General features: G+C 58.1%; 57 protein-coding genes (2 of these 57 cut by a window edge). 38 read left to right on the top strand and 19 right to left on the bottom strand.

Annotated features, from left to right (window positions below; all coding sequences use genetic code 11):
* Window positions 1-211 carry the end of an Hsp20/alpha crystallin family protein gene (locus GDN47_RS20185; RefSeq protein WP_152094101.1) on the top strand. It extends 299 nt beyond the left edge of the window, so 211 of the gene's 510 nt are visible here — the last part of the coding sequence; its start codon lies off the left edge, out of view; its stop codon occupies window positions 209-211.
* Window positions 212-519: 308 nt separating this feature from the next.
* Here the strand turns inward: GDN47_RS20185 and GDN47_RS20180 are convergent, their stop codons facing one another.
* The 4 genes from GDN47_RS20180 to GDN47_RS20165 form a co-directional block, all read right to left on the bottom strand.
* A complete protein-coding gene (locus GDN47_RS20180) occupies window positions 520-834 on the bottom strand; it encodes a PRC-barrel domain containing protein (RefSeq protein ID WP_113353020.1) in 315 nt (104 codons plus the stop codon).
* Window positions 831-1,196 (bottom strand): hypothetical protein, encoded by a 366-nt coding sequence (locus GDN47_RS20175; RefSeq protein WP_152094100.1) that lies wholly within the window; start codon window positions 1,194-1,196, stop codon window positions 831-833. Before GDN47_RS20175 ends, GDN47_RS20180 begins: the two co-directional genes overlap by 4 nt.
* A gap of 1 nt (window position 1,197) precedes the next feature.
* Window positions 1,198-2,415, bottom strand: a complete 1,218-nt coding sequence (locus tag GDN47_RS20170; protein ID WP_152094163.1) for an Nramp family divalent metal transporter — start codon at window positions 2,413-2,415, stop codon at window positions 1,198-1,200.
* Window positions 2,416-2,675: 260 nt separating this feature from the next.
* The gene (locus tag GDN47_RS20165) at window positions 2,676-3,059 is read right to left on the bottom strand and encodes a response regulator (RefSeq protein ID WP_173002530.1); all 384 of its coding nucleotides are present in this window, start codon (window positions 3,057-3,059) and stop codon (window positions 2,676-2,678) included.
* Between the two features lie 1,120 nt (window positions 3,060-4,179).
* Between GDN47_RS20165 and GDN47_RS20160 the strand changes: the two genes are divergently transcribed.
* The 8 genes from GDN47_RS20160 (at window position 4,180) to GDN47_RS20125 (ending at window position 11,309) form a co-directional block, all read left to right on the top strand.
* A complete protein-coding gene (locus tag GDN47_RS20160) occupies window positions 4,180-5,349 on the top strand; it encodes a zinc-dependent alcohol dehydrogenase (protein WP_152094098.1) in 1,170 nt (389 codons plus the stop codon).
* Window positions 5,350-5,363: 14 nt separating this feature from the next.
* The gene (locus GDN47_RS20155; protein ID WP_152094097.1) at window positions 5,364-6,164 is read left to right on the top strand and encodes an SDR family NAD(P)-dependent oxidoreductase; all 801 of its coding nucleotides are present in this window, start codon (window positions 5,364-5,366) and stop codon (window positions 6,162-6,164) included.
* Window positions 6,165-6,204: 40 nt separating this feature from the next.
* The gene (locus tag GDN47_RS20150; protein WP_095437741.1) at window positions 6,205-6,450 is read left to right on the top strand and encodes a hypothetical protein; all 246 of its coding nucleotides are present in this window, start codon (window positions 6,205-6,207) and stop codon (window positions 6,448-6,450) included.
* Between the two features lie 27 nt (window positions 6,451-6,477).
* Window positions 6,478-7,050 carry a cysteine hydrolase family protein gene (locus GDN47_RS20145; RefSeq protein ID WP_145323116.1) on the top strand — a complete coding sequence of 191 codons (573 nt, stop codon included), beginning with the start codon at window positions 6,478-6,480 and terminating at the stop codon, window positions 7,048-7,050.
* A 159-nt stretch (window positions 7,051-7,209) separates the two neighbouring features.
* Window positions 7,210-7,488, top strand: coding sequence for a DUF2934 domain-containing protein (locus GDN47_RS20140; protein ID WP_152094096.1), 279 nt, complete (start codon window positions 7,210-7,212; stop codon window positions 7,486-7,488).
* 65 nt (window positions 7,489-7,553) lie between these two features.
* The gene (locus GDN47_RS20135; RefSeq protein ID WP_152094095.1) at window positions 7,554-9,953 is read left to right on the top strand and encodes a membrane-bound PQQ-dependent dehydrogenase, glucose/quinate/shikimate family; all 2,400 of its coding nucleotides are present in this window, start codon (window positions 7,554-7,556) and stop codon (window positions 9,951-9,953) included.
* A gap of 206 nt (window positions 9,954-10,159) precedes the next feature.
* A complete protein-coding gene (locus GDN47_RS20130; RefSeq protein ID WP_152094094.1) occupies window positions 10,160-10,660 on the top strand; it encodes a YciE/YciF ferroxidase family protein in 501 nt (166 codons plus the stop codon).
* 151 nt (window positions 10,661-10,811) lie between these two features.
* Window positions 10,812-11,309: an NUDIX hydrolase gene (locus tag GDN47_RS20125; RefSeq protein ID WP_152094093.1), complete on the top strand. Its 498-nt coding sequence runs from the start codon at window positions 10,812-10,814 to the stop codon at window positions 11,307-11,309.
* Window positions 11,310-11,478: 169 nt separating this feature from the next.
* Here the strand turns inward: GDN47_RS20125 and GDN47_RS32395 are convergent, their stop codons facing one another.
* Window positions 11,479-11,682: a hypothetical protein gene (locus GDN47_RS32395; protein WP_069614275.1), complete on the bottom strand. Its 204-nt coding sequence runs from the start codon at window positions 11,680-11,682 to the stop codon at window positions 11,479-11,481.
* A gap of 199 nt (window positions 11,683-11,881) precedes the next feature.
* Here GDN47_RS32395 and GDN47_RS20115 point away from each other — a divergent pair, with 199 nt between their 5' ends.
* From GDN47_RS20115 to GDN47_RS32085, 13 genes are all read left to right on the top strand, one after another.
* A complete protein-coding gene (locus GDN47_RS20115; RefSeq protein ID WP_152094092.1) occupies window positions 11,882-12,550 on the top strand; it encodes a cytochrome c3 family protein in 669 nt (222 codons plus the stop codon).
* A gap of 4 nt (window positions 12,551-12,554) precedes the next feature.
* Complete coding sequence (locus GDN47_RS20110) at window positions 12,555-15,506, top strand: TAT-variant-translocated molybdopterin oxidoreductase (RefSeq protein ID WP_152094091.1); 2,952 nt, start codon at window positions 12,555-12,557, stop codon at window positions 15,504-15,506.
* Window positions 15,503-16,840, top strand: coding sequence for an NrfD/PsrC family molybdoenzyme membrane anchor subunit (gene nrfD, locus GDN47_RS20105; RefSeq protein ID WP_152094090.1), 1,338 nt, complete (start codon window positions 15,503-15,505; stop codon window positions 16,838-16,840). The genes GDN47_RS20110 and nrfD overlap by 4 nt, the downstream gene beginning before the upstream one ends.
* Entirely contained in the window at window positions 16,833-17,393 is a 561-nt protein-coding gene (locus GDN47_RS20100; protein ID WP_113388628.1) for a DUF3341 domain-containing protein, read from the top strand. Before nrfD ends, GDN47_RS20100 begins: the two co-directional genes overlap by 8 nt.
* Window positions 17,390-17,923 (top strand): c-type cytochrome, encoded by a 534-nt coding sequence (locus GDN47_RS20095; RefSeq protein WP_152094089.1) that lies wholly within the window; start codon window positions 17,390-17,392, stop codon window positions 17,921-17,923. The genes GDN47_RS20100 and GDN47_RS20095 overlap by 4 nt, the downstream gene beginning before the upstream one ends.
* A complete protein-coding gene (locus GDN47_RS20090) occupies window positions 17,920-18,972 on the top strand; it encodes a hypothetical protein (RefSeq protein ID WP_113396537.1) in 1,053 nt (350 codons plus the stop codon). The genes GDN47_RS20095 and GDN47_RS20090 overlap by 4 nt, the downstream gene beginning before the upstream one ends.
* The gene (locus GDN47_RS20085; RefSeq protein WP_152094088.1) at window positions 18,969-19,373 is read left to right on the top strand and encodes a hypothetical protein; all 405 of its coding nucleotides are present in this window, start codon (window positions 18,969-18,971) and stop codon (window positions 19,371-19,373) included. Before GDN47_RS20090 ends, GDN47_RS20085 begins: the two co-directional genes overlap by 4 nt.
* Complete coding sequence (locus GDN47_RS20080; RefSeq protein ID WP_152094087.1) at window positions 19,370-20,176, top strand: SCO family protein; 807 nt, start codon at window positions 19,370-19,372, stop codon at window positions 20,174-20,176. Before GDN47_RS20085 ends, GDN47_RS20080 begins: the two co-directional genes overlap by 4 nt.
* The gene (coxB, locus tag GDN47_RS20075; RefSeq protein ID WP_233790016.1) at window positions 20,173-21,114 is read left to right on the top strand and encodes a cytochrome c oxidase subunit II; all 942 of its coding nucleotides are present in this window, start codon (window positions 20,173-20,175) and stop codon (window positions 21,112-21,114) included. The genes GDN47_RS20080 and coxB overlap by 4 nt, the downstream gene beginning before the upstream one ends.
* The gene (locus GDN47_RS20070; protein ID WP_152094085.1) at window positions 21,111-22,781 is read left to right on the top strand and encodes a cytochrome c oxidase subunit I; all 1,671 of its coding nucleotides are present in this window, start codon (window positions 21,111-21,113) and stop codon (window positions 22,779-22,781) included. The genes coxB and GDN47_RS20070 overlap by 4 nt, the downstream gene beginning before the upstream one ends.
* A complete protein-coding gene (locus tag GDN47_RS20065) occupies window positions 22,774-23,412 on the top strand; it encodes a cytochrome c oxidase subunit 3 (protein WP_152094084.1) in 639 nt (212 codons plus the stop codon). Before GDN47_RS20070 ends, GDN47_RS20065 begins: the two co-directional genes overlap by 8 nt.
* Window positions 23,413-23,419: 7 nt before the next feature.
* A complete protein-coding gene (locus tag GDN47_RS20060; protein WP_145634633.1) occupies window positions 23,420-23,695 on the top strand; it encodes a cytochrome C oxidase subunit IV family protein in 276 nt (91 codons plus the stop codon).
* A gap of 197 nt (window positions 23,696-23,892) precedes the next feature.
* Entirely contained in the window at window positions 23,893-24,048 is a 156-nt protein-coding gene (locus tag GDN47_RS32085) for a hypothetical protein (protein ID WP_156090772.1), read from the top strand.
* Window positions 24,049-24,217: 169 nt separating this feature from the next.
* Here the strand turns inward: GDN47_RS32085 and GDN47_RS20055 are convergent, their stop codons facing one another.
* Entirely contained in the window at window positions 24,218-25,099 is an 882-nt protein-coding gene (locus GDN47_RS20055) for an alpha/beta fold hydrolase (protein WP_152094083.1), read from the bottom strand.
* 338 nt (window positions 25,100-25,437) lie between these two features.
* On the opposite strand from GDN47_RS20055, the gene GDN47_RS20050 reads away from it, so the two are divergent.
* From GDN47_RS20050 to GDN47_RS19995, 11 genes are all read left to right on the top strand, one after another.
* Window positions 25,438-25,911 (top strand): YciE/YciF ferroxidase family protein, encoded by a 474-nt coding sequence (locus GDN47_RS20050; protein WP_233790014.1) that lies wholly within the window; start codon window positions 25,438-25,440, stop codon window positions 25,909-25,911.
* A gap of 55 nt (window positions 25,912-25,966) precedes the next feature.
* Window positions 25,967-26,440 (top strand): hypothetical protein, encoded by a 474-nt coding sequence (locus tag GDN47_RS20045; RefSeq protein WP_152094082.1) that lies wholly within the window; start codon window positions 25,967-25,969, stop codon window positions 26,438-26,440.
* A gap of 35 nt (window positions 26,441-26,475) precedes the next feature.
* On the top strand, window positions 26,476-26,727 hold the full coding sequence (locus GDN47_RS20040) for a YMGG-like glycine zipper-containing protein (protein ID WP_152094081.1): 252 nt from the start codon (window positions 26,476-26,478) through the stop codon (window positions 26,725-26,727).
* A gap of 110 nt (window positions 26,728-26,837) precedes the next feature.
* Window positions 26,838-28,829 (top strand): protein-L-isoaspartate(D-aspartate) O-methyltransferase, encoded by a 1,992-nt coding sequence (locus tag GDN47_RS20035; protein ID WP_152094080.1) that lies wholly within the window; start codon window positions 26,838-26,840, stop codon window positions 28,827-28,829.
* Between the two features lie 525 nt (window positions 28,830-29,354).
* Window positions 29,355-30,551: an epoxide hydrolase family protein gene (locus tag GDN47_RS20025; RefSeq protein ID WP_152094079.1), complete on the top strand. Its 1,197-nt coding sequence runs from the start codon at window positions 29,355-29,357 to the stop codon at window positions 30,549-30,551.
* Window positions 30,552-30,679: 128 nt separating this feature from the next.
* Window positions 30,680-31,297 carry a (2Fe-2S)-binding protein gene (locus GDN47_RS20020; RefSeq protein ID WP_113421072.1) on the top strand — a complete coding sequence of 206 codons (618 nt, stop codon included), beginning with the start codon at window positions 30,680-30,682 and terminating at the stop codon, window positions 31,295-31,297.
* Window positions 31,297-32,313 (top strand): FAD binding domain-containing protein, encoded by a 1,017-nt coding sequence (locus tag GDN47_RS20015; RefSeq protein WP_152094078.1) that lies wholly within the window; start codon window positions 31,297-31,299, stop codon window positions 32,311-32,313. Before GDN47_RS20020 ends, GDN47_RS20015 begins: the two co-directional genes overlap by 1 nt.
* Before the next feature lie 2 nt (window positions 32,314-32,315).
* Complete coding sequence (locus GDN47_RS20010) at window positions 32,316-34,595, top strand: xanthine dehydrogenase family protein molybdopterin-binding subunit (RefSeq protein ID WP_152094161.1); 2,280 nt, start codon at window positions 32,316-32,318, stop codon at window positions 34,593-34,595.
* A 704-nt stretch (window positions 34,596-35,299) separates the two neighbouring features.
* On the top strand, window positions 35,300-36,286 hold the full coding sequence (locus tag GDN47_RS20005) for a PAS domain-containing protein (RefSeq protein WP_152094077.1): 987 nt from the start codon (window positions 35,300-35,302) through the stop codon (window positions 36,284-36,286).
* The gene (locus GDN47_RS20000; RefSeq protein ID WP_145634619.1) at window positions 36,283-36,666 is read left to right on the top strand and encodes a response regulator; all 384 of its coding nucleotides are present in this window, start codon (window positions 36,283-36,285) and stop codon (window positions 36,664-36,666) included. Before GDN47_RS20005 ends, GDN47_RS20000 begins: the two co-directional genes overlap by 4 nt.
* 359 nt (window positions 36,667-37,025) lie before the next feature.
* On the top strand, window positions 37,026-37,211 hold the full coding sequence (locus GDN47_RS19995) for a hypothetical protein (RefSeq protein ID WP_145634617.1): 186 nt from the start codon (window positions 37,026-37,028) through the stop codon (window positions 37,209-37,211).
* 32 nt (window positions 37,212-37,243) lie between these two features.
* On the opposite strand, the gene GDN47_RS19990 is transcribed toward GDN47_RS19995, so the two are convergent.
* The 10 genes from GDN47_RS19990 to GDN47_RS19945 form a co-directional block, all read right to left on the bottom strand.
* Window positions 37,244-38,248 (bottom strand): inorganic phosphate transporter, encoded by a 1,005-nt coding sequence (locus GDN47_RS19990; protein WP_145323093.1) that lies wholly within the window; start codon window positions 38,246-38,248, stop codon window positions 37,244-37,246.
* Window positions 38,248-38,865, bottom strand: a complete 618-nt coding sequence (locus GDN47_RS19985) for a DUF47 domain-containing protein (protein ID WP_145634702.1) — start codon at window positions 38,863-38,865, stop codon at window positions 38,248-38,250. Before GDN47_RS19985 ends, GDN47_RS19990 begins: the two co-directional genes overlap by 1 nt.
* A gap of 141 nt (window positions 38,866-39,006) precedes the next feature.
* Window positions 39,007-40,059, bottom strand: a complete 1,053-nt coding sequence (locus GDN47_RS19980; protein WP_145634614.1) for a sn-glycerol-3-phosphate import ATP-binding protein UgpC — start codon at window positions 40,057-40,059, stop codon at window positions 39,007-39,009.
* Window positions 40,059-40,907 (bottom strand): sn-glycerol-3-phosphate ABC transporter permease UgpE, encoded by an 849-nt coding sequence (gene ugpE, locus GDN47_RS19975; RefSeq protein ID WP_113353098.1) that lies wholly within the window; start codon window positions 40,905-40,907, stop codon window positions 40,059-40,061. Before ugpE ends, GDN47_RS19980 begins: the two co-directional genes overlap by 1 nt.
* A 9-nt stretch (window positions 40,908-40,916) precedes the next feature.
* Window positions 40,917-41,798, bottom strand: a complete 882-nt coding sequence (gene ugpA / locus GDN47_RS19970) for a sn-glycerol-3-phosphate ABC transporter permease UgpA (RefSeq protein WP_113353099.1) — start codon at window positions 41,796-41,798, stop codon at window positions 40,917-40,919.
* A gap of 67 nt (window positions 41,799-41,865) precedes the next feature.
* Entirely contained in the window at window positions 41,866-43,176 is a 1,311-nt protein-coding gene (ugpB, locus tag GDN47_RS19965; RefSeq protein WP_368518497.1) for a sn-glycerol-3-phosphate ABC transporter substrate-binding protein UgpB, read from the bottom strand.
* A 156-nt stretch (window positions 43,177-43,332) separates the two neighbouring features.
* Complete coding sequence (locus GDN47_RS19960; RefSeq protein ID WP_152094076.1) at window positions 43,333-44,133, bottom strand: inositol monophosphatase family protein; 801 nt, start codon at window positions 44,131-44,133, stop codon at window positions 43,333-43,335.
* Between the two features lie 37 nt (window positions 44,134-44,170).
* Window positions 44,171-45,235: an ABC transporter ATP-binding protein gene (locus GDN47_RS19955; protein WP_152094075.1), complete on the bottom strand. Its 1,065-nt coding sequence runs from the start codon at window positions 45,233-45,235 to the stop codon at window positions 44,171-44,173.
* Window positions 45,232-47,469, bottom strand: coding sequence for an ABC transporter permease (locus tag GDN47_RS19950; protein WP_152094074.1), 2,238 nt, complete (start codon window positions 47,467-47,469; stop codon window positions 45,232-45,234). Before GDN47_RS19950 ends, GDN47_RS19955 begins: the two co-directional genes overlap by 4 nt.
* A 90-nt stretch (window positions 47,470-47,559) precedes the next feature.
* A complete protein-coding gene (locus GDN47_RS19945; protein ID WP_152094073.1) occupies window positions 47,560-48,588 on the bottom strand; it encodes an ABC transporter substrate-binding protein in 1,029 nt (342 codons plus the stop codon).
* A gap of 183 nt (window positions 48,589-48,771) precedes the next feature.
* Between GDN47_RS19945 and GDN47_RS19940 the strand changes: the two genes are divergently transcribed.
* The 3 genes from GDN47_RS19940 to GDN47_RS32685 all read left to right on the top strand — a co-directional run bounded on the left by GDN47_RS19940 (window position 48,772) and on the right by GDN47_RS32685 (window position 50,850).
* A complete protein-coding gene (locus tag GDN47_RS19940; protein ID WP_113353104.1) occupies window positions 48,772-49,782 on the top strand; it encodes a LacI family DNA-binding transcriptional regulator in 1,011 nt (336 codons plus the stop codon).
* 30 nt (window positions 49,783-49,812) lie between these two features.
* A complete protein-coding gene (locus GDN47_RS19935) occupies window positions 49,813-50,328 on the top strand; it encodes an NUDIX hydrolase (protein WP_113353105.1) in 516 nt (171 codons plus the stop codon).
* Between the two features lie 186 nt (window positions 50,329-50,514).
* Complete coding sequence (locus GDN47_RS32685) at window positions 50,515-50,850, top strand: DUF6714 family protein (protein ID WP_308936549.1); 336 nt, start codon at window positions 50,515-50,517, stop codon at window positions 50,848-50,850.
* A gap of 151 nt (window positions 50,851-51,001) precedes the next feature.
* Here GDN47_RS32685 and GDN47_RS19930 read toward each other — a convergent pair whose 3' ends face one another.
* Together GDN47_RS19930 and GDN47_RS19920 are read right to left on the bottom strand one after the other, a co-directional pair.
* Window positions 51,002-51,520 carry a sigma-70 family RNA polymerase sigma factor gene (locus GDN47_RS19930; protein ID WP_113353107.1) on the bottom strand — a complete coding sequence of 173 codons (519 nt, stop codon included), beginning with the start codon at window positions 51,518-51,520 and terminating at the stop codon, window positions 51,002-51,004.
* Window positions 51,521-53,108: 1,588 nt separating this feature from the next.
* Window positions 53,109-54,026 carry a hypothetical protein gene (locus GDN47_RS19920; RefSeq protein WP_152094072.1) on the bottom strand — a complete coding sequence of 306 codons (918 nt, stop codon included), beginning with the start codon at window positions 54,024-54,026 and terminating at the stop codon, window positions 53,109-53,111.
* Between the two features lie 257 nt (window positions 54,027-54,283).
* Here GDN47_RS19920 and GDN47_RS19915 point away from each other — a divergent pair, with 257 nt between their 5' ends.
* Together GDN47_RS19915 and GDN47_RS19910 are read left to right on the top strand one after the other, a co-directional pair.
* A complete protein-coding gene (locus tag GDN47_RS19915) occupies window positions 54,284-55,366 on the top strand; it encodes a DNA topoisomerase IB (protein ID WP_152094071.1) in 1,083 nt (360 codons plus the stop codon).
* A gap of 59 nt (window positions 55,367-55,425) precedes the next feature.
* Window positions 55,426-56,289: an alpha/beta fold hydrolase gene (locus GDN47_RS19910; RefSeq protein WP_113353111.1), complete on the top strand. Its 864-nt coding sequence runs from the start codon at window positions 55,426-55,428 to the stop codon at window positions 56,287-56,289.
* A gap of 26 nt (window positions 56,290-56,315) precedes the next feature.
* Here GDN47_RS19910 and GDN47_RS19905 read toward each other — a convergent pair whose 3' ends face one another.
* Window positions 56,316-56,324, bottom strand: partial view of a hypothetical protein gene (locus GDN47_RS19905; protein ID WP_069614249.1) — the end only. Its footprint extends 207 nt past the window's final position; the window shows 9 of its 216 coding nt (coding positions 208-216); the start codon falls outside the window, past its right edge — the gene reads right to left on this strand; it ends in the stop codon at window positions 56,316-56,318.

The following is a 56,324-nucleotide window of genomic DNA, read 5'->3' as shown; positions in this document are numbered from 1 at the left end:
GCTGAAGGGCGAAAAGCGTTCCGAGAACGAGGACAAGGATCGCCAGTTCTCCGAGCGCTATTACGGCCGCTTCGAGCGCCGCATCCCGCTTGGCGTCGAGGTCAACGAAGAGCAGGTCGATGCCCGCTTCAAGAATGGCGTGCTGACCGTGACCTTGCCGAAGAGTGAGAAGGCGCAGTCGCAAGTCAAACGCATTGCCATCAAGAGCTGATCGATTCAATCCAGCCGGCGGCTGCCCCGGCGGCCGCCAATAAGGTCCTAATGGATCGAAGCAGCACCACCTATCGAATTCGCGCCGAGCATTTTAACCGATGTCGCGCGTGCTCGTGAGACGTGGCTTTTGATCTTTCGATCTCGCACCCGGAAGGTCTCGCCGCATCGTCATATGATAAACCGCCGACAATCGTAAGAAGTGTGAGCGATCCGTCCGTAGAAGGAAATCAAACAGGTGACCGACTGGCTCGACAGTGAGGTCAAGTAAGGAGGATTCCCAATGCACCACGTTTTAGCCGAAATGCGTTACGGTGCGCTCGTCCTGAGTTCGTCGACGGTACATCGGAGTTTAAGTTGACCAGAATTCCCTACATCGAGCTTATCCCATGGAACGATATAGCCAGTCGACCGCTGTTCGAATCCGAAGAGCCGTAGCATGACGTTGCCAATCGTCGTTGCCGATACTCTTTCCAGCAAGCCAAGAGCTCCGAGGTGATATTCGACAACAAAGAAATCTTCGTCCGCAGCTTCCGCTTTGATCTCTTCCAAGCGTGCGATCGGCTGACCATTTAAGTCGTGAACCTTCATTCCAAGCAGGAGCTCCAGATGTATCTCCGTCATGACGACCCTCCCGGAATGTGCCTGAGAATATGTTGTCTCAACCATTCCTGCTTCTGTTCTAGCGGCGTTTCGCTGTTGTCGATATCAACTTCAATGTCGATGCCCACATCAGTGACTTTCGACCAAGGAATCCGATAGGGGCATTGATCGCGCTCTGCCCGCACCCGTTGGGAAAAGGCAAGCAGCCAGCGATATAGGCGCTGGCTCAGCCTTCGCAGCAATGTCAAATGGCCCATTTCGACAAAGCTGATCTTGAGCCGGTCGTCGTTTTCGGTCGTAAGCACGATACCGTCGACCTTTCCGATACGAGCCTGTCTGCGATCGACCACCTGCTTATCCAGAACGTCGCGCGCAAGATACATGTCAGCCTCCCAGGATCTCCAGAGGTGTAGTTACAATCGAAAGCACGAAAGCCATCGCGACGATAAAGATGACTGCGGCATTGCCGATCCACCCGTTTCTGTGCTTCCCTACATAGGTCGGATCGTTCATCAGGATAAGGAAGGGAACCACGCCGAACGGCAGGCTGAGAGCTGAGAGGGCCATCGAAAAGATGGTGATCCGAAGCGGATCCAGGCCGATGACGATTGGGATCATGGCAATCATAAGGCAGGCTGTGTAGACGAGGCAGAAGGCGGGATTTTCTTTCGGCTTCATGTTTTCCGACCAATTCCATCCGAAGCCTTGTGCGATTAGATAGGCCTGTGCCAGGCTCACCTCGAGGGTCGCGCCCAAACATGTAATCCCGAGCGAGATGGCAAAGAGGCAAAGTCCCCATTTTCCAAAGGCGGGCGTGAGGATCATGGCAATCTGCTCATATCCTTCAATATCCTCAATCCCGTTGGAGGGATAAATCATTGCAGCCAGAACCATGACTGCGGCGGTAATGATCGCGCCGAAACTCATGCCAAGGATCGCGATCGCGCGATTGGCGCCAAAGTAGGTCTTGTCCCATTCGTCTTCGATGGCACCCGAGGAATAGAAGTAAAAGAGATAGGGCGAAATGACAGCGCCCAATATTCCGACGACGCTGAAGCTATAATGTAGCGGATCTTTACTCGGCAGCGTCGGCACAAGTCCTTTCGCGATTTCGCCCCAGTGCGGATCCATGACAAACACGGCGACGACAAAAGAGAGCGCCAGAAGCCCCAAAGACGATATGCCATTCTCGATAAGGCCGAATGTGCCCCGCCAGAGCAGCAACCAAGCGGTAAATGTCACCGGCAATGACCACCACGGAAATTTCACGCCAGTCAGGAATTGCACCGCAAGCGAGATGCCGCCGATTTCGGCGGCAAGAACGAGAAGATTGACGATAAAGACCACGGATGCAGTGAGAAGAAAAATATTGGAGCCGAAGCGATCCCGAATTCCGTCGACGATCGTATAATGGCTCGCGATTGCGAAGCGCCCCGACATTTCAACGAGGAAAATCACACAGATCGTGCCGAGAACAACAGCCCAAAGGGGAGTATAACCATAGGCTGCTCCTGCTTGGGCGGAGGTCGCGATATTTCCCGTTTCAAGAAAACCGCCGATGCTGGTGATGACGCCAAGCGATACCTGCAGCAATTTCTTCAATCTGCTGCTCCTGGGGACAAAGCCTTTGGAACTGTATGTCCGCTTTTTTGACATAGAGATCAAATTGAGCGCGGTGGCACGCCGTGGACAACCATGAAGCCTCAATAGCGCGGGACGCGATGCTCGTCTGCTTCGAGGTACAACTGTCGAACATGTTGCCTCGATCTGACGGAGGGGAAATGACCTCCAGCCCTCCCAGCTCATGGGCGGCGGTTCACACCGCCGTCAATGGGGTGCAAGATCAGATGCGACACTTTATTTTACATGCCGTTAGGGCGCGGGCCAAATAGCGCTTGTGCGATCTTCTCCAATTCGAACGGCTTTTCGTTCAATAAAAATCCCTTGAACGACGCGGGCACGATGGAAGGATCATATCCAGTAGCAAAGATGAAAGCGATATTGAGCTCCTGTAGTCTCTCCGCAACTGGGAATACCAGTTCTCCGTCGAGATATATGTCGAGAATAGCAACATCTATCTTCTCGTCATCAATCAGATCCAGAGCAACGTCAACACGACCGGTGGGGCCAATGACGGTCGCTCCCAACTTCTTGAGCTGGCGGCGCGTTTCGTCGGCCAGCAAATACTCATCTTCGACGATGAGCACCCGCTTGCCCGCAAACATCTTGCTGTAGCTGCGAACCATGATATCGCTTCCACGTCAGGACCAAGACGATCTACAAACTCCTTGCCTGACTGTACAGTGTTTTGAACCGCCTCGGCCTCCATTTCCTCCCAACTTGCAGGGCTACGGAAGGTTGCGTCAAAACCTGCGTTTATCAGTAAGTGGCCGGCGGTACCGCCTGCGCTGCTTCGCACCAATGGTGGGGACATCGGCGAAACTGGTCCAGAGCATGCGGCGAATGCTGGCCGAGGCGTTTTGAACATCCTCGGACGCGTAACTGAAGTCAATTGCAATAGTGCGCGGCCGCCGATCCCGGCACGGTCATTCACCCGTTGAACGAGATCTCCGTTTTGAGACAGCTGGCAATCAAGAAGTATCGCCCTTGATTCAGGAATCGCGGCGAGACAGTCTGTCTGGAAGATCTTGCGCTGCTGGCGGACCAAAAGCCTTAGGTTTTTGCGCCTGAAGCCGAGCGTGATCGGCGCGGCATTTTATCCGCACGGTATCGGCTTGATATTATCTCCATTCAGGAACAAATCCCGCTCATGAGGGTTCGACCGCCGGAGGGAAGTCACGCCGGTCCCTCCTGGCTCGCAAATCCGCTGGCGAGCCGCCTCCTGAGGCGCGTCATGAATTCAAAGGCCGCTGGGCTGGATTGGATTCATGGCGCGTCTGGTGGGAGACGCCGATCGTGATCGGGCGGCCTTGGCTTTTTCTTCATACTATTGGGATTGATCCAGGGCATGGGGCGAGGGCTGACCGGGCCGTTGTGGCTCATGTCGATGAAAGAAAAGGGCTCCCGCGACAAGTACACAGCCGATAAGCACCGCCAATATGATATAGGCAATCAGAGCACCGAATTTTCCCTTTTCGAAGACGGCCATGACTGCACTTTCCCTGTGCTAGAAACCAGCGTTTCACATCCAAACCTCCTTCCGACTCGAAAGTTCCCTTTTCAAATCAGGCTTTGCGGATGTCGGGGATTAGCAACAGTCGAACATCTCCCAGATCGATACCGGCGAGGGTACGCCAGTATCCCATCGGTTGCTCGGTCGTGAACTCCGGCCGCCAAATTTCAGTTGCCTGGGAACATCGCCGCAGGCCGACTGTTTGGCGCAGGATCGAGATGTTGGAGGAACCGATGAAAGCACTGACCTGGCACGGCAAGCATGACATACGGTGCGAGAGTGTTCCCGATCCTCGGTTAGACGATGAACGCGACATCATCATAAAGGTAACCGCGTGCGCGATCTGCGGTTCCGACCTCCATCTCTATGATGGCGTGATGCCCGCCATGGAAAGCGGTGATATCATGGGCCATGAAACCATGGGGGAAGTCGTCGAGGTCGGCAAAGGGGTCTCACGATTGGCCGTCGGAGACCGCGTGGTCGTTCCCTTCACGATCGCCTGCGGCGAATGCTTCTTTTGCCAGCGCGGCTTCTTCTCAGGTTGCGAGCGGACAAATCCCGACCGTTCGAAGGTAACGAAGCTTTGGGGAAATTCGCCAGCCGGCCTGTTCGGCTATTCTCACCTCCTTGGCGGCTACAGCGGCGGCCAGGCCGAATATCTGCGCGTTCCCTATGGCGACGTCGGGCCAGCCAAGGTTCCAAATGGGCTGGATGACGAACAGGTCCTGTTTCTCTCCGATATCTTCCCGACCGGTTATATGGCGGCGGAATTCTGCAGTATTCAGCAAGGCGACACGATCGCGATCTGGGGATGTGGTCCGGTGGGTCAAATGGCCATTCGATCGGCTTTCCTGCTAGGTGCTGAACGCGTTATCGCCATCGATACCGTTCCAACGCGTCTTTTGCTGGCTGAAGCTGGCGGCGCCGAGACGGTCAATTTCCTGGAAGAAGATGTCTATGACCGCATCATGGAAATGACCCGAGGACGTGGTGCCGATGCATGTATTGACGCGGTGGGAACCGAGGCCGAGGCTTCCGCCAGTTGGGCTTCCAGATGGGATCGCATCAAGGTGGCGACCTTCATGGGTACGGACCGGCCCCACGTCTTGCGCCAGGCCATCCATTGTTGTCGCAACTTCGGCACCGTATCGATCGTCGGCGTTTATGGCGGATATCTCGACAAGATTCCAATGGGATCGGCGATCAATAGAGGCCTGACCTTCAAGATGGCGCAGACGCCGGTGCAACATTACCTGCCCATGTTGATGGAACGTATCGAAAAGGGCGAAATCGATCCTTCCTTCGTCGTTACCCACCGCGGAACCCTTGAAGACGGGCCTGACCTTTACAAGCTTTTTCGCGACAAACAGGACGGTTGCGTGAAAGTCGTGCTCAAACCTTGAGAAGGAGCAGGCTTATGGCCAAGAGGGCTTTGGAAAATGGACTGGCTGTCATCACCGGCGCCTCGCGCGGCATCGGTTATGAACTGGCGGCCTGCGCCGCCGCGGAAGGTTACAATCTCATCGTGGCGGCTGACGAGAGCGAGATCGAAACCGCGGCCGTGCAGCTCAGAAAGTTTGGCGGCGAGGTGCAGGCGGTGCAGACCGATCTTTCGACACCATTCGGGGTCGACACGCTTTTGGCGAGCATCGCCGCGACCGGTCGGCCCGTTGATTTGCTCATGGCAAATGCCGGACAGGGGTTGGGCCGGCAATTTCTCGATCAAGACTTTACCCGCGCCAGAAAGGTCATTGATACCAATATCGTCGGAACCGTGTATCTGATCCAGCACATCGGAAATCAGATGAGAAGCCGCGGCAATGGCCGCATTCTGCTGACCGGCTCGATTGCCGGGTTCCTGCCGGGCGCTTACCAGGCGATCTACAATGGAACCAAGGCCTTTATCAATAGCTTCTCCTTCGCTCTGCGCGAAGAATTGAAAGGTACCGGCGTGTCGGTCAGTTGCCTGATGCCTGGGGCAACGGACACGAATTTCTTTAAGCGGGCCGGCTTGATGGACACGGAAATTGGCCAAGCCAAGAAGGATAATCCCGCGGAAGTCGCCCGGATCGGCTTCGATGCGATGATGGACGGTGAAGCGGATGTCGTGAGCGGCTGGAAGAACAAGCTCCAAGCCGCGGTGGCGAACATAACACCGGCCAGCATCTTGGCGCACCAGCATGCAAAAACGGCCCGCCCGGGCTCGGCCGAAAATTAATCAGCTTCCATGAGGTCCGACAAGCAAGCGAGGTATCGTAATGGCCAAGTCGAACAATCCAGGCGGAAAGAAGAGGGGAGATCCCACTCAGGACGCCAAAGGTCAGTATCGAAAGCTGTTGCATGGCAGTCAGAGTGACGGTGTCGCGAGCGCCAAGCCAAGGGTCATTACCGGTTCCAGCGATGCAACCGTAAACAAGACCCCACCAGGATCGGCAGAACCCGAAAAGGACTGGGATCTCAATTATGATCCGCGTGACATGAACGAGGGCAAATATCGCGGCTGAATTCCTGTTTGGCTGGATGATGGCGGGATGAAAACCTGGCTGCATTTGTGCATCGACATGCAATGCATGTTCTTTGAACCAACACCCTGGCAGGTGCCCTGGATGGCCCGCACGCTGGATCAGGTTGTGGAGGTGGTGGGACGATTTCCCGAGCGGACGATTTTCACGCGCTTCATGCCACCAGCACAGCCGGACATCATGCCAGGCAAATGGCGGGCCTATTACGAGAAATGGAACATGATGACCGCCAGCAAGCTGCCTCAAGAGTTGATGGACGTGCTTCCAGTCTTTCGAGCCCTGACGCCGCCAGCGCGCATATTTGACAAATTCACGTATTCGCCGTGGGTGGATGGTCGTCTCCATCAGATATTGTCCCGTCAAGGCATCGACACTTTAGTCATAAGCGGGGGAGAGACGGACGTCTGCGTCCTGGCCGCGGTACTTGGCGCCATCGATCTCGGTTATGGCGTTATCATCCTGAGGGATGCCGTATGCAGTGGTGATGACGATGCGCACGACGCAGCGCTTACGCTGTTTGAAAGGCGATTTTCCGTACAGGCCAAAATTGTGACGGTCGAAGAGTTTCTGTCTGCGGAATGATAACGGCGATGGTTAGCTCGCCCCTGTGCATGAGCCAGCATAAATACAGAAGGATTTCCCATAATCGATCGCCGACCGGATTCATTGAGGACATGGTCCATTCGGGAACTCCGCGGCTCCGGCGCAGTTGGATGTCGGTATCTGTGAAAGGGCTCTCCGATGACAAAAGAGGACATCAGAAAGGCTGCCTATGCCAGGTGGGAAATGGAAGGAAAGCCGAATGGGCAGGCATTGCGCCATTGGTTGGATGCGGAACGTGAGCTAAGGGCGCGTGACGAAGATCTCCCGAAAACATCGTCTGATGACCATCATGCCGGCGTGGTGCCGGAGTCGGAGGATGAAACCCGCCCAGCTCCCACGTCGTCGGATGCCATTCCCTCACAAGAAGCCAAGCCAGGGAGATTCAAGCCAGGAGAGCTTGCCTCCGAGAACAAGTGAGATGGCTTACTTCTTCTAATCGGTCGAACGCTTGACCACGCTTCGCGCCAACGAGAGGAGCCTTGATGCGCGTTCTTTTCATGTTTACGGCCTATCTCGTCGGGCTAATCGGCATCACCCTTGCGTGCCTTGGCGCATGGCTATTCGTACTCGGCGGCACTTCCTATTATCTAATAGCTGGTATCAGCCTTTTGTGTGTTGCAGTGCTGTTGTCCAGGGGAAGCGTCTTCGGTCCATGGCTTTACACGTTATTGCTGATCGGGACGCTGGCATGGGCTCTGACCGAATCCGTTTTTGATGGCTGGGCGCTTATCCCGAGACTGGTCGCTCCGGCGGTTCTTGGCTTATGGATCTGGTCCCCTTGGATTGCCGGTCGCATCGAGCGCTTGGCAAGGGCAAGAATGATCCTCGTCACCAATCTCGTTTTTTCATTGGCGATCCTGATCTTCGTCTTTGGCTCTGGTTATCGGATCAGCGAAGCCAGGACCATCAGTTTCGGCGATCCCGCCCGCTGGAAGGTCATGGATGGAGATCACAGCGATGCTGGTTCAGCAGGCGATTGGGCCTACTACGGAGGCACGCCAGCGGGAGACCGGTATTCGTCTCTCGACAAAATCACGCCTGACAATGTCAATCTCTTGCAACAGGCTTGGTCGTTTTCGACGGGCGACAAGCCGAGGCCGGGTGAGAATTCCAAAGGCAGGGAGTTCAGCTTTGAAGCGACCCCGATAAAGGTTGAAAATAGCCTTTATTTCTGCACGCCGCATCGCGAGGTTATCGCGCTCGATGCAACGACGGGACAGCTGAAATGGCGTTATGATCCGGGCGGCGACATGTCGCACAATGTCTATCAAGCTTGCCGCGGGGTTTCATATTACGACGCCTCGTCCGTGGCATCCGCGGGACCATGCGCGCACCGCATAATCTCGACGGCATCGGATCTTCCAAGGCTGTTCGAACTCGATGCCGATACGGGCAAGCCCTGCGAACAGTTCGGTGAGCGGGGGACGGTCGATTTGCGCGATCACATGGGGCCGGTTCCGCCAGGGTTTCATTTCATTTCCTCGCCGCCGCTTGTCCTGAACGGGCGTATAGTTCTGGGAGGATGGGTCTATGACAATCAGACCGTCGGCGAGCCTTCGGGCGTGATACGCGCCTTTGACGCAAACACGGGGCGACTTGCATGGTCTTGGGACATGGGGAAGAATCCCGCTAACAGGCCGTTGGGTGCAGATGAAACCTATACACGTGGAACGCCGAACGGCTGGGGCGTCTATACGGCCGATCCAAAGCTCAATCTCGTCTTCGTGCCCCTGGGTAACGCAACTCCGGACTATTTCGGAGGGCAGCGCAGATCTTTCGACGACCACTACTCAAGCTCGCTGGTGGCGCTGGACCTTACCACCGGGCAGGAGAGGTGGCATTTTCAAACCGTGCATCATGATCTCTGGGATTTCGATCTTCCCGTAGGGCCATCGCTTGTCGATCTCCCCGACGATAGGGGCGGCAGTATCCCAGCGCTTGTTCAAACCAGCAAACAAGGCCAGCTTTTTCTTCTTGACCGCCGCGATGGCCATCCTTTGGCCGAGGTCGACGAGCGGCCGGTACCGCCGGGCGATATACCGGGCGAACGCTATTCGCCCACACAACCCTTCTCGACCGGCATGCCGCAATTGCTCGCGCCCAAGCTTCGAGAAGCGGATATGTGGGGTGCAACTCCCATCGATCAGCTTCTCTGCCGGATCTCCTTTCGGCGGATGCGGGACGACGGTTTGTTTACGCCGCCAGGATTGAAACCGACCATCGGCTGGCCAGCCTTCGACGGGACCTCCGATTGGTATGGCGCGACGGTCGATCCGGAACGCAAACTCTTGTTTATCAATACGACATTCATGCCGTTTCAACTGCAGATGCTGCCCTATGCGTCTGCTCTCGCCAAAAGGCTCTTCGCGCCATGGGGCGGATGGAAGCAGCCATATCCGCAGCCTGACTTCCAAAATAATCCCGAGCATGGCACGCCTTTTTCCATTGTCGTCAAAGCCTGGCTCGGTGTGCTTGACATTCCTTGTACCCGCCCGCCTTGGGGTCAGATGCAGGCGATCGATTTGTTGACAAGAAAGGTTGCATGGCAGCGTCCCCTTGGAACGACAGAGGATATGGGGCCGTTTGGACTGCGCCTGCCCTTTGGTCTGCCCACGGGAATATTCAGCATGGGCGGGAGTGTTGCGACACGTAGCGGCTTGATCTTCATCGCCGCAACGACGGATCAATATATCCGCGCGCTCGATGGCAAGACGAGAAAGGTCGTCTGGCAGTTTCACCTGCCGGCAGGTGGAAACGCCACCCCCTTGACCTATCTCGGCTCGGACGGAAGACAATATGTCGTCGTTGCAGCTGGTGGGCACGGCGGCTTGCAGTCGCGCAACGGTGACGACATCGTGGCGTTTGCGTTGCCGCATCGCTAGGTCAGGAAGCAATTTTCCGTTCAGGGCGGTGCTGACAGCATTTTTCCAGGAATGAGACGGGAACCAATCTTCAGGCCGTCGGTTCGAAGTGTGAGACCACTGAAGATCTCAAGAACAACCCAGAGGAGAAAACATCACGCGCAAAAGACCGGCACATCGGCGCGCTGCTGCAAAATGATCTTTTCTCAATATGTTGGGGACTCCAAATGGCATCCGAGAAGACTTTAAATGATCTCTTTCTAAAAACATTGAAAGACATCTACTATGCCGAGAAGCGGATTCTAAGGGCATTGCCAAAGATGGCATGCGCGGCACAGGCGGAGGAGGGCAAACAAGGCTTCCTTCATCACCGCGACGAAACCCAAGGCCACGTGGAACGCTTGGAGCAGGTATTCGAGCTGCTTGGGAAGCCAGCGCGCGGAAAGACCTGCGAAGCAATCCAGGGCATTATCGCCGAGGCCGACGAGATCATCGAGGAATTCAAAGGCACGCCGGCGCTCGATGCCGGTCTTATCTCTTCGGCGCAGGCCGTCGAGCACTACGAAATTGCCCGCTACGGCACGCTTATTGAATGGCCCAAGCAACTCGGTCTGAAGGATGCCGTCACTCTCCTGCAGCAGACGCTGGAGGAAGAAAGGGCGACGGATCAGAAACTGACGAAACTCGCCGAGACGGCGGCCAATGCGAAGGCCAGAAAGGCCGCATGAAACACGGTTGCCTTTGATCTTTGGTGCGTTGCGGATGCAGCGCACCGTCAGGGAACTGCCCGGTCATGAATATGCTTCGTGCGACAGCATTGAAGGGAGCTTGTCGGTTTCGATATCATGCCGTCCCATGGGCCGGTAAGTTAGAGGTGTCATGTCAAACCGCCGACCCCATCTTGCGCGACTTGCTGCGCATATAGAGACCATCGCCGCCAGAGAGATGGCCGAGCAATATGGCGCGTTATGCTTTCGGCATCGCGACGATAATTCGCGTGAAGTGCTGCTAATCACCACACGGGAGACCAAACGATGGATGATTCCGAAGGGATGGCCGATTAAAGGGCTTGATGGTGGTCAGGTGGCGCGACGCGAAGCCTGGGAAGAGGCAGGCGTCAAGGGCAAGGTCAAAAAGGGGATATTCGGATATTTCACATATTTGAAGATGCTGGCTGACAGGCAGACGATACCGTCAGTGGTCGAAGTTCACCTGCTTGAAGTCCGAAAACAATGTGGAAAGTTTCCTGAAAGTGGGCAGCGGACAATCGAATGGATGGTGCCGGAAGAGGCAGCCCGCCGTGTGCGCGAACCTGAACTGAAGGGACTATTGATGCGCTTTGTGCTGGAGGAAACAAGGCCTACGGAGACTGATTAAGTAATAGCCGTGGGCATCGTCTCACGCGACCATGCAATTTTACCGTGGGCCAATCTAATACGCCTTGGTTCAGGCCGAGGTCAATCCTTCTCCTCCTCATCGCGACCAATCGCAAGCTTGCGCCACTTCTTGGCAGTTTTCGTGGCGGCGCCATGGCCTGGCGGCATCGTCAATCATCGCCTTTTTGTTTCAGTGCGTCGGATACGCGACGCTTGCGTGGATGATCGATATTTTCGCCGTGGGCATCGCGCGCTTTTTCACCGCCATCCTTGGCCGGTAGGTATCCAGCCGGCTTTGATCCAGCCGGTCCTTCCCATCGCGGCGATTGATCCGTCGTTCCTGGCGCGCCTTCACGAGGTTGCTGATGTTTCATAGCGGGGCCTCCTCTGGGATGTATTTTGCGGCGATAGCGCCAAAGACGATCCGCCTTGGTCTTAAAAACTGCCGGTATCCCGCATTGTTCCAGGCAAACGGGATGGAATGCGCCATCTGCGGCCGACACTACAGATGGTGGAACTTTCAACCCCGGTTTTCGTTTGATCCCATTGCGAGGGCGAATTCAGGGGAATTCCGTGGCGCAGATCTTTACGGCATCGGCTGATACGAGGCTGCGCGCATCTCTGCTCGTTGCCGCCATCCTAATATTCCTGAGCGTCCTGTTTGTCGGCGGATACGCGAGTTCCAGCTATGGCACCCTGGTCGGCTGGGTGCAGGATCAGCCGGTTCCCTTCAGCCATGAGCATCACGTCGGAGGTCTCGGTATCGACTGTCGGTATTGTCACACCTCCGTCGAGACAAGCGCCCGCGCAGGACTGCCGGCGACACATATCTGCATGAGCTGCCACTCGCAAATCTGGACCGGTGCCAGCATGCTGGCGCCGGTCCGACACAGCCTCGCGGCCAACGTGCCGCTCACATGGAACCGCGTCAGCCGGTTGCCCGACTATGTCTACTTCAACCATTCGATTCATGTCGCTCGCGGCGTTGCCTGCGTGACGTGCCACGGGCAGGTTGATCGGATGCCGTTGATGTCGCGCGCGCAGCCCTTCCAGATGCAGTGGTGCCTGGATTGCCACCGAAATCCGGCGCCCAATCTGCGCCCGCCCGATCAGGTGACGCGCATGGACTGGTCCGACTGGGACGCCAATCCCGAGCAGCACAAGGATTTCGGCGCGCAGGTGGTGAAAGCCTATGGCATCGAACCTAGGAAACTCATCCAATGCAACATCTGTCACAGGTGATCCGATGATAGATCGTCCGGTTCAAAAAGACACGGTCCACGAGCGGCTGATCGGCAAGACGGGGAGGCATTTCTGGCGGGCACTGGAGGAGCTCGCCGATACGGAGGAGTTTCATCGGTTCTCCAGGCGTGAATTTCCGATGATGCACAGAGGCGGTATCACCTTCGACCGCCGTACCCTCCTCAAGATCATGGCGGCATCGCTTGCGCTATCAGGCCTTTCGGCCTGCAAGGGCGAGGAGGACGAGGAGGCGCTCCCATACGTCCAGGCGCCCGAGCGCGTGAGCGTCGGCGTCGCCAAGTGGTTTGCCACAGCCGCGACCTTTGGCGGCTACGCGCAGCCTACCCTCGGCAAGACCTTCACCGGCAGACCGGTCAAGCTGGAAGGCAATCCCGATCATCCCGTATGCGGCGGGGCCACCGATGCTTTCACGCAGGCCTCACTCCTCGGGCTTTACGATCCCGGTCGCTCGCAAACGCCGCTGCACCTGGGCAAGCCCGCCGATTGGAACGCATTCGATGCCGAGATGGCGGCGAAAGCTGATGAACTGGACAAGACTGGAGGGGAAGGGTTTCGGCTGCTGACCGCACCTTTTAGTTCGCCGACCTTGCGCCGCCAGATCGAGGCGATGATGCAGCGGTGGCCAAGGGCACGGTGGCATATCTGCGATCCATTGCCTGAGACCGGCCGATGGAACGCCACGCAGCACATTTTCGGTCGCCCGCTGGAGTTTCAGCCAGCATTCGCCGCCGCCGAAACCATCGTCAGTCTCGACGACGATTTCCTCGGCCCTGGTCCTCGGCAGACGTCATATGCCCGTGCCTTCGCTGATCGCCGGCGGTTGCGCCAACACATGCAAGGGGCGAGCAGGCTCTTCGTGGCCGAACCGACACCTTCGGCCACTGGGGCGGTTGCGGATATGCACCTCGTTGCATCGCATTCGGGAATGGATCGCCTGCTGCGCGCCATAGGCGCGCGGATTGGTCTCAAGGGCCTGGCGGATGTCAGCCTCGCTGATCACGAGCGACAATGGGTGATCGGCGTCTCAACCGCTCTCCAGGCATCTAAGGCCAATGCCTTGGTGCTGGTCGGCGTCCATCATGGAGACGATCTTCAGGCGCTTGCCTTGCTGATCAATGAGAGATTGGGAAGTCTCGGAAACACGCTTCACTTCTCCGAGCCGGTCAATGCCCAAGCGCCGGACGGCCCGCGATCGCTCGACGTGCTTGTAACCGACATGAACGACGGCAAGGTGTCGACACTGACGGTTATCGGTAGCGATCCCGCCTATTTTGCGCCGGGCGATCTCGCGTTTCGCGATGCTTTGCAGAAGGTGAAGCTCCGCGTTCACGCCGGGCTCTATGTCGATGAAACGGCTTCTCTTTCGCATTGGCATGTGCCGCTTCAACATGATCTTGAAAGCTGGAGTGACGCGCGTGCTGTGGACGGCAGCGTGACATTGATCCAGCCATTGGTCCGGCCGTTCTATGCGGTGCGCGCAGCGCATGTCGTGCTTGAAGCAATGATGGGCCGCGCATTGAGCGATAGGGATCTGGTGCAGCAGACCTGGCGCGCGGCCTGGGATGGAGAGTTCGACGAGCGCTGGCGCGACGCGCTTTATCGCGGCTTCGTTTCGGATAGTGCCGCACCGTCGCTCATCCCGACCATTCTGGACCGCGCCGTCCCGCCGGCTGCGCCGGACGCCCCTTCCGGCCTGTCCCTAGTCATTCGTCCGGATGCCGGCGTCTGGGACGGTACCCTCTCGGAGAATGCCTGGGCGCAGGAGACGCCACGGCCTCTGACCAAGATCGCATGGGGCAACGTGATCCTCATCAGCCCGCAACTTGCATCTGAACGGAAGCTGGAAAATGGCGCCGAGGTCAAATTGACGGCGGGGGACGCTTCCATTCACGGGCCTGTCTGGATCATGCCAGGTCAGGAAGCCAATACAATCGCCATCACGCTCGGTTATGGACGCAAGCTGAAGGATTCGATCGCGGATGGTCTTGGCTATGACGCCTACGGCCTGCGGCGATCGGCAACACCTTGGCATATAGCCGGCGTCACAATCGAGCCGACGGACAAAATGCTGCAGGTGGCAACGACACAATTACACCAGGCGATCGACGGCTTCGACTTCATCCGGACGGTCGAAGTCGGGCAGCTTGATCCACACTCCCGGCCGGATCAAAAGCAAAAGCCGCCATCGCTCTATCCGGACAGGCCGATATCGGATCCCTCCTGGGGCATGTCGATCGATCTCGATCTTTGCATCGGCTGCAATGCCTGCGTGACCGCCTGCCAGGCTGAAAACAACATTCCGGTGGTCGGCAAGGAACTTGTTGCCGAAGGGCGGCAAATGCATTGGCTGCGGATCGATCATTACCATGAAGGCGATGCCACGGCGTCGAAGTCCTATTTTCAGCCGGTCCCCTGCATGCATTGCGAGCAGGCGCCTTGCGAGATGGGCTGCCCTGTCAATGCCGCGGTCCATAGCATCGATGGCTTGAACCTGCAGATCTATAATCGCTGCATCGGCACACGCACTTGCTCGTCCTACTGTCCCTATAAGGTGCGCCGTTTCAACTGGTTCGACTTCACGGGCGACGATGCCGAGCAGATCCAGGCCATGCGCAATCCGGATGTAACGGTGCGCAGCCGCGGTGTCATGGAAAAATGCACCTACTGCGTCCAGCGCATCGCTGAGGCACGGATCGTAGCCGACAAGGAGGGCCGGCCGATGCACGATGGCGAGATCGTTACAGCCTGCCAGCAAGTTTGCCCGACGCAGGCAATTACTTTCGGCAATGTCGCGGACCCCAATTCTGGTGTCAGTCGACTCAAGGCAGGTTTGCGTGACTATAGCCTGCTCGAGGAAGCAAACACCCGGCCCCGAACAACCTATCTCGCCCGGATCGAAGATCCGTCCCTTGCAAAGACAGAGGCAGCGGGATGAGCGGGAAAATTCGCGATCAGGACGCCGCGGCCGCGGAGCGGATCACGCGGATCCCGTTGAAATATCCGGCACCCGTCGCATGGTGGATATGCTTCGCATTTTCCCTGCTGCTGCTTTTATCCTTTGTGGTTTCGGCGACGGTGCTTCTCATTTCGGGCGTCGGCGTCTGGGGCAACAATATTCCCGTCAATTGGGGTCTGGCGATCGCCAACTACATCTGGTTCCTGGGCGTCGGGCACGCCGGGACGTTGATCTCGGCAATGTTGCTTCTATTGGGTGCCCACTGGCGCAATTCGCTCAACCGCTTCGCCGAAGCGATGACGCTGTTTGCCGTCATTTGCGCCGGGCTATATCCCATCCTGCATCTTGGCCGGCCATGGTTCTTCTACTGGATCGCGCCCTATCCCAATACGATGACGATTTCGCCGCAGTTCAAGAGCCCGCTGAGCTGGGATTTCTTCGCCGTCCTGACCTATCTCACTGTTTCCATACTGTTTTGGTATATCGGCATTATCCCGGATCTAGCGGCGGTACGCGACCGCGCCAGGCGACGCTGGCAGCAGGTGATTTACGGGCTCGCGGCGCTCGGCTGGCGGGGATCCGCCCGGCACTGGGCACGCTGGAACCAGGCCTACAGGCTGACGGCAGCGATTGCCGTTCCGCTGGTGGTCTCGGTTCATTCGGAAATTTCGCTTCTCTTCGCCGCCGGTCCGATACCGGGCTGGACCTCTACGGTCTTCCCGCCCTATTTCGTGCTTGGGGCGGCCTTTTCCGGTTTCGCCGTCGTCGCCATGATCGCGGTCGTGCTGCGCCACGCCCTCGGTCTTGGCATGCTGGTCACCGACCGCCATCTCGACCTGCTCGGACGCTTCCTGCTCGCAACCGGCCTGATGACGGCCTACGGTTATGTCGCGGAAGTGTTCGACAGCCTTTACGGCGGTGAATTGCAGGAGGTGGGAACGCTGATGGACCGGCTGGCCGGCGCCTATGCCTTCAGCTATTGGAGCGCCGTCATTTTGAATTTCCTACCGCTGCAGCTGTTATGGTTCGAAAGCGTCAGACGCCAGCCGCCCATGCTCTTCCTGATCGGCTTGTCCGTCACGATCGGCATGTGGTTCGAGCGTTACATGTTGCTGACGACATCGCTATATCGCGACTATCTGGTTTCCTCCTGGGGCCAATATCATCCGAGCGTTTGGGAATGGGGCCTTTATGCCGGAATGCTCGGCGTCTTCCTGACACCGTTCCTTCTCTTCGTGCGCTTCCTGCCTGTGATCTCCACGTTTGAAGTGGAGGAGGCCTTACGCGAGACGGGGGATTTGAGGCATGCGTGAGCCGCGTCCTGGAGGAGATCTGTTCGGGCTGCTGGCCGAATTCGACAGGCCAGAGCGACTGATCGAGGCGGTGAAACGCGCGCGCAAGGCGGGCTTTACCGCCATGGAGGCATATTCTCCGTATCCGGTCGAAGAACTGACGGAGGCGCTCGGCTTCGAGGAGAACATCATTCCGTGGCTGACTTTGGCCGGCGGTCTCTTCGGCGCGGTGCTCGGCTACGGGCTGCAACTCTACACCAACTACGCCTATCCGATCGAAATCGGCGGTCGGCCCCTCTTTGCCTGGCAGTCCTTCATGCTCATCACCTTCGAACTCACGGTTCTTTTTGCCGTACTTTCAGCAATTTTCGGCATGCTGCTTCTGAACCGCTTGCCGCGACTGCATCACCCGCTATTCGACATCGAGGCGTTTCAGCTCGGGCAGTCCGACAAGTTCTTTCTCATCATTCTGAGTAACGACCAGCGCTTCCATGCGAAGCGCACACGCGCCTTTCTCGGCATGCTCGAGCCAATCAGCGTGGACGCCGTCGAGCATACGGAGCAACCGGAATGAGGTGCGGTCTTCTCATTCTTGCGCCGATGCTTCTGCTTGCCGGCTGCGATGACATGAACCATCAGCCGCGCTATGATTCCTATGAAAAGAGCCGGCTCTTTGCCGATGGCAAAGCCCTGCAGGCGCCGCCGGATGGAACGGTCGCGCGGGACGATCTTCAGAATGTGCGGGCGCTTGCCGATCGTCCAGCGATGAATATCGAGCTTCTCCAGCGCGGGCAGCAGGAATTCGGCATCTATTGCACGCCTTGTCATGACAACGCCGGCTACGGCAATGGCACGGTGCCGGCGCGAGGCTTTCCCCATCCGCCGAGTTTTCACATCGACCGACTGCGACAGGCGCCATCCCGTTATTTCGTCGAGGTGATCTCCAAGGGCCACGGCGTGATGTATTCCTATGCGGACCGCGTTTCTCCAGGGGATCGCTGGGCGATCGCAGCCTATATCCGGGCGCTACAGCTAAGTCAGGGCGCCAGTGTCGCGAGCCTGCCGCCGGAGGATCAGGCGCAGCTGAAGAGGACGGGATCATGAGCCGGGTCGAAGCCCTGCCGACCCGCTTGCTGGCGCTGAGCGGCGTGATCTTCTGCCTCGCGGCTCTTTCCCTGGCGCTCGTCGCGCCCGCGTCTGCCTTGCTCGGTTGGCTTTCGGCGCTGGTCTTCGTAAGCGCGCTCCCGCTGGGTGCGCTTTGTCTGGTCATGATGATGCGCATAATTCCCGGAATCTGGCGGCACGATCTCGATCATGCGGCGAGATCGTCGCTGTCGCTGCTGCCGCTCGTGCTGATCGCCTGGCTGCCGATCCTGTTCGGCCTGTCATCCGTCTATGAATGGGTTCGGCAGCCTCCAGTGGAACCGTTCAAGGCGATCTACCTGACGCCGTTATTCTTTGACCTCAGAACCCTCTTCATTCTCGCCGCCGCTTATCTGCTTGCGCAGGCACTGTTGCGCAGCCAATCTCGATCGATTGCGATCAGCGGACTCATCGGTTTCATCCTCCTGCAGGAAATCCTTGCGACCGATTGGCTGATGTCGCTCGATCCCCACTTTCATTCCTCCGGTTTCGCGCTCTATGTACTCGCCGGCCAGATGCTGACCGCGCTTGCCTTGCTGGTGCTCATGAGCCTGGGGGAGGGTGGTGTCGCCAAGCCGAGCGTTGTCGGTTCGCTGTTGATCACCGCCATCCTCTGTTGGGCCTATTTGGCGTTCATGCAATATTTCATCATCTGGTCGGGCAATCTTGCTCAAGGCGCCCTCTGGTTTCAGCGCCGTGGTACGGGCATTTGGTCGTTGGTCGAGGTCTCGATTACCTTCCTGCATCTGACGGCACTGTTCCTTCTATTCTTTCCACCGATCCGCCGATCCAGACGGTGGTTGGTGGGTCTGGTATCGATCATCCTCGCCGGGCGGTTGCTGGAATACGCCTGGCTCGTCCTGCCGAGGCTGACAGCGCATCTGGGCTACGCCATCACAGCCTATGGCTTGTCGCTTGCCGGTCTCGCGCAGATCACGCTTGCCATTCTTTCCCGCGCGAGCAAGGTCGCGCGCCGGCTGGCGGCGACCGCGACGGCGGAGGTTTCATGATGGCTGCCTCGCTTTCCAGGAAGCCGCGGCGGCAGAAAGCGTCGCCACTATTCGAACCGAAGGATGTCTCTCCTCGGCTGGTGCTCTGGGTGACGCTTGGCCTCTTCCTCGGCATGGGTCTTTCGGTTCTCCTTGTCTTTGGCATTTTGTGGTGGATTGCGCCGAACGCCGCGCCGCCGCGGACGAAGTTCGGGTCTAAGCAGGCGGAGCTAGGCCCACGCCTCGAAGTGTCACCATCCGCCAATCGCGAGCTGCTTCAGCGGCAGGCGGAACAGCGTCTTCAGGGTTACGGCTGGATCGATCGCCAAGTCGGGGCGGCGCATATTCCGATCGACAGGGCCATGGTCATCCTGGCGGCGCGCGGCTGGCCGGATCACGATGAACGGGAGGAAGCGCGATGAGGACGGCCGCATTCACGCTGGCTCTTGCCTTGCTTGTCTGCGCCGGCGAGGCACGCGCAGCTGCCTTCGATCCATTCTCGGTGACCGGAATCGATCAGAAGCCGGATGCCTTCATCCCCCTCGATCTGCCTTTCCATGATGAGGCCGATCGCGTCGTGACCCTTCGCCAGCTTGGGGGCGGCAAGCCGATCGTGCTGGCGCCCGTCCTGCATAATTGTCCCAATATCTGTGGTGTCACCTTGTCGGGGCTGATGGAGGCGATAGAGGGACAGTCATTTCGGCCGGCTACCGATTTTACAATTGTCGCCTTTGGCATAGATGCAGGCGAGGGTCCCAAAGAGGCTTCGGCTTCGCTCAAACAGCTGAAGCGCCGCTTTCCCTCACTCACAAACGGCGGCGTGCATGCGCTGACGGGCGAGGTGGCCGCCATTCATAGCGTCACCGATGCCCTCGGCTATCGTTATGCCTGGGATCCCGACATTGGCCAATATGCCCACGATGCCGCTGTCGCTGTCTTAACACCGGACGGGCGGTTAAGCCGGTGGCTCTACGGACTTGCGCCGACCAGCGGAGACCTGAAACTTGCGCTCACCGAGGCCGGTGAGGGGCGCATCGGTAGCTGGCAGGACCAGCTTTTGTTGCTGTGCTATCATTATGATCCGCTTACCGGGCGATATTCGTCCCTTATTCTGATTGCGCTTCGTGTCGCATGCGGCCTCGTCGCGATCCTCGGCATCGGTGTGCTTGTCATCTTGCTCCTTCGCGAGTGCCGTTCGAAAGATGCCGGAAGGAGGCTGCCGTGAATTTCATTCCGCTCTGGCCCTCCGGCGCGTCCGCTTACAGTCATCAGATCGATTTGCTCGTCATTGCCTTCACCGTGCTGATCGTGGCGCTGTCGGCGCCGGTGTTCGTCCTGCTCCTCATCTTCGTCGTCAAATATCGGCGGGGCAAGGAGGCCGATCGCAGGCATGCGCCGAACCGCAACATTCCCCTGGAGCTTTCCTGGACCATCGTCCCGTTTCTTGCCTTGCTCGGCTTTTATGTCTGGTCGACGGATCTCTTCGCCAGGCTTTATCATCCGCCTGCCGACGCCATGCAGATCGACGTCGTTGCCAAGCAATGGATGTGGAAATTCCAGCATCCCGAAGGACAGGCCGAAATCAACGAACTGCATGTACCGTCCGGTCAGCCGGTCAAGCTCACAATGGCGTCGCAGGATGTCATTCATAGCCTCTTCATCCCGGCCCTGCGCATCAAGCAGGATGTCGTGCCTGGGCGATATACGTCGAGTTGGTTCGTGGCCGACAAGCCAGGCACCTATCGCATTGCCTGCTCGCAATATTGCGGCAGCAATCATTCAGAGATGACCGGCAGTTTTATCGTCATGAACCCCACCGACTATGCCAAATGGCTGTCCCTGTCCTCGAATGACGTGAGCCTCGCCGCGGAAGGGGCGACACTCTTTCGCAGCCGTGGCTGTAGCGGCTGTCACGATCCGGGGGCGTCGGTGCGAGCGCCTTCACTGGTTGGCATCTATGGCAATCCAGTGCCGCTTCAATCTGGAGAGATCGTCACTGCGGACGATCAATATATTCGCGACAGCATCCTGCTGCCGCAATCGCAGGTCGTTGCCGGCTATCAGCCGATAATGCCGACCTTTCAGAACCTTCTGAGCGAGGAGGATGTCATGAAGCTCGTCGCCTATGTCAAATCACTAGGGCAGGCGGGGGGCACACAATGACCGATGTCGCTGATCCCAAGCTTGAAGAGGCCAATGTCGGCGGAGGCGGCTCAACGGAAACCGCGGCGCAGCGTGTCAGCTACCTGCGCGCCGGACATAGTCTCAAGTCTTGGCTGCTGACGACGGACCACAAGCGCATCGGTGTTCTCTATACACTCTCCATCACGTTTTTCTTCTTCATCGGTGCGGCCGCGGCCGCGCTGATCCGGCTCGATCTGCTGACGCCGGCAGGAGACCTTCTAACCAATGAAGGCTATAATCGCGCCTTCACGATCCATGGCGTCGTCATGGTCTGGTTCTTTCTCATTCCATCCATCCCCAACACCTTCGGCAATTTCCTGATCCCGTTGATGATCGGCGCCAAGGATCTCGCCTTTCCCAAGCTGAACCTGCTGAGCTGGTATATCTACATGCTCGCCGGGCTGTTTACGGTATTCATCCTGATCGCGGGTGGCGTCGATACGGGATGGACGTTCTATACGCCGCTTTCGACAATGTATGCCAATGGCAACGTGATCCTGGCCGCAACCGCGGTGTTCATCGTCGGCTTTTCCTCGATCCTCACGGGGTTGAACTTCATCGTCACGGTTCATACCCTGCGTTGTCCCGGCATGACCTGGGGCAGACTGCCGCTTTTCGTCTGGTCGCTCTATGCGACATCGCTGATCCTGGTACTGGCGACACCGGTGCTGGCGATCACGCTCGTGCTCATCTCGCTGGAACGGCTGTTCGGTCTCGGTATATTCAACCCCGCGATTGGCGGCGATCCGCTGCTATTCCAGCATCTCTTCTGGTTTTACAGCCATCCGGCCGTCTACATCATGGTCTTGCCCGCGCTTGGGGTCGTCAGCGAACTTGTCGCGGCTGGTGCCCATAAACCCATCTTTGGCTATCAGTTCGTGGCCGGCTCTTCGATCGCGATCGCGGCCCTCGGTTTCTTCGTTTGGGGCCACCACATGTTCGTTTCAGGGCAATCGCTTTATGCAAGTGCCGCATTTTCCTTTCTCAGCATCGCGGTGGCGATCCCCTCCGGCGTGAAAGTTTATAACTGGACGGCAACGCTGTTCAAAGGTCACATCTCGCTCGATCCGCCGTTTCTCTTCGCCATGACCTTCATCGGCCTTTTCGTCTTCGGCGGATTGACCGGGCTGATGCTGGCGATGCTTGCAATCGACGTCCACGTGCACGACACCTATTTCGTGATCGCGCATTTCCACTACATCATGGTCGGAGGAACGATATCGGCCTTCTTCGGCGCGCTGCATTATTGGTGGCCGAAGATCGTCGGGCGCATGTATTCCCTGGCCTGGGGGCGGGTCACTGCGATCTTCTTTTTCATTGGATTCAACCTGACATTCTTTCCGCAATTTCTGCTCGGCTATCTTGGCATGCCGAGGCGCTATCATGTCTATCCGCCGGAATTTCAGGTGCTGAACGTCGTTTCAACCGGCGGCGCCGCCGTTCTTGGGATCGCCTACCTCATGCCATTGATTTATCTGATCTATTCGATGCGCTATGGCAAGCCGGCACCCAACGACCCATGGGATGCGACCGGACTGGAATGGACGACGCCATCGCCGCCGCCGAAGCATAATTTCGAAACGCTGCCAGTCGTCGATCGCCCGCCTTACGACTATGAGATCGAGATGAGGGACGAGCATGTCTGACGCAAGGCCCTCCGTCGCCGAGCCATTCACGGATCCCCTCCAGCAGCATCGTGCCGCGATGATGGGGATGTACGTCTTTCTCGGTAGTGAAATCATGCTCTTCGGCGGCTTGTTCTGCATTGCCGCCGCCGTGCGTCTGGCGCATGCGCCCGAGATTGTCCGCGCCTCCCATGCATTACATTCCGGTATCGGCGGAATAAACACGGCGATCTTGCTGACCTCAAGCCTTTTTGTCGCCCTGGGCGTGGAGAGCGCCAAGGAGGGCCGCGCCAAAATCGCGTCCGGCTGGCTCGTTGGGGCCGCTGCCCTCGGCTTGGTGTTCCTTGTGATGAAAGCCTACGAGTATTGGATGGAGTTTACAGAAGGGCTGCTTCCGATAGAGGGCGTGCATTCCCGCTATGTGGACGACGTTCAGCATCTTTTCATGAACCTCTATCTCATCGCCACCAGCCTGCATGCGGTGCATCTGTCCATCGGCATCGTGCTTTTGATCGCGCTATTGTTTCGCTTGACGCTCGGCTCGATCAAGCTACCGGAGCGGGCGATCGTTCTCGTCACCGTTGGCCTCTATTGGCACCTGGTCGATGTGATCTGGGTGTTCCTCTATCCTGTGTTCTATCTTGCAAGGTGAACCTTAGATGCCGCGCCTCGTAAATCCTCTCGTCGTTATCTGGGTAATCTTGCTGGTTTTGCTAAGTGCCACTATCGCGGCAAGCTTCGTGCTGGGTGGGGCGGTGGGCCTCGTCGTCAGCCTTTCGATCGCGGCGATCAAATCCGCGATGATCTATTGGCGCTATATGCATCTGAACGAGGAGACGCCGCTTAACCGCATTGCCGCGCTTGCCGCCGGTCTCTGGCTGCTGATCCTGCTCGGCTTTCTCGGCGTCGATTACTGGACCCGTGCGCTCGTCTAGCCACATGCGAGCCCTCTCGGGCAAAAAACGCGCAACGTTCGCCGGCGGATCATCACGCGCGATCGTGGCAAGCGATGGAGATATGCGCGCCCGTGAAAAAACCTCTTCGGAACATTGTCGGCCGGGTAGGGTTCTACCCTGGTCGACGAGAGATGCCGAACGGACAAGCACGCGTTAGTAGCTCGCGAGGAGACCACATGGACCACCACTCAGATGCACGCCGTCGCATGATGATTTTCGTCGTGACGATTTTCGTTCTTGCCTGCCTCATCGCTGTCTATTTTGCCTTTGCACTTCATCCCGGCGAGCCGGTTCCGCCGACCGCGGGGGCGGTGTCGTCCCAGGTCAAATGACGGCGGCGTAATGATGTGTGCACATGCGAAAAGCGGCAGGTAAATCAGCATCGCCTGATCGAGACGGCGCGCCTGATTTCCTGGTCATCCTGTCGAGGATGTGTGCCCAACGATTTTAGATCGCGCCGGCGATGCCGTTGGCCCCGGAGGCGAACGCCGAAGGTGCTCGTCAACGGGTGGTGAGGCGCAAGATCGCATCAAGGGTCTGCTTCGGTGCTTCCTGGGGAATGAAATGGCCGATCGCGTCGAGAACAACGCGTTCATATTCTGCCACGAAATACTGGTCCTTGCCAGCCGAGGTATCAACGAGATTACACCCGTCGGAAGCGCCGTGCAGTACCAGGGTCGCAACTTGGATCGCCGGGTTTTCGGCAAGCCCGCGCTCGACATCCTCGTGCTCGGGGGCGCCGGGTGTCTCTTTCCAACGCTGCAGATAAGCATGAATGCTGATCGGCGCCCAATCGTCGTTCTGAAGCGAGGGTGCCATCTCGTCGAAATCCTGCCATTTCGTCGGCCAATCGGGAGACCAGGTCGCCCAGAGAAATCTGGCAAGGCGGAGCCGGTCTTTGTCCATTGCCTCCTGTCCCTGCTTGAGTGCAACTACCCACTCGTACCAATATGCCTTTGCCAGGTCGTAGCTTATCTCCTTGATGGGCTGGGAGGTAGCGAAACCCGCAGCCATTGCCACCAGGCCGCGCAGACGCGCGGGAAAGAGTGCCGCCACGCCATACCCGGCACGCGCACCCCAATCATAACCGCAGATCACCACGTCACTCAGGTCAAGCGCTTCGAGGAATTCGGCTAAGTCCTCGGTTAGCGCCGCGACCGCGCCACTCCTCATCGTGTCTGCCGAGAGAAAGGTCGTAGGACCGGTGCCGCGCAGATATGGAGCAATGACGCGATGACCGCCATCCACTAAAGCAGGAACGATCTTATCCCAACAACGGACATCGTCGGGCCAACCATGGACAAGCACGATGGGCTTCCCGCGCGGGTCACCGGCTTCCTCATAGGCGATATCGAGATCGCGTGTTCTAATATGTTTCGTCATCGGCATGTCCATGATCGATTAATCACTTCCTTGGCCTCAGGCTCGAGGCGGATGAAATGGTCACACGACTAACCATAGCGCATGCCTATTGTTCCAAGGCTGATGGTCGGGTCAGACAGCTGGAATGCGGGATTATGAAAGGGCGAGGGAGGCGAAAGCCTTGTTGGCGTGGAACGCGGTATTGAGCCAAGCAGCAGCTCAATGGGAGGCTTCCAGGATCGCTCAAACCCGCTTTGGAATTTGATCGGAACATTTGGTCATTGCTCCGGTTAGGAAGCTCATTACCCGACCAAAGCGGTGAAAGGATTGCTGTGATGCAGATCAGCAGTTTCAAGGACATGTATCTCGCCGAGCTTCAGGAGCTTGTCAGTGTCGAAAGTCAACTCGCCGATTCGTTGCTGCGAATGGCTGAGGTCGCAGCACATCCGTCATTAAAGGATGCACTGGTCCACCATCGCGCGCAAACCGAGGTGCAAAAGGACCGCCTCGTGTCACTCCTGCAGAAGCATGGAGCCGTCCCGGCAGCCCATGCGGATCAGGCGATGCAGGCTCTGATCCATGAGACCGAAAAAATGGCTTCCATGCTGAAGGGAAATGACCTGCGTGATGCTGGTCTCATCGCTTCCGCTCAGAGGCTCGAACATTACGAGATCGCGGCATACGGCACGGCTGCCGCTCTGGCCGGTCAGCTGGACCTGCGGGAAGATCAGGAGGTGCTGCACCGGAGCCTCGAAGAGGAGAAGCAGACGGACATCCTGCTGACCCGATTGGCCAAAGGCGAAATAAATCGAGATGCGCTGCCGTCTGACTGACGGACCACTATCGTGAATATAGCCGGCTGCGAGCTCTATCTGAAAGGAGCATTCAATGAAACACCATGCCCTTCAAGACATTCAGACCGTTGCCAATGTCACTCTCGGATATCCGCACCGGCTGCCTACGATGACCAGGCGCGAACGCCTCGAACGCTGGGCGAATCTTCTCGAGCGCTGTGGGCATCAAGCACTTTCAACCCTGGAGGAGACAGAATTTCAGCCTGCGAGGGATCGCGCGGTCATGCGCGCGGACAACTCGCCTCTGTCAGTAGCGTTTGCCGACCAGCTCATGCATGAAGCGGGCCTGAAAGACGACAGCTACGGCGAAGCCAAGCGATTCTTCGAGCTGAGTGACAATCAATTGCATAGGCTTCTCTGTCATTGCCACTTCGGGCCAACGGTGCGTGCATCGACGGCCGCGCATAACGTTCGTGCAATCATTGCTGCAGGCGATCGGCCGGGCATTTTGACCAGGCTGCGTAATATGTTCGGCGAGAAGATCCGCTTACTTGATCGTCGTTGTTGATACGCCGGCTGGAACGAACTGAAATGGAGGTTCAAATGAAAACATTTATCATTGTTACCAGCGTAGCGTTGTGTCTCACGGCTTGCTCTTCGACAGAGCAAGGCGCCGGGATCGGCGCCGCCACGGGCGCCGTCGTTGGCGGCGTAGCAACAGGCAATGTTCGCGGCGCCGCGGTCGGTGCAGCCGTGGGCGGAGTGTCCGCCGCCTTGATCGGGAACGTCGCAGGACAGCCCGGCCGCTGCTACTACCGCGACCGCAACGGGAACCGCTATGTCGATCGCTGTTGAGCTTAGCAGACGTGGTCGGTGTCGTTCTTGAACAATCCATAGGAGCGGATTCGCCCTTACACCACGCCCGAACGTCGCTGGAACGGTGAGGAAAGGGCAAGGAGGCCAAGATGGCCGACTACCAGCGCATGCGCGATCACATGATTGAGGCGCACATTAAGCGGCGCGGGATACGCGACGAGTATGTTCTCAATGCGATGCGTACCGTACCAAGAGAACGCTTCGTCGCCGAGGGCATGGCCGAGTTCGCCTATGAGGATGCGCCTCTCGCCCTCGGGGAGGGGCAGACCATTTCCCAGCCCTATATCGTGGCTTTGATGATCGAGGCGGCGGAGGTGCGCCCGGGCGATCGCGTACTCGAGGTGGGAGCCGGCTCGGGCTACGCGGCCGCGGTGATCGGCCAGATCGCGGCGAATGTCTATGCGATCGAACGCCATGAAGCCTTGGCGGTGCCGGCGAGACGGCGCGTGTCCGACCTCGGCTATGACAATGTGGAGATATTTGCCGGCGACGGTACGCGTGGATTTCCCGACCAGGCGCCATTCGACGCCATTCTGGTGGCTGCGGGCGGCCCTGCCGTGCCGGAAGCGCTGAAGGAACAGCTCGCGATTGGCGGGCGGCTTGTAATCCCCGTGGGCGAGGAGTTCGGTCAGAGGTTGTGCAAGATCGTTCGGCGCACGGCGGTACGCTATGAGGAGACGGATCTCGGTGCTGTGATGTTTGTGCCCCTGATCGGCGAGCAAGGCTGGTCCGAGGATGGCCGGCGCGCGGCAAGCAATCATAAGCCGGGTGCGTCTCGAAAGCAGAGCCTGCCGGAAATGATTGCCGAAGCAGCGGAAGACCTACCGAACTTCGATGATCCTGCCTTCGGGCACCTTTTCGACCGCTTCGGCGACCGGCGTGTGGTTTTGCTCGGGGAGGCGAGCCACGGAACCGCCGAATTCTATCGTGCCCGGGCTGCGATCACGCGCTACCTGATCACCCGTCGAGGATACACAATTGTTGCGGTCGAAGCGGATTGGCCGGACGCGGCGAAAGTAGATCGATATGTCAGACATCGGTCGGCGTCCGGGCGTGAGGAGACACCATTCCAACGGTTTCCAACCTGGATGTGGCGCAACACAGAGATCCAAGCGCTGATCGAATGGATGCGCAAGCATAACGCAGCTATCGACGCAGAGGACCGCACCGGCTTCTACGGGCTCGACATCTACAACATGTCCGGCTCGATCGGTGCAGTGCTTGACTATCTTGATACGGTCGACCCGCAGGCGGCAGCGATCGCCCGTGAGCGCTACGGCTGCCTGACGCCTTGGCAGAAAAACCCCGCGACCTATGGCCGGGCGGCACTCAGTCGCGGTTATGCGGAATGTGAGCAGGCGGTGATCGACCAATGCCAGGATCTTTTACGCAGGCGGCTGGATTATGCCAGGCACGACGGCGACGCTTTCCTCGATGCCGCCCAGAATGCCCGGCTGATCGCTTCCGCGGAGCGCTACTACCGCATCATGTATTATGGCGGAGCGGAAAGCTGGAACCTGCGTGATACCCATATGTTTGAAACGCTGCAACGCCTGCTTGACGCGAAGGGACCGGATGCCAAGGCGATCGTCTGGGCGCACAACAGTCATATCGGTGACGCACGCTTTACCGATATGGGTGCAACGCGTGATGAGCTTAATATCGGCCAGCTTTGTCGAGAGGCTTTCGGAGGTGAGGCGGCTCTCATCGGTTTCGGCACCCATACTGGCACGGTGGCCGCCGCGCATGACTGGGATGGAGACATGGAAGTCATGCATGTGAATCCCTCCCGACCTGACAGCTACGAGCGGATGTGTCATGATGCGGGAGGGGACAGCTTCCTGCTCGACCTGTCGCCTGGCAAGCACGAGCCACTCCGGCGCCGCCTTTCCGAGCCACGACTGGAGCGCTTCATCGGCGTCATCTATCGGCCCGACACCGAACTGTGGAGCCATTACAGCCAGGCGATCCTTCCCGAGCAATTCGATGCCTATGTCTGGTTCGATGAGACGCAGGCAGTGGAGCCGCTTGGGATTGAGCACCATCGCGGCATGCCGGAAACCTATCCCTTTGGTGAATAGACGATGCTTCGCGACATTGATCGTGTCCTGGCCAAGCTCGTTGCGAGCTTCATCTCTTGCGGAGAAAAATGCGCTTTCTAAATTTTTCGGCCATCGGCACACCAGGTAAAGGGAGGAAACAATGACAAGTCACGTGTTTGACCGCCCTCTTTTCGTGAGAGGGAAGCACTTCATTCAGGAAATATGTTGCCTCGACGACATCGTTGATTTCCTTGAGGAATGGCCGGAAGAGAAGCGCGACGTCGCGCATGTCGTCGTGCTGAGGGCCTGCAGAGATGCGGTAGCGGTCAGTTTCCATTGAGTGCAGTGAGGAAGAACTTCGAGCGGTTCCTGAAGAAGAACAATATGTTGGCATCGATCGAGGAGTTTCCATTTCGTCAGCAGAGCGCCGGCGATCGCGATATCAGTGGCGTTTGACGTTTTCGTGCATCGTCGACGAGATCGCCCTGCTTACCCGCCCGCATCCCGGCTTGTCGTGAGGGTCTCTCATGCGGAACTTCAATGGCCGCTGAGTGTTTCCTGTAGATGCCGGACAATGACTTTCATATACGCTGGGATGCATCCGCGCTCGCATTGTTGCGGTCGCGCATTCGCGGCTTTGAATGGCCGTACAACGCTGCGGACAGCGGATGGCGTTATGGCTGTGATCCCGATTTCCTGCGCCGCTTTTGCCGTCATTGGGCAGACAGCTATGATATCGAAGCCGGCGAGGGCATACTCAACCGTTATCCGCAGCTGCTCGCCGAAGTCGCGCCGGGGATGCGGCTGCACGTCGTTCATGTACGCGGCGAGGCGCAGGGGCGGCGTCCGCTCCTGCTGATCCACGGTTGGCCGGGTTCGGTCTACCAGTTCTGGCCGGTCATCGATGCACTGGCTTTTCCGTCACGCTTCGGCGGCACGCCGATGGATGCATTCGACCTCGTCATCCCGTCGCTGCCCGGCTACGGCTATTCGGATAAGCCGGCCGCGCCAGTCGGCCCGCGCGTCACCGCCGGGTGGCTTGCGCGCCTAATGCGCGACGCGCTTGGCTATCAAGATTATCTGGTGGCGGGGACCGACTGGGGTGTCGTCATCGCCGCCTGGCTCGCTCTGGATCACCGCGAAGACGTACGCAGCATCCACATCGACTATCCCGGCGCGCAACCCGCGGCGGCGCCGACGACCGACGCGGAACGCGCCTATCTCGAGGCATTCGAAGCGGCCGAAAACCGGCTCGGTGCATACAGCCGGCTCCACGCGACGCGGCCGCAGTCGCTCGCCTTCCTGGCGGCGGGTAACCCCGTCGCACAGGCGGCCTGGATTCTCGAGCGCTTCCATGACTGGGCGGATCTGCGTGGGCGTGCGATCGATGAGGTCTTCGGTCTCGATACCCTCATCACTAACCTCATGCTGACCGTCATGACCGATAGCTTCGGATCGGCGACCTGGATGTATGCCGGTGCAGAATCAGAGGGTGCACGACGCCTGCCGGAAGGATGTCGGGTCCCCGTCCCGGTGGGGTTCGCGAGCTTCCCCGATCCGCGTCATCCGCGGCCGCCACGGAGCTGGGTCGAAAAGGGTTACGACGTCGTTCATTGGCGAGAACACGATCGCGGCGGGCATTTCGCCAGCATGGAAGTGCCGGATCTCGTCGTCGCCGATCTCCGGGATTGGGCGGCGTCTTTGGCCAATATCCACCGGAAGGTCGATGGTATCGTCGACGCTGAGAAAAAGGGCGACTGACTGAGCGAGGACAATTTCGTGGCGAAGTCGCCGGGAACCCTGTGGCGAATTCATGGTTAGGCGTGCTCACGGCGGTCCTTCGGACCGTGTGGTCTTCCTGCTGAAATCGACATCGGAAAGGGTATCGGATGTCTAATCCAGAAGAAGCCCCGGCCTCGGGGGTCACGAGGCGCACACTCCTGGCCGGGACAATCACGTCTGCAACGGCCATTTCAGTCGGTGCTGCCTCGAAAGAGCAAGAAGCGCGGCTCGCTGCGGTGTCGACGCAGTCTACGGTCCCGATAAAGATGAAGATCAATGGCCAACCCTATCAGTTCAGCGTTGACCCGCGCACATCGCTCCTGGATCTCCTTCGTGACCATGCGGGCCTGACGGGTACAAAAAAGGGCTGCGACCACGGGCAATGTGGAGCGTGCACGGTGCTCACCGATGGAAAGCGGACCTTGTCCTGCATGAGTTTCGCGGCGATGAATGACGGGCACAAGATCACCACGATCGAAGGTCTTTCGTCGGTTAATGGGCGTCTGCATCCGATGCAGCAGGCGTTTATCGACCATGACGCCTTCCAATGCGGTTACTGCACGCCCGGTCAGATCCTGTCCGCGGTTGCCTGCGTGCACGAAGGACATGCCGGTAACGATGCCGACATTCGCGAATACATGAGCGGCAATATCTGTCGATGCGCGGCTTACCCCAACATCCTCGCTGCCGTGAAACAGGCCCGCGACGAGATGGAGAAGCTCTGATGCTACCTTTCAGTTATCAAACTGCTCGTGATGTCGGCAGGGCCATCGCGGAGGCGAGCGAAGCAAAGGAAACTCCTCCAACCGCCGCGCCGTCACAGTTCATCGCCGGTGGCACGAACATGTCCGACTACATGCGGCTCGGCGTCAATCGGCCGTCGCGTCTGGTGGATATCAACTGCATCGAGGATCGATCATTGAAGACGATCGAGATCGGTGATCCCGATATTCGTCTCGGCGCTCTGGTCCGCATGAGCGAGGTCGAGGACCATCCGGAAATCAACCGAAGATGCCCGATGCTTGCCGAAAGCCTGAAACTCGCGGCCAGCCGACAGATCCGCAATATGGCAAGCCTTGGCGGCAATGTGCTGCAGCGGACGCGCTGCGAATATTTCCGCGAGATTTCATGGCCTTGCAACAAGCGCGATCCCGGCTCCGGCTGCGCTGCCATCGAAGGCTTCAACCGGCAGCATGCGGTGCTCGGAACTAGCGACTCCTGTATAGCGACCTATCATGGAGACTTTGCCCAGGCGCTGATTGCTCTCGATGCCTCCGTCGACATATCAGGCCAATCCGGCAGACGGCGTATCCGCTTTGCAGAACTGCATCGCCAGCCGGGCGATCGGCCGGATGTCGAAACGACGCTGCGGCCAGGCGAGATCATTACGGCCATCGCGGTGAATGTCCCGGCCTGGGCTGCACGATCTCGTTACCTCAAGATACGCGACCGTCAGTCCTATGCCTTCGCCCTCGCTTCCATAGCCGTCGCAATCAACCTCGATGGAGATATCGTGCGCGATGCGCGTATCGGTCTTGGCGGGCTGGCTACCGTTCCTTGGCGCGCCACGGCGGCCGAGGAGGCGCTCCGGAACAAGCCCCTCACGGAGGAAAGCGCCTCAATCGCGGCACAGGCCGCGTTTGCGGACGCCCGGCCGCGCGAGCATAACGCCTTCAAGATCGAGCTTGGAAAACAGACATTGATACGGGCCTTGCTCGAGGTTCGGGATATGAGGATATGACCATGAACGAGGCCGCACCACCTGCAAAGGAAAACATGGGTGAGCCACTGCCGCGGATCGACGCCCGCCTCAAGGTGACGGGAAAGGCATCCTATCCCGCCGACATTCCGGTCAACAATCTCGCGCATGGGATGCTGGTGACGAGTGCTGTAGCGCGGGGTCACTTGACATCGCTGCATCTGGACCAGGCGCGGGCCGTGCCAGGTGTAATTGACATCATTACCCATGAGAGCATCCGAGATGACTTAGAAACTCCCGAATTCGGGACATCGGGATCGACTTCCATCGGGCCTCTCCGCGATACGAAGATCTGGCATGATGGCCAGATCATCGCGCTGGTTTTGGCCGAGACCATCGAGGCCGCCCGCGAAGGCGCCATGCGCATCACCGCCGATTACGAGGCGGAGAGACCGAGCACGAGCTTCGGGTCGGAAGGCACGGAAACCGTGGCTGCGGCAGAAGCGAGCAAGCAGTTCAAGGAAGACGTCAAGGCGGGCGATTTCAACGCCGCCTTTGCTGCCGCGGACGTCAAGATCGACGCCGAATACGAGATGCCGACCCAGCATCACAATCCGATCGAACTGTTCTCCACGACTGCTTATTGGCGAGGGGATGAACTCGTTGTTCATGAACCGAGCCAGAATGTCTACGGCTGGAAAGTCGAGATCGCGCGGCAGCTGAAGATCAAACCTGATCAAGTAAGGGTGGTCAGTCCCTACATCGGGGGTGCCTTCGGATCGAAGGGGCCGATCACGCCGCGAACAGCCATCGTCGCGTTTGCCGCGCGCAGGCTTGGCAGGCCGGTGCGGTGTGTCGTTACCCGACCACAGGCGTTCACCACGCAGACCTACCGTGCCGAAACGCGCCACCATATCCAGATTGGCGCGTCGCGGGACGGCAAGATAACTGCTCTAAAGCACGAGGGCTGGGAGGTGACGTCCCGTCCGGATCCTTATGTGGTCGGCGGAACGAAGACAACCGGCCTCATGTATGATTATGGATCGGTACTGACCAAGGTTTTTCTGGTCAAGGCGGACAGGCCGACGCCGAGCTATATGCGTTCCCCACCGGAGACCCCCTATGTCTATGCACTGGAAAGCGCGATGGACGAGATGGCGGTTGCTCTTAACATGGATCCGGTAGAGTTCAGGCGCGTCAACGATGCCGTGAAGGAGCCGATCGAAGGCCGCCCCTTCTCCAGCCGCTCGCTGATGGAATGCTACGATGAGGCGGCCCGCGAATTTGGCTGGTCGAAGCGCAATCCGGATGTAGGCAGCATGCGGGATGGCGACTGGCTTGTCGGCATGGGCTGCGCGACGGCGATCTATCCAACCAATATCGCGCCTTGCGCAGTTCGCGTCTCCCTGACCGAGGATGGGCGGGCACGGGTCCAGACCGCCTCCCATGAAATCGGCACCGGGGTGCGCACGATTGCCGCCCAGGTTGCAGCGGAACAATTGGGGCTCGACGTAAGCGCCGTCGAGGTCGAGATGGGCGATACGCGGCTTCCGCCGGCGCCCGTTGCCGGCGGCTCGAATACGACGGCCAGCGTCTCTTCAGCGATCATCAAAGCCTGCGGGGAAATCCGCGAAAAGCTCGCCCGCGCGGCGGTGACATCAAATGACGGGCCACTCGCCGGCCGCGATCCGCACTCGATCATGCTCAGAGAGAATAAGCTCGTCATCGGCGAGAGTTCGCAGGGCCTCAAGGACGCTTTCAAGCAGTTGGGAGCCGGCGTCATCGAGCAATATAGCGAATTTCGTCCTGACGCTGCTTCCGAGGAAGCCGTTTCCAACCTATACAAGGGCAAACTGGAAATGGTGAGCGGTGATCAAGGCAAGAAGGTAAAATATGCCTTCGGTGCTGAATTCGTCGAGGTCCGGGTTCATCGAAGAACCCGGGAAATCCGCGTCCCTCGGATCGTCGGCGCCTTTGGAGCTGGCCGGATCATGAATACCCGGACGGCGCGCAGCCAGCTCATGGGCGGGATGATCTGGGGAATTTCGTCGGCCCTTCACGAAGCGACTGAATTCGACCTGCGCGATGCCCGCGTCGTCAATCGGGATCTGCAGGACTATCTCGTGCCGGTGAATGCAGACATCCAGGACGTAAAAGTCATCCTTGTGTCGGAGACCGATCCGGACGTCAACCCGGCGGGCGTCAAGGGGCTTGGCGAACTCGGCAACGTCGGAACGGCGGCCGCGATCACCAGTGCGGTCTACCACGCTACCGGCAAGCGTATCCGCAAACTTCCGATCCGCATCGATAACCTGATTGGCTAATGTCAACGCAGGCGCTTTCTCGCGCCAAGACGTGCTTGTTCCCATTGGCAGGCACCCGGATCGGGCCACAGCTCTCTTATGTCGGCAAGCCGTTCTTGCCGGCCTGTTCCGCCTCGGTCACCGGCGGGCATGCCAATGCTCATGAAGGTGCGGATTACAGCGGTCGCTTTTCGGTGCGTCGTCGCGCCCCCGCCAGTGACGCCCCACGTCGGCACGATGGTCGATACCAGCCATTCGAAGATTTAATGTTCTCCCTCCCAGCCTCCTCAGCGCGCCGCAGCGCTTGTCATGTTTCCATCATTCGAGGCCGGCCGCCTAAGTGCGGAGCGCCTACTGGTTCCCAAACCGGTAGGTCGACAAGCATCGGGGAACTGAATTACGGACATAGCGTTGGCAAAGAAACAGGATCGCTGGGACACTCGAGAACCGGATGAGTATTCTTCGCAATGAACGTCGTCTGTTCGGATTTAGCATGTGCTGATAGCTTTTCAGGGCCTGGTTAGAAAGGTGTGCACCTCTTCGGCTTCACCGCATTCTAACGAAATGTCTCTTCATTGAGGATCGCGCAGCGAGGAAGGCGGGGAGGCGATCGAATTACCTCGACGGCATCGCCTTCGTTGCCGGTCTTGCCAAGGCTCGGGCGGCCATTACTTTTACTAGGAAACCTGTGACATATGTCGGGTGCATCTGCTGGAGCAAGGGGAATGATGCTGGAAGATCTATACCGCCTTTTGCGAACCGGACATGTCCAGGCGCAGGGAGTGGTCGATACGATGACGCAGCCGATTGTCGTTCTTGATCAGAACTTGTGCGTCGCGACCGCAAACAATGCATTCTTGAAAACGTTCGAGGTCGAGCGGGACGATATTCTGGGGGAGAGTTTCTTTGATCTCGGCAACGGTCAGTGGGATGTTACCGAGCTCCGACAGCTGATCGCCGCGGTCATCCCAAAAGCAGCCGCTGTCATTGGGTACGAAGTCGCGCATGATTTTCCAACTATCGGCCGGCGTACGTTCCTCGTCGATGCGCGCCGCCTTGTGCACCCGGATGACAATAGCACCAACATCCTTGTCCTCTTCGACGATGTGACGGAAAGGCAGCGGCACGACGCCGAGAAGGATTTCATCATTTCGGAAACACGCCATCGGATGAAGAACCTTTTCGCGGTCGTGCGATCGCTAGCGATGCAGATGAATGCGGAAGATCTGACGGCCGTTGACTACCGTGATCGTTTCCTGGGACGCCTCGAGGTCACTCTTCATGCCCAGGAGATCGCGGCCATCAATGAAACGACCGATTTTGAAACCCTGCTGAGGCAATCGGTCAGCGAGCCTGGAATGGATCGTCTCCATTGCCAGGGGCCAAGAGTGCAGATTCGGGGCTCGGAGATCGTGCCAGTCAGCATGATGTTCCATGAGCTGGCAACGAATGCGTTGAAGTACGGCGCGCTATCCGCCCCAAGCGGTGCCTTGCATGTCGAATGGTCACTGGAGGAAGTGCCGGAGAGCCGCTCTTATTTCGTATGCCGGTGGCGCGAAACGGGCGGCCCCGCGATCATGCCGCCGACGAGAAGAGGCTACGGTACCGAGCTGATCGAAGGCACTTGCCGACATCTTGGTGGAACGGTGGAACTTAACTTCAATCCAAAAGGTTTGACTGCCATCATCAAGCTCCCTTGGAAACGTTCATGAGCGAACCTGAAAATGACAAGGCTCTTGGCAGGATCGTTCTTGTGGTTGAAGACGAGTTCCTTATCGCCCTGGAGCTGGAAAGCGTGTTGACCAGTAGCGGATTCGAGGTCCTGGGCCCGGCGAGCTCGGTCGGGCAAGCCCTCGACCTGCTGAGGAGCCAACGTCCGGATGCCGCTGTTCTGGACGTCACTCTCGGCAGCGAGAAGGTTACTCCGGTCGCTTTCCTTTTAAAATCATGGGATGTCCCGTTCGTCCTCGCCAGTGCAAGCGATGCGGCGGAACTTGCCCGGCATGATGTTTTGGCCAAGGCACTCAATCTCGGGAAGCCCACCGACATGAAACGTCTTGTGGACGTCGTTCAATCCTTCTTTAGCCGCTGACGATGGATAAAGCGGCGATCCGTCAAGTGAACGCCGCGAACGTGACCGCGTCGATTGGCATGCTACTCCTTTGAGGCGATCTGGAATACCAGCGAATGGGATGACACCAGCGACACGCCATCCCTGGCTCAGTGTCAGCGCTTCCGCCGCGGGCTGGTTAACAGTCGAACGACCGAAGGTAGATGGTTCAGATCTTCTTAAGCACAATTATTCGTCGAGGTGGGGCAGCAATATCGTCGGAAAAACGACATTATTCGAGATCCGAAATGCCAAGCCTTTCGATCATCCAGACGATGCTTGGGAACCATCTCAACGCGGAATAGTTCCGTCCGGCGGATGACCACCTGGAAAGGGCTGTCATGAAGAAGCGGAAACATGAAGAGATGACGGATCCCCCTCGCTCGCGACCAGCGAAATATGAGGAGACCGAGGGCGCGACCGGTGCGGTCGAAAGGCCGGCCATCCCGCCGGTCATGAAAAAGGGAGAGAAGCCGTCTTCCAAGAAAAACAAGCACAAGGACGATGCCGGCGGGCAAGGGGACTGAACCTCGCGGTTGCGCAATAGGGCTTGGCGGCTTTATCCCACCCAGTTCGTGATCCAGTAGGCTATTGCCGAGATAGCCGCCGCCGCGGGCAGGGTTATTATCCATGCGACGACGATATTGCTCGCCAATCCCCATCGAACCGCCGAGATCCGCCGCGCGGCGCCGACACCGACGATTGCGCCCGTGATCGTATGGGTCGTCGAGACCGGGATGCCAAGCCATGTCGCGGCGAACAAGGTCAAGGCGCCACCGGTCTCAGCGCAAAAGCCCTGCATTGGATTGAGCCTCGTGATCTTCGAGCCCATCGTGTGCACGATCCGCCAACCGCCAAACAGTGTTCCGAGCGCCATCGCGGACTGACAGGATAACACCACCCACAGGGGCACGTGGAACTCCGCTCCGGTATGACCTTGGGAGTAGAGCAGTACGGCGATGATGCCCATGGTCTTCTGGGCGTCGTTTCCGCCATGGCCGAGGGAGTAGAGAGAAGCGGAGACGAATTGCAGGACGCGGAAGGTGCTGTCGACGGCGAAAGGCGTCTGGCGAACGAATATCCATGTCACGCATAGCACGAGGAAGAGCGCGAGCACGAAGCCAAGCAGTGGCGACATGACGATGGCACCGGCCGTCTTAAGCAGGCCGGACCAAACAATGGCATCCATGCCAATCTTCGCCACGCCGGCACCTACGAGGCCACCGACCAGAGCATGCGACGAGCTTGATGGGATGCCCAGTACCCAAGTCACGATATTCCATATGATCGCCCCCATCAGGGCGGCGAAGATGACCTGTGGCGTGACTATGTTGGGATCGATAATGCCGGTGCCGAGGGTTTCGGCGACGTGGAGCCCGAAGAACAGGAAAGCGATGAAATTGAAGAATGCGGCCCATAACACGGCGTATTGCGGTCGCAGGACCCGGGTCGAGACGATGGTGGCAATTGAGTTGGCTGCGTCGTGCAGCCCATTCAAAAAATCGAAGAACAATGCCACCGCGATGAGGCCCACCAGCAATGGGAAAGCGAGAGTGGCCTCCATCAGACGTTCTCGATTACGATGCCGTTGATTTCATTGGCAACATCCTCGAAACGGTCGACGACCTTCTCCAATTCACCAAAGATCTCGCTGCCGATGATGTATGCCATTGGATTGGTGCCGCCATATCGGCGAAAGAGATCTTTTAGACCTTGATCATGTAGCTCATCGGAGCGACCTTCGACCTTTACGACCTCTTCGGTGAGCGCGCTGAGGCGAGAAGAGTTGGCACTCATGCGATCAAGGAGAGGGATTGCCTCGGCTACCAGTTTTGCGGCCTCGACGATCGCCTTGCCCATTTCCTGCATACCGGGATCAAAGCTGTCCTGTTCGAATAGCCGGATCGTCTTGACCGTCTTGTGCATCATGTCGATCGCATCGTCCATTGACATGATGAGATCCTTGATGTCGCCACGGTCAAAGGGCGTGATGAAACTGCGCCGAGTGGCAAGCAGAACTTCGCGCGTGATGTCATCGGCCTCGTTCTCGAGCTCAACAATGCGCTGGCAGTGCTGCTCCGTGTCTTTGCCGGCCAGCAATTCGTTCAGAGCTTCCGCCGCGCTGACGATCGTGCGCGAATGTCGAGAGAAAAGATCAAAAAACCGGTCTTCTCTCGGCATCAGTCTACGAAACCAGTTCACTTTCCGCACTCCAAACAGGCGTTGTCATAAATCCGTCATAAATGAGGAGGCCCGACATGGAAAGCCGAGACATCCCCAAAACGGCGCTCTCTGACAGCCTCATCACAAGATTTGAACTGCTTATGCGCGGTCTAATCGGTTCCCGTGACCGTCGAAGAAATGCAGGCTCTCGGCGGAAGCGGTAACCACGCATTCTGTGTCCATTGCGAGCCGGGACCGCCCCGAAACTCGAAAGACGACGGTTTGGCCGTCCGCCAGGGTGCCGTAGACATAGCTCTCCGCCCCGACGAGCTCCACCGCCTGGATACGCACTTTCGCGCTGAAAGCCGCATCGCTCGCACCGCCGGCCAGGTGAAGATCCTCGGGCCGGACGCCGACCGTCATGTCAGCGGCGCCAAGGCGGCTGTCAGGCGAAAGCACAATTGTGCTGTTTTCGGTAGGTTTCAGAAGATTCATCGAAGGCGAGCCTATGAAGGTCGCAACGAAGGTCGTGGCCGGTCGTTCATAGAGCTCGATGGGTGTGCCGACCTGCTCGATCCGTCCGCCATTCAAGACGACCAGGCGATCGGCCAGCGTCATGGCCTCCATCTGGTCATGGGTGACATAGACGCTCGTGGTCGCGAGAGATCGTTGCAGCCGTTTGATCTCGACACGCATTTGCACCCGCAGCTTGGCATCGAGATTGGAAAGCGGCTCGTCGAACAGAAACGCCGCCGGCTCGCGCACGATGGCACGACCCATCGCTACGCGTTGCCGCTGACCGCCGGAGAGTTGACGTGGTCTGCGCTCAAGGAGGGGTTCGATTTCAAGCGATCGTGCCGCTGATTGGATGCGCTGGTCTATTTCGGCTGCTGGGACATTCCTGTTCTTCAGGCCATATGCCAAATTCTGTCGCACCGTCATGTGCGGATAAAGCGCATAGTTCTGAAAGACCATCGCGATGTCGCGCTCCGAGGGTTCCAGACGATTGACGATACGACTGCCTATGTTGATTTCGCCTGAGGTGATGGCTTCAAGGCCTGCGATCATGCGCAGGAGCGTGGACTTGCCGCAGCCGGAAGGCCCGACCAGGACGATAAGTTCGCCATCGGCGATATCGAGCGACACGCCCTTGATCGCGTCGACGTTGCCGCCGTAACTTTTGCGGACGTCCTTGAGAGTGATCCCGGCCATTATTTCTCCGTCTCCACCAGACCTTTGACGAACCAGCGCTGCATCAGCACCACGACGAGGATGGGCGGAATGATCGCCAAGATCGCCGTTACCATCACAAAATTCCACGGTGTCGCCGCGTCGGCGAAATCCACCATCTTCCGGAGCCCGATGATGATCGTCGACATCTTCGCGTCATTCGTGACCAATAGTGGCCACAAATATTGCGTCCAGCCATAGATGAAGAGGATCACGAACAAGGCGGCGATATTGGTTTTCGATAGCGGCAACAGGATATCGCGCATGAAGCGGAATGGGCCGGCATTGTCGATGCGGGCGGCTTCAAGGAGTTCACCCGGCACCGTCAAGAAGAACTGCCGAAACAGGAACGTCGCGGTCGCTGATGCCATCAGCGGCAGGGTCAGGCCGGCATAAGTGTCGATCATGCCGAGATCCACGATGACCTTGTAGGTCGGCAGGATGCGTACTTCCACCGGCAGCATCAACGTGACGAAGATCATCCAGAAGAACACCATCCGCAGCGGAAAGCGGAAGAAGACAATGGCGAAGGCCGAGAGAAAGGAGATCGCGATCTTGCCGGCGGCGATGATGACAGCGACAACAAACGTGTTCCAGAGCATCCGTTCAAGGCTGACGCCGACCACGCGCTCGACACCGCCGTTCAGCGCCTCGCCATAGTTCTCGACGAAATGGCCGCCGGGCAGCAGGAAGATCGGCGGCCGCAAAATCTCGGCCGACGTCATCGTCGAGGCAACGAAGGTGTAATAGATCGGGAAGGCGACGATGATAATGCCGATGACCAGCATCAGATGGCCGATGAGATTGGCGACGGGACGCTTTTCGATCATCGGTAATCCTCACGCATAATGCACACGCTTCTCGACGAAGCGGAATTGGAATGCCGTCAGCGCTATGACAATCACCATGAGGATGACGGACTGAGCCGCGGAAGAGCCGAGGTTGAGATTGACGAAGCCGTCATTGTAGACCTTGTAGACGAGGGTCTCCGTCGCCTTCGCCGGCCCGCCGCCGGTGACGGCATGGATGATGCCGAAGGTGTCGAAGAAGGCGTAGACCGTGTTGACCACCAGGAGAAAGAAGGTCGTCGGCGCAAGCAGGGGAAAGACGATCGTCCAGAAGCGCCGGTTGCCGCGGGCGCCGTCGATGGATGCGGCTTCCAGCAACGATTTTGGGATTGCCTGCAGTCCGGCAACGAAGAACAGGAAATTATAGCTAATCTGCTTCCAGGCGGCGGCGATGATGACCAGCACCATGGCCTGATTGCCGTTCAGCAGGGGGTCCCAGGCAAGTCCGTTGCGACGCAGGATATAGGCCAAGGTACCCATTGCAGGATTGAACATGAAGAGCCAGAGCATGCCGGCGACGGCGGGTGCGACGGCATAAGGCCAAATCAGCAGCGTTCGATAGAGTGTCTGGCCGCGCACCACCTTGTCGGCGGCGGTTGCAAGCGCGAGCGCGACGCTCATCGACAGCAGCGCCGTCGCGATACTGAAGATCACCGTCACCTGGAGGGAATGCAGGTAGGTCTCGTCGGATAAGATGGTGCGAAAATTCGCAAGCCCTACGAAGCCGCTCTTCAGTCCGAAAGGGTCTTCGCGCTGCGTCGATTGATAAAGCGCCTGGCTTGCCGGCCAGAAGAAGAACACGATCGTCAGGACGATTTGTGGCGCGACGAGGAAATAGGGTAGGATCTTGTTGGGAAAGACAACGCGCTGCACGGCGATCTCCTAGGACGAGAAAACGGCCCGCAGCTTTGTCGGCCGCGGGTCAAATCGCATCAGCCCATCAATTGCCAATGGCTTGCTGGATAGCGGCATCGCCACGCTGGACAGCCTTGTCGAGCGCCGTCTTGGCATCTTCCTTGCCGGCCAGCATCGCCTCGAACTCCTCGTTCATGATATCGCGTACCTGCGGCAGGTTGACGAGGCGAACGCCCTTGGAGTTGGCCGTCGGCGCCTTGCCGAGCATTTGCAGGATCGGCGTTTCGCGGCCGGGATTCTTGTCATAGAAGCCGGATTTTTTTGTTTCCTCATAGGCGGCCATCGTCACCGGCAGGTATCCGGAAACCTGATGCAGGCGTGCCTGGATCTTGGTCTGAGACAGGAAATGGAAGAATTCGGCAATGCCCTTGTATTCTGTGTCGCTCTTGCCGGCAAACACCCAGAGGCTGGCGCCGCCGGGAATGGTATTCTGTGGGCGGCCTTCGCCTTCGTAGTAAGGTAATTGGCCAATACCGTAATTCATGCCGCTCTTGATGATGTCGCCGAGGCCTCCCGACGATTCCGTCAGAATGCCGCATTCTCCCGAGGTAAAGAGCTGCTTTGCCTCCGATGTGCGGCCGCCATAGCGGAAGGTGCCATCCTTGGCGAGATCGGCGATCGACTGGAAATGCTGGACGAAGAGAGGCGTATTCAACGCCAGCTTGACGTCGGTGCCTCCGAGACCATTTTCGTTGGAGCCATAGCTGATATTGTTCCAGGCGGCGAAATTCTCGGTCTGAATCCAGGTCAGCCAGGTCGAGGTGAGGCCGCAGGCCGATGCCCCGCTCGACTTGATCTTCTTGGCGGCGTCGAAAACCTCCGGCCAGGTTTTCGGCGGGTGCTCGGGGTCGAGCCCGGCCTTCCTAAAGGTATCCTTGTTGTAATAGAGGATCGGTGAAGACGAATTATAGGGGAAGGACAGCATCGTGCCATCCGGCTTGGAATAGTAGGAAACGATACCGGGCAGGTAGAGCGACTTGTCGAATGTATAGCCGCCCTTTTTCAGAACTTCAGCCGCCGGCATGATCGCGCCTTCCGCACCCATCATCACGCCACTGCCGGCGTCGAAGACCTGCAGGATCGCCGGCGCCTGCTTGGCGCGAAACGCCGCAATACCGGCATTCAGCGCTTCCGGATAGGTGCCCTTGAACACCGGAACAATCTTATAGTCCTTCTGGCCGTCGTTGAATTCCTTGGCCAGTTGCTCGACGACTTCGTTGTTGGCACCCGACATGGCATGCCACCATTGCAGTTCGGTCACTGCAAGCGCGTGCGACGTCCCTCCGAATGAAATGGCAGCCGCTACAAGGCAGCTCCACGCGAGGCGATTAGGCATTTTTCCTCCCATTATGATCCCTTCCATGAAACGATTGGCTAACCCTCCTTGATCAGCCAGTCCGCTTTGCGCAGCGTGGCCACCCGATTTGGCGGCAGATTTGCAAGCGCGTTCATTTAAACTAATGCCTACTCGGCTGTTGTCTACCGGGAAAACTTATAAGCCAGCTATCTTTTTAAGATCATCGATCGCACCCGGGGCGGCACCCAGAACCACCGATCCCTTGGTCAGACGTTCACCTTCCGTCGGAAAGGGATGGTACCAGCCGCCGGCTTCCTGCACGAGGCAATAGCCGGCCAGGCAATCCCAGGCATGCATATAGGGTTCGTAATAGCCGACCAAACGGCCGGCGGCGACATAGGCGAGCATCAAGGCGCCCGAGCCGTTGCGGATGAAATTGCCGCCGGCTTCGAGAACCTGCTCGACCATCTTCGCGACAAAGGCCGGTGAGACATGGTTGTTGGCGCCGATGCCGGTCACGGCGTTACGGATGTTGCGCGATACATCCAGCTTGAGGCTCTTGCCGTTCAAGGTGGCACCCTTGCCGTGCGCGGCGACGTAAAGCTCATCGTGGCATGGTGCGGAGATGACGCCGATCACGGGAATGCCGTCATGCAATACCGCGATGGAAACGCACCAGTTCGGCATGCCGCTGACGAAGGGACTTGTGCCATCGATCGGATCGACGACCCAGGTGTAGCCGGAGCTGCCCGTTTCCAGACCATATTCCTCGCCGAGAATGCTATCTTGCGGGTGCGCTTCATGGATGCGTCCACGGATGAGATTTTCAACCTCCCGGTCGGCGATCGAAACGACATCCTGCGGGTCGCGCTTGGTTTCGATGATCAGGGTCTCGCGGCGCTTGAAATAGTCGAGCGCGAGCTTGCCGGCCTCACGGGCGATGGTCTCGGCAAGGGCGAGACGTGCTTCGAGATCGGCGAGGGGAGCGGAGGTCATGCAATTATGTCCTTAATCGTCTGATGTTTGACGGCAATCAGCCGCTGATGACGGCAATGCCGCGATCCTTGAAAGCGATCGTGACATCGGTGTTGGGAGGAAGGGCGGAATCGACCGTGGCATCGACAACGAAGAGCGATCCGCGATCGGTCTTTACCTCATACTCGACATGATCGCCGAGATAGGCGGAATGAGTGATCTGGCCATGGAACTGGCCGTTGCCTGTCCCTGGCGTCAGAATGATCGCGTTCGGCCGGACGGCAAGCTGGGCGGGGCCGTGTTTGACTGAACGGTTGCTGATCCTGTGGCGAAGTCCTTCGATGGCGATTGTGACACCATCGTTGTCGGTTTCGACAACGTCGCACGGCATGACATTGGCCTCGCCCATGAAGTCGGCGATAAAGGCGGACGCCGGAGCATCGTAGAGTTCGCGCGGCGCACCTTGCTGCGCGATACCGCCATCCTTCATGACGATGATGCGATCGGAAACGGCGAGCGCTTCATCCTGGTCATGGGTCACATAGACGGCGGTAAAGCCAAGCCGTTGCTGCAATTCGCGAATATCCGTCCGCACGCGCCGGCGCAGCCGGGCATCAAGATTGGAAAGCGGCTCATCGAGAAGCAGAACCTGCGGCTCAACGACGAGCGCACGGGCCACGGCGACGCGCTGCTGCTGGCCACCGGAGAGCTCGGCCGGAAGACGCGAGCCCATGCCGGCAAGGCCGACAAGACCAAGCGCACCCTCCGCCTTCTCGCGCGCTTGCCTGCGTTTCATGCCGGAGGATTCCAATCCATAGGCGACATTGTCGAGCGCCGTCATATGCGGAAACAAGGCATAACTCTGGAAGACCATCGAGACGTCACGCTCGTTTGCCGGAAGCATGGTGACATCCTTGCCGCCGATCAGAATACGGCCGGAGGAGGGATGTTCCAGCCCCGCCAGCATGCGAAGCGTCGTCGTCTTGCCGCAGCCGGAGGGGCCGAGCAGGGTAACGAGCGTGCCGGGCTCGATGGTGAGCGAGAGATCGGGAATGGCCGTGAACGCTCCGAAGGTTTTTCGAACATTCTCGAAGACGACGGAACCGGGAGCCTTCGGATTCATGCGGTTTTCTCCTGAACGAGGGATGTAGGCGCGGTCGGCGACGGTATTATCGCGACACGGTTCACGCGCCGCAGCCGCCTTTCTCCGACGAGCAGCTGGAACCCGGCGATGACCGATATCATGACGACGACAAGCGCGGAGGAATAAGCGATCGCGACGCCATATTCGCCGTTTTCGACCAGACCGACGATATAGGCAGTGGACATGTTGTACTGGGCGCTGACGAGGAAAATAACTGCGCTGATCGAGGTGATGGCCCGTACAAAGGAATAGACCAGCGCCGCGGTGATCGCCGGCCGCAGCAGCGGCAGGATCACCTTCCGAATGGTGCGCAGGCTGTCGGCTCGCAATGTCAGCGATGCTTCATCGAGGCTTTTGTCGAGCTGGCTCATGGCGGCAACGCCACCGCGCACACCAACCGGCATGTTACGAAACACGAAGCAGGCAACGAGAATCAGCGCCGTTCCGGTCATCTCCAGGGGCGGCAGGTTAAAGGCCATGATGTAGCTAATGCCGATGACCGTGCCGGGGATGGCAAAGCTCATCATCAGCGCGAATTCGAACAGGCCGCGACCGACGAATTTCTGGCGCACGATCAGATAAGCCGTCAGCAGGCCGACGGCAGCCGTCAAGGGCGCGGAGATCAGGGCGATCTCCATCGTCGTCCAAAAGGAGTTCCATGCAACGCCGGTCCAGGCAAGACCGCCATCGTCGCGCAGGCCGATCGAGAAGGCCTTGACGTAATGTTCCACCGTCAGCGTGTTGTCGAGACCCCAAGTGCGGACAAAGCCGCCGAAGAGGATCATGAGGTAGACGACGACGGTAAAGATCATCCAAGGGATGACGAGCGCATGGACGGCGATGGAGAGGCCGCGGGGCAGGGCGCCATGAGCGCCTGAATCTCCCTTGCCTGTCACCGTCGCAAAGCTCTTGCCCTGTAGCCACAGGCGTTGCGCGAGGAAGGCGCTCAGTGTGAAGACGAGCAGGATCATGGCAAGGACCGCCGCGCGTGAAGGATCGTTCTGTGCGCCGACGACACTGAAGAAAATCTCCGTCGACAGAACTCCATGGCTGCCGCCGAGAACCATCGGATTGCCGAAATCGGCCATGCTTTCGATGAAGCCGATCAGGAAGGCGTTTGCGAGGCCTGGTTTCATCAGCGGCAGGGACACCCGCCAGAAGGTGCGCCAACGATTGGCGCGTAAAGTTTGAGAAGCCTCTTCCATCGACGAGCTGACGCCTTCGACCACGCCGATGAGGACAAGAAAGGAAATCGGCGTGAAGGAGAGAACCTGCGCGATCCAAATGCCGGTCAGGCCATAGAGCCAGCGGCTGGGTTCCGTTCCGAAGATCGAAGCCGCGGCCTGTGTCACGACGCCGGCCCGTCCGAACAGCAGGGTCAGCGCGAGACCGACCACGAAGGGCGGCGTGATAATCGGCAGGATCGTGAGAAGCCTCAGTCCCTTCTTGAAGGGAAAGCGGGTGCGGGTGGCGACAAGCGCAAAGCAGAGCCCGAGCAAGGTCGACGCGCTTGCCGTCAGGATAGCAAGCCAAAGCGTGCGCCAGGCGACGCCGCAGCGGTCGCCGCCGACAATGCAGCTGAGGCTCCAGATCGACGGGTCCTGGATGTTCGTCGTGAAGCCGCTGGGATCGAAGGATCCGTCGAACGACTGGAAGGCTCCGACGAACATGCTGCCGACGGGATAAAAGACGAAGATCGCGACAAGGACGATCAGCATGGTAATGGCGCTGACGACGAAGGCATCTCCCTTCATCGCGCCGCGTTCGGCAAGGCCGAAGGAAAAGAACAGGACGAAGACGATGCCAAGGATAATGGCGCCGGCACCCATCGCTCGCTGGCCGTCCGCCAGCGCACCGAAGATGGTCTCGAAGATCGACCAACTCCAGCCCGACGGTGTGATCGCTAGTCCCTGCAGCGACAAAAAGGCAAAACCCAACGCACCGGCGAGCGCCATCAGCGCACCGCGCGGCATCGCTTTGGAGATGAAGCGCGCGATGCCACCGAGCATAAGGAGCCCGGCGGCGATCGCGAGCCACCATCGACCGTGACTGACGATTTGCAGGATTCCAGGCGCTGTGGAGGGGTCGCCGGGAAAGCCGCTCAGCCAGCCAAGGCCGAAGAAGCCGCCCTCTATGCGATACCATGGGAGTAGTATCAGGGCGGCAATGCCGAAGATCAGCGTAACATCCAGCCGGCGTTTGCTATTGGTCATGGTCGGATTCGCATCCCGTTCAGCAAAAATCAGAGATGACGCAGGCCGGTTGCACGAGGAGCCGGCCTGCGAGGGCAATCGAAAAAGCCGTCAGTTGGCCTTGGCGCCGATTTCCCTGTCCCATCGGGCAAGCAGCGCCTTACGGATCGTGGGATCGCCGTATTTCTTGAAGTCGTAGTCGATCAGCTTTATCTCCTCGAATTTCGGGGCCTCCTTCGGCACCTCGGCCGACTTGTTGGAGGGAAGCTGGTAGGACTTGGCATCCTTCATATGCGATTGTGCCTCGGCGCTGAGTGCCCAGTCGTACCACTTCTTGGCGTTGTCGAGATTTCTGGCGCCCTTGATGATCGACATGGAGCCGATCTCGTAACCCGTGCCCTCGCACGGTGCCACCGCCTTGATGGGAAAGCCTTCGACGGTCTGTGCAACCGCGTCATGCATGAAAACGATGCCGATCGTCGATTCCCCGCGCGCTGCCGCTTTCACCGGGGCGGAGCCCGACTTGGTATATTGCGAGACATTGGCATTGAGCTTCGAAAGATAATCGAAGGCCTTGTCCTCGCCCATGATCTGCACGAGTGTCGCCAAAGTATTGTAGGACGTTCCCGACGAGTTCGGATTGGCAATCTGGATCTCGCCCTTAAAGGAGGGGTCAAGAAGGTCGGCCCAGCATTTAGGCTCCTTCAAGCCCTTCTTCCTCAAGATATCCGTGTTATAGCCCCAGCCAAGCGCTCCCGCATAAACGCCGACCGTGCGGAAATTGGCGCTTTCGGCCTGCTTCTTCGCCCAATCCTGAAGCTGGTCGAAAAGCGGTGATTTATATTCCAGCGTCAGGCCCTCGGCCGCGGCTTGCAAATGGGGGTCACCGGTTCCCGCCCACCAGATATCCGTCTTCGGATTGCGCGCCTCGGCGCGGATCTTGGCGTAGGTTTCGCCGGCCGAAAGCCGAACCATATTGACCTTGATGTCGCTTTGCTTCTCGAAGAGCCCCTTCATCAGGTCGCAAACTTCGGGATCCGCCGAGCAGATCACGTTCAAATCGCCCGCGGCATGCGCCGACCAGGCAATAAGCGAAATTCCCGCGGCAAGGGCTGTCGCGGCCACGTTGACCAATCGCATGATGTCCTCCTACTTTACGGCGCCTCCACGCCGAGCGCTTTTTGCAAGCGCGTGCAAATGCTGCATTGGTTATCTCACACTGTCAACTACCGCTGTCATAAAAGTTTCACAAAACCACCGAGATCACCATATTGCACGCGATTGCAAACTATGATGGAGTTTGGATGGAAGAGGAGAGGCGGTGTGTCGCAACGAGATTTTGTCAGTGCCGAGGAAGTTGCGCGGCGGGCGGGTGTTTCGCGCTCGGCGGTTTCTCGCGCATTCACGCCAGGGGCGAGCGTTTCGGAGGCCACCCGCCAAAAGGTTCTGCGGGCGGCGGAGGAGCTTGGATATCAGGTCAATCATCTCGCCCGCGGGCTGATGCGCAATGAAAGCGGCATCGTCTGTCTGATTGTCTCGGAGGTGGCGACACCTTATCGGTCTGCATTGCTGCGCGAGCTGACACAGCAGCTGCAGATCGTCGGCAAGGTCGCCATGCTCGTCAATACCGACCGCTCCGACGGCAGCGTCGATCGCGCGCTTCAGCAGGCGATCCGATATAGGGCGGATGCATCGATCATTCTCTCAGGCCTGCCCGACAAGTCGATCACCCAGCTCTGCCTGAGAAACGGCCAGCGCCTCGTTCTGATCAACAGAGACGACGATCAACCGGGACCCTTGCGGATCAATCTCGACGATCGCGAGGCGGCAGGGCGCGTTGTGACCGCTTTCGTTCGCGCCGGCTGCACCAGGCTGGCGTTCGCAAACTCGGAAGCCGGCACGCCGAGTTTGATGGCGCGTGAGGCCGGCTTCATCGCGGCGGCGAAGGCCCATGGACTGGATGTGATCGTCGAACGATACGGCTGGACCGGATACGAGGCTGGCAAGGTCGTCGCGCAGCGGCTGCTGACCCTAAGCGAACGACCGGACGCGGTGTTTTGTGCAACCGATCTGCTGGCCTGCGGCCTCATGGACGCGGCACGGCACCAGTTTTCGCTTTCGATCCCGGATCAGCTCTGCGTCGTCGGCTTCGACGATATTGAGCAGGCCTCATGGTCGTCCTATGATTTGACGACCTTTGCTCAGCCCGTCGTGGCAATCGCACGACAGGCTGTGACATGGCTGGGCGAGAGCCCGTCATCGGACAGGCTCGAGGGCCATTCCGTAACATTGCACGCCGAATTGGCGTGGCGAGGCTCGGTTAGAGGAGGATAGGGCGCTGGATAGGCTGATAAGTTGAATGATATGACATCAAAAAAAGACAGCGGCAAGCCAACATTCCCCAAATCAAAGCACCTGCTGCAACAGCTGGCACGCACGCCGGAACGGCTGTTTTCCAGTGCGTTTCGAAACCAATATGGCGCGCTTTGTTTTCGCTACAAGGAGGGCGGTGACGAGATCGAAGTTCTGGTGATTACCTCGCGTGAAAGCGGGCGCTGGATCGTGCCGAAAGGCTGGCCCATGAAAGGCAAGGAGCCTCACGAGGCAGCCGCCATCGAAGCATGGGAGGAAGCTGGTGTCCGCGGCAAGGTGAGAAGAGCGCCGATCGGCCGATACACCTATCTGAAAGAACTTGACGACGGAAAAGTCGTGCCATGCGTCGTTGACCTGTTTCAAGTGGAAGTGAAAGAAATCCGGAATGAGTTCAAGGAGCGAGGCCAGCGGCGGATCGATTGGGTCAGCCTCGACGAGGCGGCTAGACGCGTACGTGAAATTGAGCTCAAATCTCTGCTCATCAACTTTAGGCCTCAGCGAAAATAAACGTTGGAAATCAGAAACTTCAGAACCACAGGTCCTGGCCAACACCTGATCACATAGACTTCGGACTGTTCTCGCCCGCAATCAACCTGAACGATTTCTAGTGTTCAGGTTCGCGGAGGCCGGAAGGTTCGTTGACCGGGCTCCAGTTTGAGGGCACCGAACGCGGAGCTTGGCCAACATCGCACGGTGACGGAGCGCACCATTGAACGGGCGCCTCCTTTGATCAAACCGGTGTCTGATCTCCCAAAGAAGGTGAGAGCCGCCATAAGAGATGCGTTTGCGGGAGCCACCTTGGACAAGGGCCCTGGTAAGGTGCAGGCGCTTGACGATTACGCGAGCAACGAGGTTCGTGCCGCATGTCGGGCCGATGATGGGAAGGGCGGCTGGACCGCGATCGCCCCAGAGATTCTCAACAAGCACTCCAGCAGCCCGTCGTTTTTCGATGCCAAGGGGATGCGATGTCATTTGCCTGCATATCAGGAAGCATATTCCTTGCCTCATGCGCCTGGTCGTAGCCCATAGCCAATCTCTGCCCCCTCCTTTCTAGAGACAGGCGGAACCATCCAGCAAATGTGCTGTCGTCGACACGACGGACTGTCCAGACATCGCGCTCGGTTCTCTCAGTCTCCGGAGGTGAAACCAAGCTCCATTCGCGCGCAGGTCACAAAGGATCTTACTGGATCGAGGCGGCACTACGTATCGAATTCTCGCCGAGGATTTTAACCAAGGTCGCGCGTGCGCGTGACACGCGGCTTTTAATCGTCCCGATCTCGCACCCGGAAAGTCTCGCCGCATCGTCATATGACAAACCATCGACAATCATAAGAAGTGCGTCTCGTTGATATGTGGGAAGGCGAGCTAAGGCAGAACGGACGTCGGCCGTATAAATGCAGAGCTGCTGGCGGCCTGCTACTGGAATTTCGAAAAGTCCATCATCACTATTACGAAGCTGGACCCGTTTTTGGCGCTTGTATTCGGTCATGTAGGTGTTTCGCATAATGGTGAATGCCCAGCTCCTGAGCTTGGTTCCCGGAGTGAAGCTATCGAGATGGGCAAGCATTTTGCCGACAGTCTCCTGCGTGAGGTCGTCGACATCGGTCTCGCTAAAAACGAACCGTCGGGCAAAGTTGCGCAAGGCTGGCAGCAGGGCGACAACTTCGTCCTGCAATGTAGAACATGCGGTTATGAGCATTTGATTTATCCTCCTGGATAAATCTGCAATGCTTACTCGCCTAGCTTGTTCCCCTTTCATATTTTCCGTACGCAAGCAGACAAAACTATGTTCGGATAATTACAGAGAGCTTGTCCTTTCCGATCACGACCCAGCATGTTTTCCCATCTAGGTTTGATATCAGTGCAGTGTTCACAAAAGACATCGCATCATCGTATTTGCAGCTAGAAAGACGATAGGAATCGCCGCAGAATCGCCTTGTTCTTGGTGGTAAATCAGCATTATTCGCTGACTTGAAAATATGGGGAATCTGCTTCGCGAGTTGTCTTCACAAGATATATTCGATTGTGACTTTGGTCTTGTTTCGATCGCAATGGCGGGCTTTGTAATTGTCAATTCATCTACGAATGATCCGAAAGCGAAATGAGACGATCGGTAATGTAGGCGCTAATCCGCTTAGCGGATATGCCTCGAAGCAGACCCAACGGCTGTCGCAAGGAGCGGTCTTGCCGCGATCATCATGAGGCTGAGAGGTAGCCGTCGAAGGACGCGCCCTGTTATGAAGGCCGCCAGTGATGCTGCGGATAACTTCAGCCATGGATAAGCTCCAAGTTGGTCATGCGCAGAGGCATCAACCAATCGGATTCCACTCCAGGCGACATTCCTTGCCCGATATTTAATCGTCAGCAGTCGAATTCGTACGATTGCAATTTCGGTTCGTAGCTCCAGCAATCGCAGCTGGAGCTTCTCGCGAGGGCCGATCTCTGCCTGGTGATGGGTTTCGAGTTTAGCTGTATCCTCGAGGCTGTCATTCTGATTCATCTGGTACTCTCCCTTGTGGCAAATAAGACTCTGCTACCGCAACAGTCCTTGCCCAACGTCGACGAACACCGGAGTGCCGGTGATAGGATCGAGCAAATCCCTAATCAGCTTGGCGACATTGATGGCACTTACTTCTTCCAGCCAGACCCATTCACCTGAGGCACCTCAGTTATTGCGCGTCATCCTCAATCCACCGGTATCTCGGCGGCGTTATTGATGATCGAATTGGTTAGCGTGTCATGCCACACGCAAACCCTATCACCGCGGCCGCAACTATTGTCGCGATCGGTCGCTCGCGAATCCTATGCTTGAACTCGCTTAGCAGACCGGCGCCATCTGGCAAAGGGACGGAAGCGTCACGCGCAGTTGGCGCCGGATCAGTTCGACTCGCTTGGCGCGCTGCTCGGTAAAGCGCACGAACCTCGGTTTTTGCGGCACCTTTGTCACCGGCTCCGTCGCCTGTCGTTACGTGCCTGTCTGAAGTGATAGGAAGTCTGTCTTCAAATGCATCAACATGATGCCGCGCCCTGCCTCTTTCGGAGGCTTCTGAGGAGGCATGCTTCGGTAAGACTGCTGTATGGGTCGCAGAAACAGGATCGGACGCCGGGAATGTGTCCTCAAGGCCCCTTTCGAGTTCGTTTTGCGTTGCTTGCTGCTGCTGCTCCTCGCGTTCGTTCGAGAGGGATTGAACTGCAGGAGAATCGTTCCGTTTGGGCATCTCAGGCTCCGTTCGTGGCGATCGACTTGTTTGACCGTAATGAACCTTGTTCATTAGGTACGTGTTAACTTACCGTTTTACTTCAGAGACCCGGCCGCGGGTTGTAACGACCAGGTCTTCTTCTTCGTCACGCTGCCGGCCGCCGAGGGCCGAAGCTGCGGAGGCGATGAAAGCGCCCACCAGGAGCGAAAGAGAACCGACCAGTGCGGTCGTCGCGCCCGCCTTCCTAGCCTTGTCAGCCGCTTCTTTCGCAGCTGACTTCGCGTCATCGATCTGTTTAAGCACGGTATCGACGCGGTTGCGCGCATCGGCCTCAGAAAGGCCAGCACGCGCGGAGATAATTGCTGCCATATAGGACTTATCGCTATCGGGAATTTCTCCACTGGCCGCCCCTTGCAGGAGGATGCGTGAGATTTCTGCCGCTGCTGCGCGATCATCGGATTGGGCACGGTCTGAAACCTTTGCGGGCCGAAGCAGGGCGTCGGTAAAGTAAGCTGTCGCGTCCGTCTTCGTCGCTGGTGCAGGAGAGGCACTAACATCCGCCGCGGTCTGCGCGACCTTACCCGCGGCATCGACTGACGCGCCCGCCAGCGATGTTAGCGAAGACGCTAGAAATCCAGCCACGAACACTGTTGCCAGCGCCCAACTTAGAAATCCATGCGCCGTGTCACGGAAAAAGACCTCATCGGAGTGTATCTCCACCCATTTCGTACGCAGCCTGCCAGTGATGTAACCGCCGATCGCGGACGATAGCCATTGAACCACTATCAGCCAGATCGCGGCGGTTATACCGACCGTCGCCGCTGAGCTGGTTTGGCTGGACCACGGTGAAACCATCGTCAAGCCGACCCCGGATCCGAGGAGGAGAAGGATAAGAGCAATGCCGGTCGCTGCGAGCGCGCCACCGATGATCGGGCCCCAGACGATGGCCGGCTTGGACGACTCGACTGGGACGGTTCCCGCGGGTACTTCTTCGACAGAGGACATCCGCACCTCCTATCGCGTGAAGAGAACGAGAAGAATGACGATTGGCAGCGGGATGCCGAGAAGCCAGAGCAGAATACCTCGACCCATGTTGAATATCCTCCAAACGTGAAACTCACGCCTATTGCAACGGCGGTCGACATTGTTTGTTCCAGATGATCACTCACCCGTTTGATGGATTTTCTCCGGGATCGATGCAGTTTCCCGTCACGACATAAGGCGCTCCGGGAACCGCGACGCCGGATGGGAGTTAACGGCCCATGAACCAGATAGTCGCCAAAGTCGAAGCCGCTGCCGCGGCTGCCGAAGCAAAGCTCCATTCCGGACTGATCTACATTGGCAATCTCGAAGACGGCATCACCCGAAAGCCCGGAAGGAACGGATTCGTCTATTACCTTCCAAACGGAATAAGGATTAGGGATCGAGATGAGATCGCTCGCCTGAATGCCTTGGCCATTCCTCCCGCCTATACGGATGTTGTGATCTCAACCGATCCGTTGTCTCATCTTCAGGCTGTCGGTTTCGATGCCCGGGGCCGCAAACAATATCGCTATCATCCGGAATGGCAGTCCGAGCGTGCCCGCGCGAAGTTCGATCGTCTCGCCGATTTCGGCGATACCCTTCCCGAAATTCGCCAGCGCGTCGACGTCGATCTGCGCTCGCGCGGCTTGACGATGGAAAAGGCTTTGGCCACGGTGATCTGGATACTCGATAACCTCTATATTCGCATCGGCAACACCGCCTATGCCGAAGAGAACCAGTCCTATGGAGTGACGACGTTGAAGAGCCGTCATGTCCGGGTGGAGGGCGGGACGGTCAAATTCCGCTTCAAGGGAAAATCAGGTAAAGAATGGAATCTGGTTCATAGCGACCGGCGTATCGCCAATGTCGTGCGACGTTTGCAGGAACTGCCAGGTCAGCAACTTTTTCAGTATGTCTGCGATGACGGTGGTTGTCGCCAGATTTCGTCGCAAGATGTCAATACGTATATCAGGGAAACCATGGGAAGTGATTTCACCTCGCGCCAATTCAGGACGTGGGGCGCGACCTGTTTGGCAGTCTCGGCGCTGGCTCCTCTCAAGGTCGAATCGTCGGAAAGCGCGATCACGCGGCAGCTTAATCAGGTGGTCGATGCTGTCGCAGCAATGCTCGTCAATACGCGCGCGGTTTGTAAGACATCCTATATTCATCCCGCGGTCTTCGAGGATTTCCGGAATGAGCGCCTCGGTGATGTGCTTAAGATTCAAACACGCAGTGAGCGGCTTTTAAATTGGATGGACATGGAGGAGATCCGCGTATTGCGGTGGCTTCAAAGACGGGCGGCGAGGGATGTCAGCCTTTAAACGGGAGTCCGCATCCTCTTGGATGAGGTGATCGGCGGACTGAGCATGGGAGGCGAGAATTGTTTGACGGTATGGCAGTCGAGACCGTGAATGTCGGACCTGGCAGTTTACGGGTTCGGTATGGAGGCAATGGGCCGCCCCTGCTTCTGCTCCACGGGCATCCGCGAACGCACATGACGTGGGGCCAGGTGGCGGACTTGCTGTCGCCGCATTTCACCGTCGTCTGTCCCGATCTCCGAGGGTTCGGGAAATCCTTTCAACCACCTGACACAGACGATAGCCGGCACTCGGCAAAGCGGGCAAAGGCGCTCGATTGCGTCAGCTTGATGCAGCTATTGGGCCATCGCAGCTTTGCCGTCGCGGGCCATGATCGTGGAAGCTACGTCGCTTTCAGGCTCGCCATGGATTATCCCGAGATCATCACGAAACTCGTCGTGATCGACAGTATCCCCATTATCGAACATCTCGAACGGATGGATTGGCGGTTCGCGCGCGATTGGTATCACTGGTTCTTCTTTGCTCAACCAGACAAACCGGAACAGGCGATCAATGCCGATCCAAGAGGCTGGTACAAGGCGATCACACCTGAGTTCATGGGGGAGGAAGCCTATCAGGATCTCATGGCGGCGATCCATGATCCGGCCGTCGTTCATGGAATGATCGAAGATTATAGGGCTGGCTTGACAGTCGATCGCGAAGACGAATGGCAGGATCGCAAAGCCGGAAAAAAAATTGCATGCCCGTTGCTTTGCTTATGGTCGACACGTGACGATCTCGAGTATTTCTTCGGCGATCCGAGAAAAATTTGGCGATCGTGGGCGACCAATGTCTCGGGTCATGGCATCGAGAGCGGACACCATGTAGCGGAGGAGAACCCCATGCATCTTGCACGCGCGCTGCTGCACTTCCTCAAGGCATCCTGACGGAGGATTTTCCGCCCGGTCCTTATCTATTGTTG

It is taken from the genome of Martinezella dioscoreae, from assembly GCF_009176305.1.
Classification (GTDB): Bacteria; Pseudomonadota; Alphaproteobacteria; order Rhizobiales; family Rhizobiaceae; genus Rhizobium; species Rhizobium dioscoreae.
Note: the sequence above shows the minus strand (reverse complement) of the source record. Positions and strands in the feature narration are given on the sequence as shown.

Excerpts from the sequence above, each read along its gene's own strand:
- ugpB (WP_368518497.1), bottom strand. The coding sequence starts at position 43,176 with ATGCCTAATCGCCTCGCGTGGAGCTGCCTTGTAGCGGCTGCCATTTCA.
- GDN47_RS19995 (WP_145634617.1), top strand. The coding sequence starts at position 37,026 with ATGAAGAAGCGGAAACATGAAGAGATGACGGATCCCCCTCGCTCGCGA.
- GDN47_RS19960 (WP_152094076.1), bottom strand. The coding sequence starts at position 44,133 with ATGACCTCCGCTCCCCTCGCCGATCTCGAAGCACGTCTCGCCCTTGCC.
- GDN47_RS20160 (WP_152094098.1), top strand. The coding sequence starts at position 4,180 with ATGAAAGCACTGACCTGGCACGGCAAGCATGACATACGGTGCGAGAGT.
- GDN47_RS20025 (WP_152094079.1), top strand. The coding sequence starts at position 29,355 with ATGCCGGACAATGACTTTCATATACGCTGGGATGCATCCGCGCTCGCA.
- GDN47_RS20090 (WP_113396537.1), top strand. The coding sequence starts at position 17,920 with ATGAGCCGGGTCGAAGCCCTGCCGACCCGCTTGCTGGCGCTGAGCGGC.
- GDN47_RS32085 (WP_156090772.1), top strand. The coding sequence starts at position 23,893 with ATGGACCACCACTCAGATGCACGCCGTCGCATGATGATTTTCGTCGTG.
- GDN47_RS20175 (WP_152094100.1), bottom strand. The coding sequence starts at position 1,196 with ATGTATCTTGCGCGCGACGTTCTGGATAAGCAGGTGGTCGATCGCAGA.
- GDN47_RS20150 (WP_095437741.1), top strand. The coding sequence starts at position 6,205 with ATGGCCAAGTCGAACAATCCAGGCGGAAAGAAGAGGGGAGATCCCACT.
- GDN47_RS20020 (WP_113421072.1), top strand. The coding sequence starts at position 30,680 with ATGTCTAATCCAGAAGAAGCCCCGGCCTCGGGGGTCACGAGGCGCACA.
- GDN47_RS19930 (WP_113353107.1), bottom strand. The coding sequence starts at position 51,520 with ATGCTCATAACCGCATGTTCTACATTGCAGGACGAAGTTGTCGCCCTG.
- GDN47_RS19990 (WP_145323093.1), bottom strand. The coding sequence starts at position 38,248 with ATGGAGGCCACTCTCGCTTTCCCATTGCTGGTGGGCCTCATCGCGGTG.
- GDN47_RS20095 (WP_152094089.1), top strand. The coding sequence starts at position 17,390 with ATGAGGTGCGGTCTTCTCATTCTTGCGCCGATGCTTCTGCTTGCCGGC.
- GDN47_RS20085 (WP_152094088.1), top strand. The coding sequence starts at position 18,969 with ATGATGGCTGCCTCGCTTTCCAGGAAGCCGCGGCGGCAGAAAGCGTCG.
- nrfD (WP_152094090.1), top strand. The coding sequence starts at position 15,503 with ATGAGCGGGAAAATTCGCGATCAGGACGCCGCGGCCGCGGAGCGGATC.
- GDN47_RS20050 (WP_233790014.1), top strand. The coding sequence starts at position 25,438 with ATGTATCTCGCCGAGCTTCAGGAGCTTGTCAGTGTCGAAAGTCAACTC.
- GDN47_RS20005 (WP_152094077.1), top strand. The coding sequence starts at position 35,300 with ATGATGCTGGAAGATCTATACCGCCTTTTGCGAACCGGACATGTCCAG.
- GDN47_RS20110 (WP_152094091.1), top strand. The coding sequence starts at position 12,555 with ATGATAGATCGTCCGGTTCAAAAAGACACGGTCCACGAGCGGCTGATC.
- GDN47_RS20010 (WP_152094161.1), top strand. The coding sequence starts at position 32,316 with ATGAACGAGGCCGCACCACCTGCAAAGGAAAACATGGGTGAGCCACTG.
- GDN47_RS20070 (WP_152094085.1), top strand. The coding sequence starts at position 21,111 with ATGACCGATGTCGCTGATCCCAAGCTTGAAGAGGCCAATGTCGGCGGA.
- GDN47_RS20135 (WP_152094095.1), top strand. The coding sequence starts at position 7,554 with ATGCGCGTTCTTTTCATGTTTACGGCCTATCTCGTCGGGCTAATCGGC.
- GDN47_RS20065 (WP_152094084.1), top strand. The coding sequence starts at position 22,774 with ATGTCTGACGCAAGGCCCTCCGTCGCCGAGCCATTCACGGATCCCCTC.
- GDN47_RS20140 (WP_152094096.1), top strand. The coding sequence starts at position 7,210 with ATGACAAAAGAGGACATCAGAAAGGCTGCCTATGCCAGGTGGGAAATG.
- GDN47_RS19935 (WP_113353105.1), top strand. The coding sequence starts at position 49,813 with ATGACATCAAAAAAAGACAGCGGCAAGCCAACATTCCCCAAATCAAAG.
- GDN47_RS20040 (WP_152094081.1), top strand. The coding sequence starts at position 26,476 with ATGAAAACATTTATCATTGTTACCAGCGTAGCGTTGTGTCTCACGGCT.
- GDN47_RS20155 (WP_152094097.1), top strand. The coding sequence starts at position 5,364 with ATGGCCAAGAGGGCTTTGGAAAATGGACTGGCTGTCATCACCGGCGCC.
- GDN47_RS19980 (WP_145634614.1), bottom strand. The coding sequence starts at position 40,059 with ATGGCCGGGATCACTCTCAAGGACGTCCGCAAAAGTTACGGCGGCAAC.
- GDN47_RS19915 (WP_152094071.1), top strand. The coding sequence starts at position 54,284 with ATGAACCAGATAGTCGCCAAAGTCGAAGCCGCTGCCGCGGCTGCCGAA.
- GDN47_RS20130 (WP_152094094.1), top strand. The coding sequence starts at position 10,160 with ATGGCATCCGAGAAGACTTTAAATGATCTCTTTCTAAAAACATTGAAA.
- GDN47_RS32395 (WP_069614275.1), bottom strand. The coding sequence starts at position 11,682 with ATGAAACATCAGCAACCTCGTGAAGGCGCGCCAGGAACGACGGATCAA.
- GDN47_RS19985 (WP_145634702.1), bottom strand. The coding sequence starts at position 38,865 with ATGCCGAGAGAAGACCGGTTTTTTGATCTTTTCTCTCGACATTCGCGC.
- ugpE (WP_113353098.1), bottom strand. The coding sequence starts at position 40,907 with ATGATCGAAAAGCGTCCCGTCGCCAATCTCATCGGCCATCTGATGCTG.
- GDN47_RS20100 (WP_113388628.1), top strand. The coding sequence starts at position 16,833 with ATGCGTGAGCCGCGTCCTGGAGGAGATCTGTTCGGGCTGCTGGCCGAA.
- GDN47_RS20165 (WP_173002530.1), bottom strand. The coding sequence starts at position 3,059 with ATGGTTCGCAGCTACAGCAAGATGTTTGCGGGCAAGCGGGTGCTCATC.
- GDN47_RS19950 (WP_152094074.1), bottom strand. The coding sequence starts at position 47,469 with ATGACCAATAGCAAACGCCGGCTGGATGTTACGCTGATCTTCGGCATT.
- GDN47_RS20045 (WP_152094082.1), top strand. The coding sequence starts at position 25,967 with ATGAAACACCATGCCCTTCAAGACATTCAGACCGTTGCCAATGTCACT.
- GDN47_RS20055 (WP_152094083.1), bottom strand. The coding sequence starts at position 25,099 with ATGACGAAACATATTAGAACACGCGATCTCGATATCGCCTATGAGGAA.
- GDN47_RS20015 (WP_152094078.1), top strand. The coding sequence starts at position 31,297 with ATGCTACCTTTCAGTTATCAAACTGCTCGTGATGTCGGCAGGGCCATC.
- GDN47_RS20125 (WP_152094093.1), top strand. The coding sequence starts at position 10,812 with ATGTCAAACCGCCGACCCCATCTTGCGCGACTTGCTGCGCATATAGAG.
- GDN47_RS20035 (WP_152094080.1), top strand. The coding sequence starts at position 26,838 with ATGGCCGACTACCAGCGCATGCGCGATCACATGATTGAGGCGCACATT.
- GDN47_RS19945 (WP_152094073.1), bottom strand. The coding sequence starts at position 48,588 with ATGCGATTGGTCAACGTGGCCGCGACAGCCCTTGCCGCGGGAATTTCG.
- GDN47_RS20060 (WP_145634633.1), top strand. The coding sequence starts at position 23,420 with ATGCCGCGCCTCGTAAATCCTCTCGTCGTTATCTGGGTAATCTTGCTG.
- GDN47_RS19955 (WP_152094075.1), bottom strand. The coding sequence starts at position 45,235 with ATGAATCCGAAGGCTCCCGGTTCCGTCGTCTTCGAGAATGTTCGAAAA.
- GDN47_RS20080 (WP_152094087.1), top strand. The coding sequence starts at position 19,370 with ATGAGGACGGCCGCATTCACGCTGGCTCTTGCCTTGCTTGTCTGCGCC.
- GDN47_RS20180 (WP_113353020.1), bottom strand. The coding sequence starts at position 834 with ATGACGGAGATACATCTGGAGCTCCTGCTTGGAATGAAGGTTCACGAC.
- GDN47_RS20145 (WP_145323116.1), top strand. The coding sequence starts at position 6,478 with ATGAAAACCTGGCTGCATTTGTGCATCGACATGCAATGCATGTTCTTT.
- GDN47_RS20000 (WP_145634619.1), top strand. The coding sequence starts at position 36,283 with ATGAGCGAACCTGAAAATGACAAGGCTCTTGGCAGGATCGTTCTTGTG.
- GDN47_RS19920 (WP_152094072.1), bottom strand. The coding sequence starts at position 54,026 with ATGTCCTCTGTCGAAGAAGTACCCGCGGGAACCGTCCCAGTCGAGTCG.